This is a genomic window from Streptomyces sp. H39-C1, from assembly GCF_027158125.1.
GTDB lineage: Bacteria > Actinomycetota > Actinomycetes > Streptomycetales > Streptomycetaceae > Actinacidiphila > Actinacidiphila fildesensis.
Genome location: NZ_JAPVLS010000068.1, coordinates 1 through 54,064, shown reverse-complemented (window position 1 = coordinate 54,064; position 54,064 = coordinate 1). Strand labels below are relative to the sequence as shown.

The 54,064-nt window shown below is 69.8% G+C and carries 58 protein-coding genes and 6 pseudogenes (1 of these 64 cut by a window edge); 32 read left to right on the top strand and 32 right to left on the bottom strand.

Annotated elements, in window-relative coordinates; all coding sequences use genetic code 11:
* The 3 genes in view from O3W51_RS34280 to O3W51_RS34270 are tightly spaced (each overlapping or abutting the next) and all read right to left on the bottom strand, a layout consistent with a single transcriptional unit that may run on beyond the window.
* Positions 1-318, bottom strand: the start of a protein-coding gene (locus tag O3W51_RS34280) for an SDR family oxidoreductase (RefSeq protein WP_269288256.1). The gene continues 477 nt to the left of window position 1, outside the view; only the first 318 of its 795 coding nucleotides appear in the window; the start codon lies at positions 316-318; the stop codon falls past the left edge of the window.
* Positions 315-563 (bottom strand): hypothetical protein, encoded by a 249-nt coding sequence (locus O3W51_RS34275; RefSeq protein WP_244809702.1) that lies wholly within the window; start codon positions 561-563, stop codon positions 315-317. The genes O3W51_RS34280 and O3W51_RS34275 overlap by 4 nt, the downstream gene beginning before the upstream one ends.
* Complete coding sequence (locus O3W51_RS34270) at positions 539-739, bottom strand: hypothetical protein (protein ID WP_269288254.1); 201 nt, start codon at positions 737-739, stop codon at positions 539-541. Before O3W51_RS34270 ends, O3W51_RS34275 begins: the two co-directional genes overlap by 25 nt.
* A 303-nt stretch (positions 740-1,042) precedes the next feature.
* On the opposite strand from O3W51_RS34270, the gene O3W51_RS34265 reads away from it, so the two are divergent.
* Complete coding sequence (locus O3W51_RS34265; RefSeq protein ID WP_269288252.1) at positions 1,043-1,972, top strand: cobalamin-binding protein; 930 nt, start codon at positions 1,043-1,045, stop codon at positions 1,970-1,972.
* A 76-nt stretch (positions 1,973-2,048) separates the two neighbouring features.
* Here the strand turns inward: O3W51_RS34265 and O3W51_RS34260 are convergent, their stop codons facing one another.
* Positions 2,049-2,405, bottom strand: coding sequence for a DoxX family protein (locus O3W51_RS34260; RefSeq protein ID WP_138352026.1), 357 nt, complete (start codon positions 2,403-2,405; stop codon positions 2,049-2,051).
* Between the two features lie 53 nt (positions 2,406-2,458).
* On the bottom strand, positions 2,459-3,343 hold the full coding sequence (locus tag O3W51_RS34255; protein WP_138352027.1) for an alpha/beta fold hydrolase: 885 nt from the start codon (positions 3,341-3,343) through the stop codon (positions 2,459-2,461).
* Between the two features lie 98 nt (positions 3,344-3,441).
* On the opposite strand from O3W51_RS34255, the gene O3W51_RS34250 reads away from it, so the two are divergent.
* The 3 genes and pseudogenes from O3W51_RS34250 to O3W51_RS34240 form a co-directional block, all read left to right on the top strand.
* Positions 3,442-3,903, top strand: coding sequence for a MarR family winged helix-turn-helix transcriptional regulator (locus tag O3W51_RS34250; protein WP_232485914.1), 462 nt, complete (start codon positions 3,442-3,444; stop codon positions 3,901-3,903).
* A gap of 198 nt (positions 3,904-4,101) precedes the next feature.
* Positions 4,102-6,474: an RICIN domain-containing protein gene (locus tag O3W51_RS34245; protein ID WP_138352028.1), complete on the top strand. Its 2,373-nt coding sequence runs from the start codon at positions 4,102-4,104 to the stop codon at positions 6,472-6,474.
* Positions 6,475-6,620: 146 nt separating this feature from the next.
* Positions 6,621-6,842: pseudogene (locus O3W51_RS34240) on the top strand (GNAT family N-acetyltransferase); the annotation flags it as partial.
* Positions 6,843-6,990: 148 nt separating this feature from the next.
* Here the strand turns inward: O3W51_RS34240 and O3W51_RS34235 are convergent.
* Entirely contained in the window at positions 6,991-7,650 is a 660-nt protein-coding gene (locus O3W51_RS34235; protein ID WP_138352029.1) for a DUF4360 domain-containing protein, read from the bottom strand.
* A gap of 301 nt (positions 7,651-7,951) precedes the next feature.
* Between O3W51_RS34235 and O3W51_RS34230 the strand changes: the two genes are divergently transcribed.
* On the top strand, positions 7,952-8,101 hold the full coding sequence (locus O3W51_RS34230) for a hypothetical protein (protein WP_164293149.1): 150 nt from the start codon (positions 7,952-7,954) through the stop codon (positions 8,099-8,101).
* Positions 8,102-8,167: 66 nt separating this feature from the next.
* Here O3W51_RS34230 and O3W51_RS34225 read toward each other — a convergent pair whose 3' ends face one another.
* Both O3W51_RS34225 and O3W51_RS34220 read right to left on the bottom strand, forming a co-directional pair.
* A complete protein-coding gene (locus tag O3W51_RS34225; protein ID WP_138352030.1) occupies positions 8,168-8,830 on the bottom strand; it encodes a response regulator in 663 nt (220 codons plus the stop codon).
* On the bottom strand, positions 8,827-10,002 hold the full coding sequence (locus O3W51_RS34220; protein WP_138352031.1) for a sensor histidine kinase: 1,176 nt from the start codon (positions 10,000-10,002) through the stop codon (positions 8,827-8,829). Before O3W51_RS34220 ends, O3W51_RS34225 begins: the two co-directional genes overlap by 4 nt.
* Positions 10,003-10,209: 207 nt before the next feature.
* Between O3W51_RS34220 and O3W51_RS34215 the strand changes: the two genes are divergently transcribed.
* From O3W51_RS34215 to O3W51_RS34195, 5 genes are all read left to right on the top strand, one after another.
* On the top strand, positions 10,210-11,130 hold the full coding sequence (locus O3W51_RS34215; RefSeq protein ID WP_187145177.1) for an ABC transporter ATP-binding protein: 921 nt from the start codon (positions 10,210-10,212) through the stop codon (positions 11,128-11,130).
* Positions 11,127-11,981, top strand: coding sequence for an ABC transporter permease subunit (locus O3W51_RS34210; protein ID WP_138352033.1), 855 nt, complete (start codon positions 11,127-11,129; stop codon positions 11,979-11,981). The genes O3W51_RS34215 and O3W51_RS34210 overlap by 4 nt, the downstream gene beginning before the upstream one ends.
* 199 nt (positions 11,982-12,180) lie before the next feature.
* Positions 12,181-12,375: a DUF1918 domain-containing protein gene (locus O3W51_RS34205; protein WP_138352034.1), complete on the top strand. Its 195-nt coding sequence runs from the start codon at positions 12,181-12,183 to the stop codon at positions 12,373-12,375.
* A gap of 243 nt (positions 12,376-12,618) precedes the next feature.
* On the top strand, positions 12,619-13,029 hold the full coding sequence (locus tag O3W51_RS34200; RefSeq protein ID WP_138352035.1) for a YciI family protein: 411 nt from the start codon (positions 12,619-12,621) through the stop codon (positions 13,027-13,029).
* An 8-nt stretch (positions 13,030-13,037) separates the two neighbouring features.
* Positions 13,038-14,183 carry an RNA polymerase sigma factor gene (locus O3W51_RS34195; protein ID WP_138352103.1) on the top strand — a complete coding sequence of 382 codons (1,146 nt, stop codon included), beginning with the start codon at positions 13,038-13,040 and terminating at the stop codon, positions 14,181-14,183.
* On the opposite strand, the gene O3W51_RS34190 is transcribed toward O3W51_RS34195, so the two are convergent.
* The 3 genes from O3W51_RS34190 to O3W51_RS34180 form a co-directional block, all read right to left on the bottom strand.
* Positions 14,161-14,757: an NUDIX hydrolase gene (locus O3W51_RS34190; protein WP_138352036.1), complete on the bottom strand. Its 597-nt coding sequence runs from the start codon at positions 14,755-14,757 to the stop codon at positions 14,161-14,163. The two genes, O3W51_RS34195 and O3W51_RS34190, sit on opposite strands and share 23 nt — an antisense overlap.
* 80 nt (positions 14,758-14,837) lie before the next feature.
* On the bottom strand, positions 14,838-15,755 hold the full coding sequence (locus O3W51_RS34185) for an NmrA family NAD(P)-binding protein (protein WP_331284109.1): 918 nt from the start codon (positions 15,753-15,755) through the stop codon (positions 14,838-14,840).
* Between the two features lie 198 nt (positions 15,756-15,953).
* Positions 15,954-16,451, bottom strand: coding sequence for an ArsR/SmtB family transcription factor (locus tag O3W51_RS34180; RefSeq protein ID WP_138352037.1), 498 nt, complete (start codon positions 16,449-16,451; stop codon positions 15,954-15,956).
* A gap of 74 nt (positions 16,452-16,525) precedes the next feature.
* On the opposite strand from O3W51_RS34180, the gene O3W51_RS34175 reads away from it, so the two are divergent.
* Positions 16,526-17,848: an MFS transporter gene (locus O3W51_RS34175; RefSeq protein ID WP_138352038.1), complete on the top strand. Its 1,323-nt coding sequence runs from the start codon at positions 16,526-16,528 to the stop codon at positions 17,846-17,848.
* 300 nt (positions 17,849-18,148) lie between these two features.
* Here O3W51_RS34175 and O3W51_RS34170 read toward each other — a convergent pair whose 3' ends face one another.
* The 4 genes and pseudogenes from O3W51_RS34170 to O3W51_RS34155 form a co-directional block, all read right to left on the bottom strand.
* Positions 18,149-18,805, bottom strand: coding sequence for a hypothetical protein (locus O3W51_RS34170; RefSeq protein WP_138352039.1), 657 nt, complete (start codon positions 18,803-18,805; stop codon positions 18,149-18,151).
* 193 nt (positions 18,806-18,998) lie between these two features.
* Positions 18,999-19,568, bottom strand: coding sequence for a TetR/AcrR family transcriptional regulator (locus tag O3W51_RS34165; RefSeq protein WP_381586654.1), 570 nt, complete (start codon positions 19,566-19,568; stop codon positions 18,999-19,001).
* Positions 19,560-19,823: pseudogene (locus O3W51_RS34160) on the bottom strand (zinc-binding dehydrogenase); the annotation flags it as partial. The gene O3W51_RS34165 and the pseudogene O3W51_RS34160, both read right to left, overlap by 9 nt.
* Before the next feature lie 158 nt (positions 19,824-19,981).
* Complete coding sequence (locus O3W51_RS34155; protein ID WP_244809700.1) at positions 19,982-20,152, bottom strand: alcohol dehydrogenase catalytic domain-containing protein; 171 nt, start codon at positions 20,150-20,152, stop codon at positions 19,982-19,984.
* A gap of 519 nt (positions 20,153-20,671) precedes the next feature.
* Here O3W51_RS34155 and O3W51_RS34150 point away from each other — a divergent pair.
* From O3W51_RS34150 to O3W51_RS34140, 3 genes are all read left to right on the top strand, one after another.
* The gene (locus O3W51_RS34150; RefSeq protein ID WP_198358797.1) at positions 20,672-21,556 is read left to right on the top strand and encodes an aminoglycoside phosphotransferase family protein; all 885 of its coding nucleotides are present in this window, start codon (positions 20,672-20,674) and stop codon (positions 21,554-21,556) included.
* 162 nt (positions 21,557-21,718) lie between these two features.
* Entirely contained in the window at positions 21,719-22,615 is an 897-nt protein-coding gene (locus O3W51_RS34145; protein ID WP_138352041.1) for a polysaccharide deacetylase family protein, read from the top strand.
* A 710-nt stretch (positions 22,616-23,325) separates the two neighbouring features.
* Positions 23,326-24,144: a transglycosylase SLT domain-containing protein gene (locus tag O3W51_RS34140; RefSeq protein WP_138352042.1), complete on the top strand. Its 819-nt coding sequence runs from the start codon at positions 23,326-23,328 to the stop codon at positions 24,142-24,144.
* A gap of 119 nt (positions 24,145-24,263) precedes the next feature.
* On the opposite strand, the gene O3W51_RS34135 is transcribed toward O3W51_RS34140, so the two are convergent.
* Positions 24,264-24,830, bottom strand: a complete 567-nt coding sequence (locus O3W51_RS34135) for a hypothetical protein (RefSeq protein WP_138352043.1) — start codon at positions 24,828-24,830, stop codon at positions 24,264-24,266.
* Positions 24,831-24,960: 130 nt separating this feature from the next.
* Between O3W51_RS34135 and O3W51_RS34130 the strand changes: the two genes are divergently transcribed.
* Positions 24,961-25,512 carry a YciI family protein gene (locus O3W51_RS34130; protein WP_138352105.1) on the top strand — a complete coding sequence of 184 codons (552 nt, stop codon included), beginning with the start codon at positions 24,961-24,963 and terminating at the stop codon, positions 25,510-25,512.
* Positions 25,513-25,559: 47 nt separating this feature from the next.
* Positions 25,560-25,796, top strand: a pseudogene (locus tag O3W51_RS49025) (DEAD/DEAH box helicase family protein); the annotation flags it as partial.
* Here the strand turns inward: O3W51_RS49025 and O3W51_RS49020 are convergent.
* Positions 25,700-25,945 carry a hypothetical protein gene (locus O3W51_RS49020; protein WP_381586657.1) on the bottom strand — a complete coding sequence of 82 codons (246 nt, stop codon included), beginning with the start codon at positions 25,943-25,945 and terminating at the stop codon, positions 25,700-25,702. The pseudogene O3W51_RS49025 and the gene O3W51_RS49020 sit on opposite strands and share 97 nt — an antisense overlap.
* A gap of 117 nt (positions 25,946-26,062) precedes the next feature.
* On the opposite strand from O3W51_RS49020, the gene O3W51_RS49015 reads away from it, so the two are divergent.
* Positions 26,063-26,275, top strand: a complete 213-nt coding sequence (locus tag O3W51_RS49015) for a hypothetical protein (RefSeq protein WP_381586659.1) — start codon at positions 26,063-26,065, stop codon at positions 26,273-26,275.
* Here the strand turns inward: O3W51_RS49015 and O3W51_RS34120 are convergent.
* Positions 26,262-26,918 (bottom strand): maleylpyruvate isomerase N-terminal domain-containing protein, encoded by a 657-nt coding sequence (locus tag O3W51_RS34120; RefSeq protein ID WP_138352044.1) that lies wholly within the window; start codon positions 26,916-26,918, stop codon positions 26,262-26,264. The genes O3W51_RS49015 and O3W51_RS34120 overlap by 14 nt on opposite strands.
* A gap of 258 nt (positions 26,919-27,176) precedes the next feature.
* On the opposite strand from O3W51_RS34120, the pseudogene O3W51_RS34115 reads away from it, so the two are divergent.
* Positions 27,177-27,659, top strand: a pseudogene (locus tag O3W51_RS34115) (NADP-dependent oxidoreductase); the annotation flags it as partial.
* Positions 27,620-28,273 (top strand): annotated as a pseudogene (locus O3W51_RS34110) (hypothetical protein); the annotation flags it as partial. The pseudogenes O3W51_RS34115 and O3W51_RS34110, both read left to right, overlap by 40 nt.
* Before the next feature lie 66 nt (positions 28,274-28,339).
* Here the strand turns inward: O3W51_RS34110 and O3W51_RS34105 are convergent.
* Complete coding sequence (locus tag O3W51_RS34105) at positions 28,340-29,104, bottom strand: GNAT family N-acetyltransferase (RefSeq protein ID WP_138352045.1); 765 nt, start codon at positions 29,102-29,104, stop codon at positions 28,340-28,342.
* Between O3W51_RS34105 and O3W51_RS34100 the strand changes: the two genes are divergently transcribed.
* Positions 29,103-29,435, top strand: a complete 333-nt coding sequence (locus tag O3W51_RS34100) for an SRPBCC domain-containing protein (protein WP_138352046.1) — start codon at positions 29,103-29,105, stop codon at positions 29,433-29,435. The genes O3W51_RS34105 and O3W51_RS34100 overlap by 2 nt on opposite strands.
* Here O3W51_RS34100 and O3W51_RS34095 read toward each other — a convergent pair.
* The 4 genes from O3W51_RS34095 to O3W51_RS34080 all read right to left on the bottom strand — a co-directional run bounded on the left by O3W51_RS34095 (position 29,356) and on the right by O3W51_RS34080 (position 32,864).
* Positions 29,356-30,681: an MFS transporter gene (locus tag O3W51_RS34095; protein WP_244809696.1), complete on the bottom strand. Its 1,326-nt coding sequence runs from the start codon at positions 30,679-30,681 to the stop codon at positions 29,356-29,358. The two genes, O3W51_RS34100 and O3W51_RS34095, sit on opposite strands and share 80 nt — an antisense overlap.
* Positions 30,682-30,698: 17 nt before the next feature.
* On the bottom strand, positions 30,699-31,106 hold the full coding sequence (locus O3W51_RS34090) for a VOC family protein (protein WP_138352047.1): 408 nt from the start codon (positions 31,104-31,106) through the stop codon (positions 30,699-30,701).
* Between the two features lie 149 nt (positions 31,107-31,255).
* Positions 31,256-31,870, bottom strand: a complete 615-nt coding sequence (locus O3W51_RS34085) for a VOC family protein (RefSeq protein WP_138352048.1) — start codon at positions 31,868-31,870, stop codon at positions 31,256-31,258.
* Between the two features lie 4 nt (positions 31,871-31,874).
* Positions 31,875-32,864 (bottom strand): LysR family transcriptional regulator, encoded by a 990-nt coding sequence (locus O3W51_RS34080; RefSeq protein ID WP_138352049.1) that lies wholly within the window; start codon positions 32,862-32,864, stop codon positions 31,875-31,877.
* A 179-nt stretch (positions 32,865-33,043) separates the two neighbouring features.
* On the opposite strand from O3W51_RS34080, the gene O3W51_RS34075 reads away from it, so the two are divergent.
* Complete coding sequence (locus O3W51_RS34075; RefSeq protein ID WP_269288250.1) at positions 33,044-33,622, top strand: DUF6817 domain-containing protein; 579 nt, start codon at positions 33,044-33,046, stop codon at positions 33,620-33,622.
* A 122-nt stretch (positions 33,623-33,744) separates the two neighbouring features.
* Here O3W51_RS34075 and O3W51_RS34070 read toward each other — a convergent pair whose 3' ends face one another.
* Positions 33,745-34,092: a nuclear transport factor 2 family protein gene (locus tag O3W51_RS34070; protein WP_138352051.1), complete on the bottom strand. Its 348-nt coding sequence runs from the start codon at positions 34,090-34,092 to the stop codon at positions 33,745-33,747.
* Positions 34,085-34,726, bottom strand: a complete 642-nt coding sequence (locus O3W51_RS34065; RefSeq protein WP_138352052.1) for a TetR/AcrR family transcriptional regulator — start codon at positions 34,724-34,726, stop codon at positions 34,085-34,087. The genes O3W51_RS34070 and O3W51_RS34065 overlap by 8 nt, the downstream gene beginning before the upstream one ends.
* A 186-nt stretch (positions 34,727-34,912) precedes the next feature.
* Here O3W51_RS34065 and O3W51_RS34060 point away from each other — a divergent pair, with 186 nt between their 5' ends.
* The gene (locus O3W51_RS34060) at positions 34,913-35,326 is read left to right on the top strand and encodes a hypothetical protein (protein ID WP_269288247.1); all 414 of its coding nucleotides are present in this window, start codon (positions 34,913-34,915) and stop codon (positions 35,324-35,326) included.
* Positions 35,327-35,478: 152 nt separating this feature from the next.
* On the opposite strand, the gene O3W51_RS34055 is transcribed toward O3W51_RS34060, so the two are convergent.
* Complete coding sequence (locus O3W51_RS34055; protein ID WP_138352054.1) at positions 35,479-36,072, bottom strand: MBL fold metallo-hydrolase; 594 nt, start codon at positions 36,070-36,072, stop codon at positions 35,479-35,481.
* Positions 36,073-36,211: 139 nt separating this feature from the next.
* On the opposite strand from O3W51_RS34055, the gene O3W51_RS34050 reads away from it, so the two are divergent.
* Positions 36,212-37,120, top strand: a complete 909-nt coding sequence (locus tag O3W51_RS34050) for a GlxA family transcriptional regulator (protein WP_138352107.1) — start codon at positions 36,212-36,214, stop codon at positions 37,118-37,120.
* Positions 37,121-37,168: 48 nt separating this feature from the next.
* Here O3W51_RS34050 and O3W51_RS34045 read toward each other — a convergent pair whose 3' ends face one another.
* Positions 37,169-38,197: a methyltransferase gene (locus O3W51_RS34045; RefSeq protein WP_269288241.1), complete on the bottom strand. Its 1,029-nt coding sequence runs from the start codon at positions 38,195-38,197 to the stop codon at positions 37,169-37,171.
* A gap of 419 nt (positions 38,198-38,616) precedes the next feature.
* Here O3W51_RS34045 and O3W51_RS34040 point away from each other — a divergent pair, with 419 nt between their 5' ends.
* From O3W51_RS34040 to O3W51_RS34025, 4 genes are all read left to right on the top strand, one after another.
* A complete protein-coding gene (locus O3W51_RS34040; RefSeq protein WP_138352056.1) occupies positions 38,617-39,447 on the top strand; it encodes an alpha/beta fold hydrolase in 831 nt (276 codons plus the stop codon).
* 104 nt (positions 39,448-39,551) lie between these two features.
* Positions 39,552-40,121: a hypothetical protein gene (locus tag O3W51_RS34035; protein ID WP_138352057.1), complete on the top strand. Its 570-nt coding sequence runs from the start codon at positions 39,552-39,554 to the stop codon at positions 40,119-40,121.
* A 96-nt stretch (positions 40,122-40,217) separates the two neighbouring features.
* Entirely contained in the window at positions 40,218-40,727 is a 510-nt protein-coding gene (locus O3W51_RS34030) for an SRPBCC family protein (protein WP_138352058.1), read from the top strand.
* Positions 40,728-41,049: 322 nt separating this feature from the next.
* The gene (locus O3W51_RS34025; protein WP_269288239.1) at positions 41,050-41,364 is read left to right on the top strand and encodes a hypothetical protein; all 315 of its coding nucleotides are present in this window, start codon (positions 41,050-41,052) and stop codon (positions 41,362-41,364) included.
* Between the two features lie 105 nt (positions 41,365-41,469).
* Here O3W51_RS34025 and O3W51_RS34020 read toward each other — a convergent pair whose 3' ends face one another.
* Both O3W51_RS34020 and O3W51_RS34015 read right to left on the bottom strand, forming a co-directional pair.
* Positions 41,470-43,008 carry a carboxylesterase/lipase family protein gene (locus tag O3W51_RS34020; RefSeq protein ID WP_269288238.1) on the bottom strand — a complete coding sequence of 513 codons (1,539 nt, stop codon included), beginning with the start codon at positions 43,006-43,008 and terminating at the stop codon, positions 41,470-41,472.
* A gap of 453 nt (positions 43,009-43,461) precedes the next feature.
* Entirely contained in the window at positions 43,462-43,800 is a 339-nt protein-coding gene (locus O3W51_RS34015) for an acyl-CoA-like ligand-binding transcription factor (RefSeq protein ID WP_138352061.1), read from the bottom strand.
* Positions 43,801-44,079: 279 nt separating this feature from the next.
* Between O3W51_RS34015 and O3W51_RS34010 the strand changes: the two genes are divergently transcribed.
* Both O3W51_RS34010 and O3W51_RS49010 read left to right on the top strand, forming a co-directional pair.
* Positions 44,080-44,283, top strand: coding sequence for a cold-shock protein (locus O3W51_RS34010; RefSeq protein WP_138352062.1), 204 nt, complete (start codon positions 44,080-44,082; stop codon positions 44,281-44,283).
* Between the two features lie 204 nt (positions 44,284-44,487).
* Positions 44,488-44,658 (top strand): annotated as a pseudogene (locus O3W51_RS49010) (WYL domain-containing protein); the annotation flags it as partial.
* Between the two features lie 432 nt (positions 44,659-45,090).
* On the opposite strand, the gene O3W51_RS34005 reads toward O3W51_RS49010, so the two are convergent.
* Together O3W51_RS34005 and O3W51_RS34000 are read right to left on the bottom strand one after the other, a co-directional pair.
* On the bottom strand, positions 45,091-46,521 hold the full coding sequence (locus O3W51_RS34005; RefSeq protein ID WP_138352063.1) for a M1 family metallopeptidase: 1,431 nt from the start codon (positions 46,519-46,521) through the stop codon (positions 45,091-45,093).
* 445 nt (positions 46,522-46,966) lie between these two features.
* Complete coding sequence (locus O3W51_RS34000) at positions 46,967-47,563, bottom strand: HD domain-containing protein (RefSeq protein ID WP_138352064.1); 597 nt, start codon at positions 47,561-47,563, stop codon at positions 46,967-46,969.
* 120 nt (positions 47,564-47,683) lie between these two features.
* Here O3W51_RS34000 and O3W51_RS49005 point away from each other — a divergent pair, with 120 nt between their 5' ends.
* Complete coding sequence (locus tag O3W51_RS49005; protein WP_164293109.1) at positions 47,684-47,941, top strand: hypothetical protein; 258 nt, start codon at positions 47,684-47,686, stop codon at positions 47,939-47,941.
* Positions 47,942-48,059: 118 nt separating this feature from the next.
* On the opposite strand, the gene O3W51_RS33990 is transcribed toward O3W51_RS49005, so the two are convergent.
* Entirely contained in the window at positions 48,060-48,299 is a 240-nt protein-coding gene (locus tag O3W51_RS33990) for a hypothetical protein (protein WP_138352065.1), read from the bottom strand.
* Between the two features lie 140 nt (positions 48,300-48,439).
* On the opposite strand from O3W51_RS33990, the gene O3W51_RS33985 reads away from it, so the two are divergent.
* Both O3W51_RS33985 and O3W51_RS33980 read left to right on the top strand, forming a co-directional pair.
* Complete coding sequence (locus O3W51_RS33985; protein ID WP_138352108.1) at positions 48,440-49,534, top strand: M20 family metallopeptidase; 1,095 nt, start codon at positions 48,440-48,442, stop codon at positions 49,532-49,534.
* Positions 49,535-50,167: 633 nt separating this feature from the next.
* Positions 50,168-53,860 (top strand): family 78 glycoside hydrolase catalytic domain, encoded by a 3,693-nt coding sequence (locus tag O3W51_RS33980; RefSeq protein ID WP_269288237.1) that lies wholly within the window; start codon positions 50,168-50,170, stop codon positions 53,858-53,860.
* Positions 53,861-54,064: the final 204 nt, after the last annotated feature.

The window sequence follows — 54,064 nt, the reverse complement described above, 5'->3', positions numbered from 1 at the left end:
CACGTGGTGCCGTACGCCGGCCCGTACGCCCGCGTCCAGGAGGTTGCGGCCGACGGTGTCGAAGAACGCGACCGCCTTCTTGGCACTCGTGGTCGTCACGTTGCTCACGTCGACGACCGCCTCCACCCCTTCCAGCACGGCGTCGAGCCCCGCCCCGCCCGCGAAAAGGTCCACACCTCGTGACCGGGCCAGCACCACAGGATCGTGCCCTGCCGCGGTCAGCTCCTCGACCACGTACCGTCCGACGAGTCCCGTTCCGCCTGCCACTGCCACTCGCATGCCGGGCCCCTTCTTCGCGCTCACGCTTCCGTCGTTCATCGTGCATCACCCTGCCGCGCGGGGAGGATCGGTACCAGCAGCAGCGCCGCCGACAAAACCAGCGCGGCCAGGAAGACGACATTGAGTACCTGGTCCCGCGTCCCGTACATGTCGAGGTGCTGTACCTGATAGCTGAAGTGCAGCACGTTGAAGACCAGCCACGCCGCACCCGCCGTCTGCACCAGCCGGTTGTTCCGCACCTGGCCCAGCGCGATGAGCGTCAGCACGGACAGCGCCAGGAACATGGCCCCGCGTCCTTGGCGAGGTGCTCGTTGTACGGGCCCAGCTGCGGCAGCCAGCTCAGCCCGAAGCCGGGGAAGTTCCTGTACCACCCGGTCGGGGAGCAATAGGCCCAGACCCCTGTGTACAGGCCGCCCACGGCCAGGAGGCCGAGACTGGCGTACCGGAATTTTGTGTTCATACCTCTATGACGGCACAGCCCCCGCCGATGTGAGGTGAGCCGCCCGCGACGGTGGGAAGCCGGCCGCGTCTCGCCCCCGGACCCCGGTGTCGACCTGCCCGGGAGCCCGGCCCCCCGTTCGGCCACCGCACCAGCAGTTCGTCCTCGCCCGCGACACGGGAAGCAACGCCGTTCCTCCTGCGCGTCCGCCTGGTGCCGACCGGGGCCGGCGGTCGGTGGGGAGACCCGGACTACTGGGGAGGAAGCCCACCCCACTGCGGCGACGGTGCGATGCCGGGCACCCCCAGGCCGTACGGTCGGGTCATGCGCATCGTCTCCCTGCTCCCCGCGGCCACCGACATCGTGGCCGAACTCGGTCTGGCCGCGGAACTCGTGGGCCGCACGCACGAGTGCGACTGGCCGCCGGCACAGATCTCGTCCGTGCCGGTCGTCACCTCGGCCGGATTCTCCTCCGAGGAACTGAGCAGTCGGGAGATCTCGGCCGCCGTCGGCGGGAGCGCGCACAGCGGGTCCTCGCTCTACACCCTCGACGTCGACGCGCTGGCCGCCGTGGCTCCCGACGTCGTACTCACCCAGGACCTCTGCGACGTGTGCGCGGTGTCGTACAGCAGCGTGGTCGAAGCGGTGCGGGTGCTGAACGGGGACGAGGGCGGGGACGGGCCCAAGGTCCTGAGTCTGGAACCCCGCACGCTGGACGACGTATTGGACTGTCTCGTACGCGTGGGGGATCTGCTGGGCGTCCGCGGGATCGCTCTGGAACGCCGGGCCGCGCTGCGGGGACGCCTCGCCACCGTGCGGTCACTGGTGGCGGGACGACCCCGGCCGCGCACGGTCACCATCGAATGGCTGGACCCGCTGTGGCCCGCCGGCCACTGGGTTCCTGAGCAGATCACCAGTGCGGGAGGCGAACCGCTCCTCGCGTCGCCGGGCGAGCACACCAAGCCGATGGAGTGGCAGGCGGTGCGCGCCGCACAGCCCGAAGTCCTTCTGCTGCTGCCGTGCGGCTTCCACCCGGACCGCACCGAACGCGAGCGCGAGCTGCTCACCGGGCTGCCGGGCTGGGACGAACTGCCCGCCGTACGCAGCGGCCAGGTGTGGGTCCTGGACGGTCCGGCGTACTTCAACCGGCCGGGCCCGCGTGTCGTCCGCGGTGTGGAGGTGCTCGCACATGTCCTTCATGGCGTGCCGGCGGGGGAACCGGTAGGGGCACACGAGGCGAGGCGCCTGAGCTGAGAGGTGGCTCGAACCCAGCGAGCCCCTTTCGGACGACGGCCGAAGAGAGGCAGACACGTGCCGCGTGCGGAGCATGTCACCAGGGGCCGTGGTAGGCCAGGTTCACCGTCAGGGCTGCCACCGCGGTGACGAAGAAGACGGCCCATCCTTGGAGCTGACGGGAGCCCACCCGCAGGTGGGCGATGAGTGCGCCGGTGAAGTACAGCACGAGGCCGGTTGCGGCGAGCGTGCCCAGCAGTGGCACCGCGAACCCGGCGAGCAGCCCCAAGGATCCCATCGCCAGCAACGTGCCCAACCGTGGTACCCAGGACCGGGGCACACGCTTCATGTCCGCCTGGGCCTTGGGGTAGTCGTGGCCGATCAGGTAAGTGACGGCGGCTATGCCGTTGAAGACCGCGCCGAGGATGGTGACCGTGACGTAGGCGGCGAACATGAACTCTCCTTGTCCGTGGGGATCATGCGGGTGAATGCTCGCTCGACGACGGGTCAGCCGTGGGACTCCGATGCCGCGGTCGAGGCGAGGAATTCCAGGATCCGGGTGTCCACTTCTTCCGCCTCGGTCATCGGGAGGCCGTGGTGGGAGACCCCGGGAATGATGGCCACCGTGGCGTTGCCCAGCAGCATGCGGGCAACGGCGGCCGCCTTGTGACTGTCGTGCGCGCGGCTGTTCTCCGCGAACAGGGCCAGGGTCGGTACGTCGAGCGCCCGTAGCCCGGCGGGCTGGGGGCGGCCGCCGGTGACGATGCGGCCGCGCGGGAATTCTGCGGCCCGGCCGTACAGCTGGAGCCACGCGTCGCTGAATGCGGCACCGCCGGTCTCCCATGCGAGGAACGCGCGGGCGCGCCGTGCCGTGGGCCGCGCGAGCATCGGGAGTGCGTGGAGGAGGTAGCCGGGCTTGAACCCGGCGAAGCTCTGCGTCGGGTCGAGCAGTATCAGGCGGCGCACTCGCTCAGGGGATTGGAGGGCGTGGTTGAGCGCGATCCAGGCCCCGTACGAGTGCCCGCAGACGTCGGTGCGTTCCAGGCCGAGGCCGTCGAGGGTTGCGTCGAGCCAGTCGCACAGGTCCGTCGTGGTGCGGATGCTCTGCCCGCCGCGCACGCTGAGTCCGGGCTCGCCGATCCGGTCGATGGCGTACAGGCGCCGGGTGCGGCTCAGTCGGGCCGCATTCGCGTACCAGCTCGCGGCCGTCGTCCCGCCTCCGTGGAGCAGCACCAGAGGTTCGCCGTCCTGCGGTCCGCAGGTGTTCACGTGGGTGACGCCATACGGGGAGGTGAGCGCGAGCGGTTCGACCAGCATTCCCCAGTCGGCAAGAACCGCATGGTACGCAGCGTCGAACCGCGCGCTGTCGCCGCGCGTCGGGCTGCCTGTCATCGGACCTCCTCCAGCACACCCCAAACGTCTCTCGTTCGACGAGATACTCGTTTGGCGAGATACTATGCACCGACGTCGATCAGGGGAAGGCCGGTGGCATGGGCGAGGCAGACGACCCCCGGATGCAGACGGTGCATCTGCTGCGCGCGATCACCGTTGAACTGCATTTGTCCGCCGGTGGGTTCGCCGAACGCAATGGCCTGCACCCCACGGACCTGCGGGCGTTGATCTCCCTGCTGGACGCCGCGCGCGCGGGCACGCCGGCGACTCCGGGGTGGCTGGGCGCCCAACTGGGCCTCAACTCGGCCGGAACGACGGCACTGGTCGACCGACTGGAGCGGCTGGGACATGTGCGGCGCACGCGGGACGGGCAGGACCGACGACGCGTGCTGATCGAGGTATCCGATGCGGCGGCCGCCCTCGGGCGGTCGTTCTTCGGACCGCTGATCGAAAACGTGCTGGGCGTGGCCGATGCGTTCGATGCCACCGAACTCGCCACCATCGACCGCTTCCTGCGCGGCGTCACGGAAGCGGTGGCCTCGCCGAGGACCCGTGGGTAGTCGGACCGAGGCCTGTTTGCATGTGTTCGCAATTTCGGTCGGTTGTGTTGACAGGTGTTCAGGTCCTCCCCTTTGCTGGGCCTCGACCCCGCCGCCCTGGTCACGTCTGACAACGTTGTCAATGGGTTGTGGACGGCAGAGCGACCACGAAGCGAAGCGCCTCATGAACTCCTCCTCCCCCACTGAAGGAAGTCAACGATGAGACACCTGTGGAGACTCGCACCCCTGTGGGTGCTGGCGCTGCTGGCCACCGTGCTGGCCGTGAGCAGTGAGCCGGCGCAGGCCGCGACCACGTCGATCAGCGTGGACGGCAGCCAGGGCGGGCGGACCTTCGACGGCATCGGCGCGATCAGCGGAGGCGGCGGCAACTCACGGCTGCTGACCGACTATCCGGCCGCGCAGCAGTCGCAGATCCTGGACTACATGTTCAAGCCGGGCTACGGCGCGAACCTGCAGTTGCTGAAAGTGGAGATCGGCGGGGACGCGAACTCCACCGACGGGTCGGAACCGTCGATCGAGCACTCCCGCGGCACCGTCAACTGCAACGCCGGGTACGAGTTCTGGCTGGCCGAGCAGGCCAAGGCTCGCAACCCCGACATCGGGCTGTACGGTCTGGCCTGGGCCGCACCGGGGTGGATCAACGGCGGTTTCTGGTCCACCGACACCGTCAACTATCTGATCTCCTGGCTGGACTGCGCCAAGCAGCACAACCTGACCATCAAGTACCTCGGCGGCTGGAACGAGCGCGGGCATGACGCCAACTGGTTCGTCCAGCTGCGCTCCGCGCTCAACTCGCACGGCTACAGCGGCGTCCAGCTGGTCGCCGACGACAGCGGCTGGGGCGTCGCCGACGACATGGCGAACAACTCCGCGTTCAACAACGCCGTCTCGATCATCGGCGCGCACTACTCGTGCGAGGGCGGTGACGGCGGCAACGCCCACACCTGCTCCAGCACCACGGCGGCGAAGAACAACGGTAAGCCGCTGTGGGACAGCGAGAACGGCTCGCAGGACATGAACACCGGGGCCCCGGCCCTCATCCGTTCCATCACCCGCGGCTACATCGACGCGAAGATGACCAGCTACTTCAACTGGCCGCTGATCGCCGCGATCTACCCCAACCTGCCCTACAACACCGTCGGGCTGGCCACCGCCGGCTCCCCCTGGTCGGGCAACTACACCATCGGGGCCAGCACCTGGGCCACCGCGCAGGTCACCCAGTTCACCAAGCCTGGCTGGAAGTTCATCGACTCCGCGTCGGGGTACCTCGGCGGCACCGAGTCCAACGGCACCTACGTGACCGTCAAGTCCAACACGAGCGCGGACTACTCCACCATCCTGGAGACCACGACCTCCGGCTCCTCGCAGACCGCGAACTTCACCGTCAAGGGCGGCCTGTCCACGGGCACCGTCCACGTGTGGGCCACCGACGTCAACAGCCCCAGCAGCGCGTCGTCGTTCGTGCACACCCAGGACATCACACCGAACAACGGGTCGTATTCGCTGACCATGCAGCCGGGCTATGTCTACACGGTGAGCACCCTGGGCGGCCAGGGCAAGGGCACCGCGACCGCGCCGGCCGCCCATGCCCTGGCGCTGCCGTACAGCGACACCTTCGACGGCAACGGCAGTGGCACCGAGGCGAAGTACCTCTCGGACATGCAGGGCTCCTTCGAGGTCCAGCCCTGCACCGGCCGATCCGGCCAGTGCGTGCAGCAGATGGCTCCGGTCAAGCCGATCGAGTGGCAGGACGACTCCGACTCCTACGCGCTGATCGGCGATCCCACCTGGTCGAACTACACCGTCAGCTCCGATGTCTACCTGCGCGGCGCGGGAACGACCGAACTGCTGGGGCGCGCCAACACCCAGCAGCGGCCGCAGTCGCACATGAACGCGTACTACCTGCGGATCCGTGACACCGGCCGGTGGTGGATCGAGAAGATGTACACCGACGGATCCAACCACACCCTGGCCACCGGGACGACGACCGCGCTGGGCACCGGGCAGTGGCACAACCTGTCGTTCACCTTCCAGGGCTCGCAGATCAGCGCCAAGCTCGACGGCAACCAGTTCGGGTCGGTGACCGACTCCTCCTTCCAGACCGGACAGGCCGGTCTCGGTATCCAGGGCTACCGCACCGACCAGTTCGACAACCTGTCCATCACCCCCGGCACCGGAGGCAGCACCGGAACCGGCCAGGTCAGCTCGGTGCTCAATGCCGCCAAGTGCCTGGACGACTACACCGCCTCGACCACCCCGGGCGCCGTCGTCGACCTCTGGGACTGCAACAGCTCCTCCGCCCAGCAGTGGACCATCAGCAACGGATCCGTGCGCGCCGCCGGCCTGTGCCTCGACGTGATCGGCGGGGCCACCGCCAACGGATCGCTCGTGAACCTATGGACCTGCAACGGCGGCGCAAACCAGCAATGGACGGTCAGCAACGGCACGCTGGTCAACCCCGCGAGCGGCCGCTGCCTCGACATCCCCGGCTTCACCACCACCAACGGCACCCAGCTCGAGATCTGGGACTGCAACAACGGATCCAACCAGAAGTGGAACCTGCCTCTGTGATCCGGCCGTGACGCGACTCGGGCGGGGGCCGGCGACGGTTCCCGCCCGAGCTGCTCTCCGACCCCGTGTCCGTGGCGTGCACTCTGCCGGGAAATACTCCGGGCACGGATGAGCGAGCGCGGGTGGACGGAGCGCGGACCGCGCCCTACCTCGCGCCGCACCATCAGGGCCGGGGCCTTGGATCGGCCGTCCTGCACGCGGTATTCGCCCGCACCGACGCTCAGGGTACGACCGTCCGCCTGAACGTCCTGCAGGGCAGCGCCGCCCGACGGTTGTACGAACGCCACGGATTCGTGGTGGAAGCCCAGGACCCGATCGATGTCTTCATGGTGCGCCTCCCGGAGGCGGGCACCGACCTGTCCGGCTGACCGGCACCGACCTGAGGGCCGGCAGCCGCGCCGTCGGGCCCCGGACCCGCGGGCGGAGTGCTTCCGCGAGCGGATCCGGGGCCCGACCGTAGCGAGGAAAGGCATCCGCGAGGGCGTGAACGGGGGTGTCAGCCGTCGCGCGGGCCGGTTACGGCCACGGGTTCGGATTGTCCGGGCATTCCTTCCAGGCGAGGCGATAGATGGTGTTGACGCTGCCGTCCGTCGAGTCCATCGTCATGAAACTCGTGGTCTTCTTGTCCGAGCTCCCGAGATTGACCCGCAACTCCGTGTTGATGTTGAAGTTGCGAATCTCCCCGCAGGGGGCCCAGACCAGCGCGCCGACGTCGGTCACGTCCGAGGTCTGCCAGTTGTCGCTGTACGGGCCGCGGAACGAGTGGACCTTGCGGTCCGTCTGCGACGAGCCCTGGAAGTAGTAGCCGGCCCGTTCCTCGCTGCTGGCCCCTCGCTCCAGGGACGCGAAGCCGCGGTAATCGGCCTGGGCAATCGCGTAGGTGAAGCCCTGGGGCACGAAGACCCGCAGGTTGAGCTGGCAGTTCTTGCGGAAGTCGGTCGGCAGGGCCCCGGCGCCCACCTGAGCGAGGTAATCGCTGTAGGTGACGGTGAAGGCGGTGTTGTCGGGAGAGACGGCGATGGCGGCCGTCCCTTCACGACAGCCGGAGCCGTTGACGGTCGCGACCTTGATCACGATCTTGTCGGGCGGCGGTTCCGCTGCCGACGCCTGCTGGGGGGAGACGGTCGCGGCCATGAGGGCCACGATGGCTCCGCCTGCGGCAAGGAATCCGGACATGAATTCTCCAATCGGCCGTGTTCACGTCGTGGAGGCTGGGTGAGCCTCCAGTGAAGGCCGTGTACATGCCAGCACCTCGGGGGCCTTGCTGAACAGAGCGAGAACCGGCCGCGGATAGCCGCCCGGAATTCGACCGCAGAGATACCGGCCACAATCGCTTCGACCGGAAAGAGCATTGCTGCGGGCGACCGGACGGAATCGAATTCACGTGCCCGACGGAAATCAGAAATCGGAAACCACCCGGCGGGGCGCTGCCGGCAGGTGTTCGTCCCCTCGGCCCGGCCACCCGGACGGACCACGGGTGCCCGCCTGGCCGACGGCGGCGCCGCCCGGGGTGTTGCTCCGCACTCCGGACGGCTGGCGGATCGAGCGCCTCATCCAACATCGCAGCTGGGAGTACGGCAACAAGACCTCGGTTGCCGAAGCGATCGCCCGCTCGGAGCGGGTCTGAGAACATCAACTGCCGGGTTGGCACCGCCGCCGAGCAGCGACCCGCCCCGAGGCCCTGGGGATGCACTCAATGAGGCAGCAGGACGAGCTCCATCTCGTATGCCGTGATCACGAGTTGAACCCGGTCCCGGGCGCCCAGTTTGGCCATCAGTCGTGATACGTGCGACTTGGCGGTGGCCACCGTGATGAAGAGATCGTCCGCGATCTCGTGGTTCGTCCGGCCGAGTCCGATGAGGGTCAGGACCTCCCGTTCCCGCTCGGTGATGCCCTCGACGGGTCGTGGGGAGCGCTTCGGGGCGGTACCGGGGCGCCCGACGAAGTCGGCGATCAGTCGGCGTGTCACACCTGGCGCGATCAGCGCATCGCCGGCGGCGACCACGCGGATCGCCGCGAGGATGTCGTTCAGCGCCATGTCCTTCACCACGAAGCCGCTCGCGCCGGCCCGGAGCGCGCCGTAGACGAGGTCGTCCTCGTCGAAGGTGGTCAGGACGAGGACCCGGGTCGTTGCCGGGCCGGCGGTGATCAGGCGAGTGGCCTCGATGCCGTCCATGCCCGGCATCCGGATGTCCATCACCACGACGTCGGGGCTGATGTCCCGCACCAGTTGGACCGCCTCGATGCCGGTGGCGGCTTCGCCGACGACCGCCAGGTCGGGATGATCGGCCATGATCATGCGCAGACCGGACCGCACCAGCGGCTGGTCGTCGGCGAGTACGACGCGAACGGTCATCGGGCCTCCACGGGGGCGGCGACCAGTTCGGGCAGCGGCAGCCGGGCCGTCACCCGGAAGCCGCCTTCGGGACGCGGCCCGGCGCTGAGGTGACCGCGCAGCAGGCCGGCCCGCTCCCGCATGCCCACGATGCCGAAGCCGTGGGCCGAGCCGTTCGTAGCGGTGCCGCGCCCGTCGTCGACGACCTCCACGGACAGCTCCTCGTCCCCGTAGTCGATGAGCACCCGGCAACGTCCGATGCCCGCGTGGCGGACCACGTTGGTCAGCGACTCCTGGACGATACGGTAGGCGGACAGGTCGATGTCAGCCGGCAAGGAACGCTGTGCCCCACTGCGGTGCACGTCGACACGCACCCCCGCCTCGGCTGTGGCCGCTGCCAGCCGTTCGATGTCTGCCAGACCCTGTGAGGGCGCGAGCGGTGCCTGCCCCGAGGCCGCCGCGTCGAGGTCGGCCTGACGGAGCGCCACCAGGGTGCGCCGCAGGCCCGACAAGGTCTCTCTGCTGGTGGCCTCGATGGCCCGCAGCGCCTCACCGGCCTCCGCGGGCCGGGTCTGGACGACCTGGCTTCCCGCGCCGGCCTGGATGGCGATGATGGCGATGCTGTGTGCGACCATGTCGTGCAGTTCCCGTGCAATCCGCAGCCGTTCGGCGGTCACGGCCTCGGCCACTTCCTGCGAACGCAGCGCCACCGCGTGCTCGCGGCGCTCGCGACTGAGCAGACCGACCGTGCAGGCTGCGGCCATCGCCAGGAGGGCGATCACGACGTTGACGGTCACGTTGTCGCCGTGAGCGAAGCCGCCGATGACCAGGAGCTGCACGGCGAACGACACGGCCACGCCTGCGATCGCAGCTCGCCGGGTGCAGGTGGCGACGATGAAGCCCAGGACGAGGTCCACCGCCAGATACGACAGGAACTGGCCCTGGTATCCCACGGCCCGGTTCACATGGACGGAGCTCGGAGTGCCCACCACCACGGCGGTGGATCCGACGAGCGCCATGGCCAGAGCCGGCAGCGGCATCCGTCGCAGCACCCCGACGAGCAGGCTCACGGCCAGCATCGCACCGACAGCGTGGAGCGTGCCCGAAGCCTGGCTCGCACCCCCGATCAGCAGACCCACCACCAGGACGTAGAGGACGCCCCCCACCCAGGCCATGGCCTTCGTTCTCGTCATCGGCGGTGTGCTCGGTCGACAGGGAGACCGCGATGCGCAAGGCACACGGACAACAGGGTGGTCGGTATGGCGTCCATGCCGCGACATTAACCTGTCGCCGCCCGCCCGGCATTGGCCCGTGGACGTACGTCCCTGGGTGGAACCGGCCGTGCGATTGCCGTCCCTGGCCGCATGACCGGGGGTGGGTGTCCCGGCAGGGTTGCTCCTGTGATCGAAGTCAACGAACTCACCAAGCGCTACGGCGGCAAGACCGCCGTCGACCAACTGTCCTTCGCCGTGCGGCCTGGTCAGGTGACCGGGTTTCTCGGCCCCAACGGAGCGGGCAAGACCACCACCCTGCGGATCATCCTCGGCCTGGACGCGCCGACCGGCGGCACCGCCACCGTCAGCGGCGTCCCCTTCCGCAGCCACTCGCGCGGACTGCGGCACGTCGGTGCCCTCCTCGACGCCGGCCAGGTCCACGGTGGACGCAGCGCGGTGGCCCACCTGTCCGCCATCGCCCGCAGCAACGGCATCCCGCTGCGCCGGGTGGACAACGTGCTGCAGGAAGTGGGGCTGGCCGACGTGGCGACCCGCCGCATCGGCGGGTTCTCGCTCGGCATGAAGCAGCGACTGGGGATCGCCACCGCCCTCCTCGGCGACCCACCGGTGTTGATGTTCGACGAGCCGGTCAACGGTATGGACCCGGAGGGCGTGCTCTGGATGCGCCGCCTCTTCCGGCGCCTGGCCGCCGAAGGCCGCACGGTCTTCCTCTCCAGCCACCTGATGTCGGAGATGGAGAACACCGCCGACCAACTCGTCGTCGTCGGCCGGGGCCGGCTCATCGCTGCCGAGTCGGTACGGGACTTCGCGGCCCGCAGCACCCGCCTCAGCGTCGTGGTGAGCACCCCGCGCACCGCCGAGCTGGCGGCGGTACTGACCGCCGCAGGCGCGTCGGTCGAGGTGGAGGGCGCACCGGACGCCGACAAGCTCGCCGTGACCGGGTTGCCGGCGGACCGGATCGGGGCACTCGCCTTCGACAACCGGATCCTGCTGAACGAGCTGACCACCCGGACCGCCTCGCTGGAGGAGGCCTTCATGGAACTCACCGCCGACAGCGTCGAATACCTGGCAGGACAGCCCCGATGACCACACTCACCACCGTCCCCCCGACCACCTCGGCCGCACCCCTCGCCGAGCCGCCCGCCCACTTCCGCGACCTGCTCGCCTCCGAGTGGATCAAAATACGGTCCCTGCGCTCGACCCCGTGGACGCTCGCACTCACCACCCTGTTCGTCATCGGGTCCGCCGCCGTCGCCGCCCTGGCGGAGAACAACACCCTGAAGAAAATGAGCCCAGCGGCCAGGACCGACCAGGGGTTCATGGTGTTCGACGCGTTCCCGCCGGCCGGCTACATGACGCTGATGCTCGTCGCCGGAAGCATCGGTGCCCTCACCGTCGTGAGCGAATACAGCAGCGGCCTCATCCGCACCACCACCATGGCCGTACCGGCCCGCGGCACGGTGGTGCTGGCCAAGACGGTCGTCACCGCCGCGCTCTGGACCGCGGTCGGTACGGTCATCTCCACCGGTGGTTTCCTGGTCTCCCAAGCCATCCTGAACACGAACCACGCCGGGGTCCCCCTCACTCACCCGGGTGTATTCCGGGCGCTGGCCGCATCCGCGCTGCTGGCCCCGGTCTGCGCACTGATCGGCCTCGGCTTCGGCGCCCTGATCCGGCACAGCGCCGCCACCGTGGTCACCAGCGTCTTCACGCTCCTGATGCTGCCTCCGATCTTCTCGCAGAGCGCCCACTGGTCCGCCGCCGTCAGCCACGCGATGCCGGTCACCGCCTGGAAGCGCCTGGTCCAGAACTGGCCCCCGGATCCGCACTCCCTCGCCTACAGCGCCACAGTCCCCGGTTCCTGGACCGTGTACGCGCTCTGGCCGCTGATCGCAGTCGTCCTCGCGGTGACCGCCGTGCGACACCGCGACGTGTGACCGTACCGCCGGGGCACGCGGACCGGCCGGTGGGGCAGGGTCCCGGTGCCACAGGACCCGAGTGGCGCAGGGGCCCCAGTGGCACAGGGGCAAGGCCTCGAAGCTCTCCGCAGGCGGCTCCCCGCGCACAAAGAGCTACTCTTCGCATGCATGGCGTAACTTCATCTTGCAGTGTCATTGAGCAGAGAGGAGAGCAACGATGCACGCCTCAAAAGGGGACCGCCTCGTCATGCACGGGCGCGTCGTAGGCCAGCACGACCGAGTCGTCGAGATCGTCGAGGTACTCGGCCCGGACGGAACGCCGCCCTACCGGGTGAGGGCCGAGAACGGCCATGAAACCATCATGACCCCCGGGCCCGACACCATGGTCGACCATCAAGAGTCGTCCGACTGAGCCTGCCCGATTCACGCCGCACCACCCCGAGGGGCCCGTCACCGGCGGGCCCTTTCTCGCATGTCCCCGAGCGCTCACGGATGGCCGCCGCCCATGCCCGAGGGTCAGTACATGCAGCGGCTCACCCCGGCCCATCCACGCGAGCTAGAAAAGATCGGCCGGCGATGTCGAGATCCTGTGTCCGGCTCCGTCCCCGCGGTGAAGGCGACCACAATGGTCGCACCAGTACCGAGGAGAACCACGATGGCCAAGTACCTGCTGCTGAAGCACTACCGAGGCGCCCCGGCGTCGGTCAACGACGTGCCCATGGACCAGTGGACGCCCGAGGAGATCTCGGCACACGTGCAGTACATGAAGGACTTCGCGGCTCGGCTGGTGAAGACCGGCGAGTTCGTCGACAGCCAGGCGCTCGCCCCCGAGGGAGCGTGGGTCCGCTACGACGGCGAGGGGCGCCCGCCGGTCACCGACGGCCCGTTCGCCGAGACGAAGGACCTCATCGCGGGGTGGATGGTGATCGACGTCGACAGCTACGAGCGCGCCGTCGAGCTGGCCGGGGAACTGTCGGCCGAGCCTGGCGCGGGCGGGAAGCCGATCCACGAGTGGCTGGAACTGCGCCCGTTCATGAGCGCCGAGCAGCACACCATCACGGAGTGACCACAACGATGGACGAGGCCCTGCTCCGGAGCCTCACACCGAGCGTGCTCGGGATCCTCGTCCGCCGCGGAGCAGATTTCGCGGCGGCCGAGGACGCCGTGCAGGACGCGCTGGTCAAGGCCATGAGCGTCTGGCCGGCCGACCCGCCGCGGGACCCGAAGGGCTGGCTGATCACCGCGGCCTGGCACCGGTTCCTCGACGCGACGCGGGCGGACGCCGCCCGCCGGCGGCGTGAGGACGTCGTCGACGAGGAACCGGCGCCGGGACCCGCACCCGCGGTGGACGACACGCTCCAGCTCTACTTCCTGTGCGCCCACCCCTCGCTCACGCCGTCGTCGGCGGTCGCGCTCACGCTGCGCGCCGTCGGCGGGCTGACCACCCGCCAGATCGCCCAGGCCTACCTGGTGCCCGAGGCGACCATGGCTCAGCGCATCAGCCGGGCCAAGCGCACCGTCTCCGGCGTGCGGTTCGACCAGCCCGGCGACGTCGCCACCGTGCTGCGCGTCCTCTACCTGGTCTTCAACGAGGGCTACTCCGGCGACGTCGACCTCGCCGCGGAAGCCATCCGGCTCACCCGGCAGCTCGCCGCCGCGATCGACCACCCCGAGGTGGCGGGACTGCTCGCCCTCATGTTGCTCCACCACGCCCGGAGCGCCGCCCGGACCGCGCCCGACGGCAGCCTGGTACCGCTCGCCGAGCAGGACCGCGGCCGGTGGGACACCCGGTCGATCGCCGAAGGCGTCGCGATCCTGCAGGCGGCCCTCGTCCGCGACCGGCTGGGCGAGTTCCAGGCCCAGGCGGCCATCGCGGCGCTCCACGCCGACGCGCCCACCGCCGAGGAGACCGACTGGGTGCAGATCGTCGAGTGGTACGACGAACTCGCGCGCCTGACCGACAGCCCGATCGTCCGGCTCAACCGCGCGGTGGCCGTCGGCGAGGCCGACGGACCGCGCGCCGGCCTGGCGGCGCTCGTCGCACTGGACGACTCCCTGCCCCGCCACACCGCGGTGGCGGCCTACCTCCACGAGCGCGACGGCGATCTGACAACCGCGGCACGGCTGTACGCCGAGGCGGCCCTCAAGGCACCCAACCTCGCCGAGCGGGACCATCTGACGCGCCAGGCCGCCCGGCTCAACACCCACCGGCGGGACTGACGGGTCGGCCTCGGATTCGCCCCGCCGGCCCGGGCAGCGCTGCGCCTACGTCGCCGGCTCGGGGGATCACGTGCAGCCGGTCGGCCGCCGCGTCGTACGCGATCGGGTCGCCAGGCTGCTGGAAGTGGACGGCAAGTCCGCCGCCCATCCGATAGGCGTCGAGGCCGGCCCGGCAGTAGGCCACCATCGGCGCCGCCAGGGCATCGAACGGGTACCAGTCCATCGCGTCGCACACGGCGGGTTCCCTGACCCGGGGTGTTCCCTGCCAGCGCCGGACTTCGAAGAAGAGGCCGATGCGGGCGCTCCCGCCGGGGCTGCGGTGGTGCACGGTGACGGTGGCGCGGACGTCGACAGGATCGATGAGTACACCGGTCTCCTCCTCCGACTCGCGGATCAGCGCGGTGACGACGTCCTCGTGCGGTCCGTCCAGGTGGCCTGACGGGAGGTGCCAGAGTCCGGCCGCGTACACCGTCCCGGCCCTGCGGGACAGCAGCACCTCCGGCCCGCCCTCTCTGTCGCGGCGCAGGATCAGGTGGACGTCGAGTGGCTCGGTGTGCCGCTCCCCCGCGCTCACTTCTCACCTCCGGGCAGGCAGTCCCGCTTCGCGAAGCGTTCCACAGCCTTGATCGACCGCGCTGGCGTTCGTCACCTCTGTCACCCTTCCAGCAGCGGACGCAGCTGGGCATAGGCCCAACCGTTGAGCTGGGTGGGGGTCGTGGTGACCAGGTCGCGGGGCTGCTCCGGCACCAGGTCGCGTGATCCGGCGGCCATCCCCACGATGCCCTCCACCGCCGACGGAGGCAGGCCGGCCGAGCGCATCGCGTCCCGCGCCGCGTCGTCGGTGACGGGGTTGATGTGGACCGGGTGCCCGAGCGCCTCGGTGAGGATCTGTGCGACCTGGTTGAAGGTGAGGTCCTCCGGCCCGTGAACGGCCTGCACCACCCGGCCCTGCCATGTGTCGGTGAGCAGCCGGGCCGCGATCACGTCGCCGATGTCGCGCGGATCAACCCACGGCATCGGGTGGTCGGGGTCGAACGCCGTGGTCAGAACGCCCTTCGAGAGCCCTTCGAGGTCGAGCAGCAGGTTGGTGAAGAAGTACGCGCACCGCAGATGCAGTACATCCGCTCCGGTGGCATCGAGTTGTTCCTCGATCGCGGCCAGGGCGTCGATGTGTCCGGCCCCGTGCCGCTTCTCCGCCCCGATACTGCTCAGCAGCACCACCCGCGCCACATCACCCACCTGGGCGGCCTCCACCAACGGCGTCGCGGTGCGCACCGAGACCTCGATCGGATCCTCCACCGCGTGAGGAGTGGGATCCACCCACAACACCGAACGCGCGCCCGCCACCGCCTCACGGACGAACCCGGCGTCCGTCAGATCACCCTGGCGCACGTCGACCCGCGCTCGGGTCTCCTCATCCAGGCGGGCAGGGTCACGGACCAGAACGCGCGGACGAACGCCCGCCTGCAGCAGTAACCGCACCACGCGCGATCCCACGTGTCCGGTCGGTGTGGTGACCACGATGCTCATCGAAATGCCCCTTTCCTGCACAAAAAATTGCGATCGATACACTCAGCTCCGTGTGACCGCAGTCGCCTCACGGGGCAAGCCCGCACCCGCGAACCGGCCCCTTGCGCACACGGACCTCCAGCGGTGGGAGCCTGCCCGCCAGACGCGCATCCATGACCGGCGTTCGGAACCTCGGGGCGAAAGTGCGGCCATACGCGCCCAACCGGGCTCGGCTGATAGGACGCGGGTGACGGCCCTTGTTCAGGGCCGGTTCGGGTCAGGGTGCAGCACCACGAAGAGCGACCAGGCGGGCGCGGTCGGGTCGTCCGGGCGGCCGGCGAACTCGTCGAGGAGTGCGTGGAGCCGGGCCTGGAACTGCTCCATCTCCGCCGGCGGCAGGCGCAGCCCCAGCCGGGTGCTGTCGACGTCGGCCGCGGGGGCCAGGGCCAGCTCCTCCAGGAACGCGTCGAGCATCGACCCGTCCTGCGCGGCCGCATCGAGCCGCCAGGACTTCTGCGTCGCCAGATACGGGATCTCCCGCGCGCCGCGCGCGCCGCGCCGCTCCTCCTGGGCCTCCAGGAAACCGGTGCGCACCAACGTCCTGGTGTGGTGCAGCACGCTGGCGGGATCGCGGCCGAGAATCGCCGCGATCTCCTTGTTGGTGCGCGCCCCGCCGAGGCAGATGCGCAGGATGCGCAGGCGGAGGGCGGAAGCGAGCGCCTTCGCCTCCTCGTCGGTGGCCGGCCGGCGTTCGGTCATGGTCGACATCCTACTGAGACGCCGGAAGAATAAGTGATTGACAAACCTCAATCACTTCTTTCAAGGTGGTCCCCATGACCGCTCCCGAGACCAGTCCCGGCCGGCCGCCCAACCGGGGCGGACTGTGGCGGCACGCCGACTTCCGCCGGCTGTGGGCCGGCGAGACCGTCAGTCAGTTCGGGACGATGGTCAGCCAGTTGGCCCTTCCGTTGGTCGCCATCCTGGCGCTGCACGCCAGCACCTGGCAGGTCGGGGTGCTGACGGCGTGCGAGACCGCGGCGTTCGTCGTGGTGGGCCTGCCGGCCGGCGCGTGGGTGGAGCGGATGCGCTTCCGCTCGGTACTGATCGTCAACGACCTGCTCCGGGCCGCCGTCCTGGCCTGGGTCCCGGTGGCACAGCTCCTCGGGGTGCTGACGATCGAGCAGCTGTACGTGGTCGCGCTCACCACCGGGGTCTGCACGGTCTTCTTCGACGTGGCCTACCAGTCCTACCTGCCCCAACTGGTCGACCGGGAGCTGCTGGTCGAGGGCAACGCGAAGCTCCAGGCCAGCGAATCGGTCAGTCACATCGCAGGCCCGAGCCTCGGCGGCGCGCTGATCCAGGCGCTCACAGCGCCGTACGCGGTACTCGTCGACGCGGTGAGCTTTCTGTGGTCGGCCGCGTGGGTGACCCGGATCAAGGTCCGGCCACCGCGCCCCGAGCGCAGCCCCGACGCCCACTTGCTCCGCGAGATCCGCGACGGCCTGCGGTTCGTGCTCAGCAACCGGATGCTCCGCGCCATCGCCATGTGCACCAGCTCGGCCAACCTGTTCGGCTCGGTGATCTCCGCCGCCTTCTACGTGTTCCTCGCCCGCCAACTGCGGCTCTCGCCGGGAGTCATCGGCCTGCTCACCTCGACCGCGGCGGTCGGCGGCCTGATCGGCGCGCTGGTGGCCGGACGGTTCGCCGCGAAGGTCGGCCAGGGCCCGGCCATCTGGATCGCGAGCACGGTCGCCGGACCCTGCGCGCTGGTCACCCCGTTCGTACAGCGTGACTGGACGGTGGGGCTGCTCGCGGTCGCGCAGATCGCGATGTGGATGGGCATCGTGGTCTACAACATCAACCAGGTCAGCTTCCGGCAAGCGCTGTGCCCGCCGGGGCTGCTCGGCCGGATGAACGCGACGATGCGGTTCCTGGTCTGGGGCACGATGCCCTTCGGGGCGCTGCTCGGCGGCCTGCTCGGCTCGACGATCGGCGTCCGCGGCACGCTGCTGGCCGGAGCGATCGGCCAGTCGCTCACCTTCCTGCCCGTCTTCCTGTCACCGCTGCGCCGCATGCGCGAACTGCCGTCCTACGGGGAGGAGCCGGCGACCGAGGGTGGCACTGCCGCCGGCTCGTTGGTGCCGAGCAAGCCCTGAGGAGAAGGTGAGTACCTGTCTCGGCACCACCAGCGCGGCCGCCGCCCGGTGCGCCGATGACCTGTGGTCGCCCTCCGGTATCCACGGCGCCAGGATGTGAGAGCTGGCGAACGTCGAGCTGTCCTCGACGACGTCCATCACCGGGACCGGGTCGATCTCCGTTCAGCAGCACGAGCCGCCGAATATCCGGTCCGGCGCGGCCGCTCCTCCGGGGAACATTTCCTTCGGCCGAAATGCCCATAACCCGTAGCCCGTACTGGCTGTGGACGGAGGAACGGCACGCCCTGAGATCCGTCCAGGTCAGCCGACGCGCTCGATCCGGGCCTTACGGATGAGGAACTTGCCGGGCTCGCGGACCTGCTCGAAGGCCGCGTTGTTGAGCAGGGCGCAACTGCCGGACGTGGAAGCGACCTTGATGGTCGTCGACTTCTGGTTGTCGAGGTTGGTCACCTTGAGCGTGGTGCCGACCGGGAACTGATTGCTGGATGCGGCGGGGACGCCACCCTCACCGGAGAGGGTCACCGTCGATCCGACGCAGACGACGTCACCCACGTTGGTCTGGTCACCACCGGCCTGGTCAGCGCCGGAAGGCTGTTCCTCGGCGGGCGGCTCTTCCGCGGCCGGAGGCTGCGCCTCCGCCGGCGGCTGCTCCTGGGCCGGCGGCGCGGCAGCTTCGCCGCCTCCTGTGACCTCGCACCCGGAAGCCGCCTGCATGCGGTTGATCTGCTGGATGACGGCCTGCCGGTTGGCGATGCGCGCCTCGGACTGGGCATCGGGTTGGGCGCGCTGACCTGCGATGAACTGCTCGTTGTTCTGGAGGGCGGTGGTCAGCCCGTCGCAGACACCCGATGCCTGGCTGGTGCCGGTCATCACCACTGCCGTACCGCCGATCGCTACGGCGGTCCCGATGAGCAGAGCGATCTTCTTCTTCGTGGTGAGCGTCTTCTTGCGTGACACGTGGGACTCCTGTGGGGTCGGTTCCGTGTGACGCTAAGTACGAGTAGCGGTTCCGGTTCTTCTCAGCCGACTCACCACAACTTCCTTAACTTTCCTTAAGGTTGTGGTGCCCCCGATGCGAATGCGCTCACACAACGGCGCGCCCCTACGACCTTCGGGCGGCGAGGCCGCTGGCTTCCTCCCGGTTCCTCGGTCAGTTCTCGGGGAGCGGCGGTTGCACGGGTTTCAGTCCGTCCAGGGTGAGGTCGAGGAGGCGTTCGGCCTGCTCTCGCTGCTCGGGCCTGGCCGAGGTGAGGGCGATGCCGGCGAGGGCAGCGAACATGTCGGTCGGGCTGATGTCGGCCCGGATCGCTCCGGCAGCAGTGCCGGCGTCCATGAGGGCGGTCAGGGCGGCTTGCATCATCTCGTGACTGTCGGCACAGGGATTGGTTCCCGAGGCGACGACGGCTCGCAGGGCGTCCGCCATGCCGAACTTGGCAGTCGCGTAGTCGATGAAGCGGCGGGTCCACGCACGCAGAGCCTCGGGCGGCGACATCTCCGAGAGGCGACCAGGAACGGCGTCGCACAGCCGGGCCACTTCATTGCGGTACGCCGCCTCGATCAGTGCCTCCCGGGTCGGGAAGTTGCGGTAGAGGGTGCCGGTTCCCACGGCGACAAGTTCGAGTGCTGCCGGAGCGTGCGTGCGCAGGAGGTCGGGGGCCCAACGGGAGACGTCACCGATGTTGTAGCCCGTCAGAGCGCGATTGTTCTTCCACAGCCCCAGGATCGGCAGGTTCAGGTCGGAGTGGCGAGCGGCTTCACCGTAGACGGCGACGCGACCGAAGGGAGCCAGTGTGTCCAGGCTGGCCAGGCTGGCCAGGCGCGTGGGTCCGCCGACCGGATCGAGAATCACGTCCACGCCCCGCCCGCCGGTCGTGTCCCGCACCGCGTCGGGAAAGCCGTCGCGCCGGAACACCGCGTCGTAGCCGCGACGCTTCGCGTACTCGGCCTTGTCGATGCTGCTGACCGTGCCGTACACCGTGGCCGCGCCGAGGGCACGTGCGATCTGGGCGGCGACGGAACCCACGCCTCCTGCCGCCGCACGGACCAGGACGGAGTCGCCGGCGCGGAGCCGCGCCGCCTCGGCGAGAATGCCGTAGGCCGTGGGCAGGACGAGTGCGGCTCCGCCTGCGGTCTTCAGGTCGATCTCGCTCCCGCAGGCGTGCTCAGCGGAAAGGCGAAGCGGGCTGGGGCGACCGCGTATTCGGCGTAGCCCCCGCCTTCGGGAAGGTACACGGCGACGGGGTCCCCGACGGCGAGTCCGGTGACACCCGCGCCGACCGCGGCTATGTGCCCGGACGCCTCCATACCGGGGATGTCGAGCGGGTCGGCGGGCCGAAGTCACCGAGGCGGTGCTGCACTTCGGCGTAGTTCACTCCTGCGTAGGCCACGCGGACGAGCACTTCTCAAGGGCCGGCTTCCGGGGTCGGCACCTCGATGGTGCGCAGAACCTCGGGCCCGCCGTTGACTTCGCATCCGATTGCCCGCACGGCATGTCCTCCTGTGATCGTCCTGCCCGTGGCAACCCGGGCTCGGATCTCCGGTTTTCCCACGGTTACCGCTGCTCCCGCGGGTCTTGCTGTGGAGGTTCAGGGAGATCCGTTGAGCTGTCCGGCCGGAGGCGGCCGGCCGCCACGTGCCGTTGGAGTCTCTGACTGATGAGCAAGCGGCGGCGTGCTGACGGCACCTGGAGGAGTCGACGGGGCCTGGGGAGCAGATGGGGAGCACAAACATCTGCGGTTCGCGCTCATGACGCCCGCAATACGATGATCCTGGCGGGGAACGATCCTGGTAGGAACCGAGAGATCTGGTAGGGGCATGGGCACGATGCACGCGGACGAAGCGGAGACCGACGCCGACCTGGTTCGGCGCCTGCTGCGTGCGCAGTTCCCCCAGTGGGCGGACCTGCCGATCACCCGACTCGCCTCCGGAGGCACCGTCAATGCCATCTACCGGCTCGGTGAGGACCTGACCGTACGGCTGCCACTGCGCCCCGGCGGCGGCGAGGCCATCGCGATGGAGGCGCGGCTACTCCCCCGGCTGGCACCGCTGCTGCCACTGCCGATCCCGGAAGTAGTGGCGACCGGCACCCCGGGCGAGGGATACCCCCTGCCCTGGGCGGTACACCGGTGGATCGACGGCCGTAACCCGGCCGAAGGTGACCTGGCCGAGCCCGAGCTCGTGGCCCGCTCCCTCGCGGAGTTCGCAGTCGCCATTCGCACGATCGATCTCCCCGACGGCCCGCCCGCGCACCGGGGCGAACCGCTGATCGCCGAAGACCAAGAGATGCGGGCGGCGATCGAGGCGCTGCGCCGCACCGACGAACCCTTCGACGCCGACGAGATCGCCGCGGCCTGGGAGAAGGCACTCGCGGCACCGCTGTGGACTGGCGCGGCCTGCTGGACGCACTCCGACCTCATGCCGAGCAATCTGCTGCTCGCCGGCGACCGCGTCTCGGCAGTCATCGACTTCGGCACCGTGGGCATGGGCGAACCGGCCACCGACCTCATCCCCGCCTGGAACCTGCTGCCCGCCTCCGCGCGGCGGGTGTATCGCGAAACGGTGGACGTGGACGACGCGACCTGGGCTCGCAGCCGGGGCTGGGCGCTCTCCATGGCAGTCATCCAACTGCCCTACTACCGGACGACCAATCCGATCATTTCAGCCAACGCCCGACACGTCATCCGGGAGATCCTCGCGACCTCCGCATAGCCGCCGACCACCTTCCCGCGCACGACATCGCTGCCCTCAGCGCGCCCCGACGCCGTCTGCACCGCACCGTCGCATTCTCCAACGAACCACGCTGTCGCCGGGATCTCCGGGAGCAGCCAAATCCCCGTGCACGATGCCCTGCCCGGGTCTCACACTGCGAGCATGGATGCAGATGCTCTCAGCCCCTCCGTCGTCCCGCCTTCTCTTCAGTCGAGTGAGTTGCTGGGGTTTCCGCCTGATGCCCGACTGCTGATCGTCAACTGCGATGACTTCGGGATGTACCCCGAAATCAACACCGCGGTCGTCGAGTCGATCGAGCAGGGAATCGCCAGTTCCTGCAGTCTGATGGCCCTGTGCCCGTCGGCACCGCACGCCATGCAACTTCTCGGCCGACGACCCGGGATGGCATTCGGCATCCACCTCACCTTGGTCTGCGAGGTGACCCACTCCCGGTGGGCACCGATCACCGCGCGAGAGAAGGTGCCCTCCCTGCTGAACAAGGAAGGGGAGCTGTTCGCACCGACGCCCGCCGGACGGGCGACCCTGCTCGGCCAAGCCCGGCTTGACGAAGTCGAACTCGAGTTCCGCGCACAGATCAATGCCGTCGCCGACCGAGGACTCACGCCGACCCATCTCGATTTCCATTGCCTGGCCGACGGAGGTCGCGATGACATTCTCGACCTGACCGTAGGACTGGCTGCCGAGTACGGCCTTGCGGTGCGGGTCTGGCTTGCTCCCGGGCGTCGGACGGTACGGAGCCTAGGCCGGCCGGTGATCGACAACGACTTTCTGGACAGCTTTTCCCTCGACATCGCGGGAAAGGCCGCCCGATACGAACAGTTGCTGCACGATCTGCCGGCCGGCCTCAATGAATGGGCGGTGCATCCCGGCCTCGGCGGCCAGGAGTCACAAGCGGTGGATGACGGCTGGCTGGTGCGCCGAACGGATCATGAGTTCCTGACATCGCCACAGGCCTATGAAGTTCTCCGCGAGGAGGGAATTGTGGTGATCGACTACAGAGCGATCCAGCAGGTCTGGTCCCGGAACACCGGCCCTTGATGCGCTGACTCGCTCTGCCGCCCGGGAGGACGGGCCCATGGAAGTGAGTGCGGTTCACTTGGTCCCTTTCTGAGGCAGCGTCAGCCCTGGGACCGGGGATGTTGCGCCGCCCGTGGAGTGTCGCCGGGCCGCTCGTGCGCGCTGTGCAGTTCTGCTCCCGTGGTCATTGGTTCGGCCACGTTCCGAGTGCGTGGGCGAGCAGGTCGCCCCGGTCTCGGTTTCTGAGCGGCATTGCGGATTCCGAAGTCAGGATTCCGAAGGAGGAGAAGTGCTCTCGGACGAGGGCCGGAAACAGCTCGCCCGCGATCTACGTAGCCGCTGACCCGGCAAATTCGGCGGCCTCATCCGATGCCGGGTGTGAGCCTGCCGGCGACCTGCTCCGCCGTACGGATCGACGTGGACGGCAGGTGCTTTTGTCCCACTCTGGCGGACAGAAGGGCAATCGCCGAGCCCAGTGTGAGCCTCGTCATATGACGCACGCCACATACGACTCCGGATAGTGGTCGATTCTTCCAGTACGCCTGGCGAGGATATGGCGGGAATCGGTTGCGGTTTCAGCGGCCAACGATGCCGATTAGTAGCAAGGGTGGTTGCTGAGTCGTTTTACCTGACGCTAGACATCTCCCCCAACCGAAGAGTGCGCCCGCAGAACTTCCGTCCCATTTCTGCCCGTTGAGGCCACTCGCACACCCGGAGAGATGGGGTCAGTCATGGGCAAACACGCCCGGAAACGACCGAATCGGACTCGCGTTGCCGTCGTTGCCACCGCGTCGGCTGCCGCTGTGACGGCGACCATCGCCTGCACCGTGCTGCCAGGAACTCCGGAGGCCGATGCGCAGAACGCGTCCGCTTCGGATGCCGCGCTCGGGCGCGACCTGGTGCCCGCGAACCACGTCATGGCTCAGCAGGCCGGCATCGCCCGGCAGAATCTGCAGACGGCCGAGAACGAAGCCAGGGCCCGCTCGCAGGCGCAGGCGGCCGCACGGTCGCAGGCTGAGGGCCGCAAGAAGGCCGAGGCCATCAGAAAGGCCGAGGGCGCCAGAAAAGCGGAGGCCCGGGCCAAGGCCGAGGCTCGCAAGCGTGCCGAGGAGGCCGCGCAGAAGCGTCAGGACTCCGCAGAGCGCGCCGCGCGATCGCAGACGCCGAAGCCCACTGCCAGTGCGAAGCCGACCGCCGGCGCGTCGGCCACACCCTCGGCCGGCAACTACACCGACGACCTCGACGGCTGGATCAAGGAATCGCTGGCCGTCATGGCCGCCCACGGCATACCCGGCACCTACGACGGCATCTACCGCAACATCATCCGCGAGTCCTCGGGCAACCCGCAGGCCATCAACCTGACCGACTCCAACGCCGCGGCCGGCACCCCGTCCAAGGGCCTGCTCCAGGTCATCGACCCGACCTTCCAGGCCTACCACGTCGAGGGAACCTCGATGGACATCTACGACCCGGTCGCCAACATCACCGCCGCGTGCAACTACGCGGCCGCCAACTACGGCTCGATCGACAACGTCGACTCGGCGTACTGAGCCCGGCGCATTCGCACCCCCCGGGCTCGGGCCGCACGGCGGTTGCTGTGTGGCCCGGGGTCGTACGGGATGGGGCGCCCTGGCGCTTCATGCGGGACTGCCCGGCCATGGGATCCGGGTCAGGCGGCGGACCAGGAACCTTCGTCGTCAAGGGCCCGGTTGGAGGCTTCCGTGAAGGTGCGGAAGGCGGTGTGGAATCCGGTTTCGATCGACGCGTAGTCCGAGGTCCGGAGCGACTGCCGCGAGACGCCGGCGATCCGTAGGGGCATCTCCATCCAGATGTGGACGCGGTCACCGACGGCTTCGGCCGCCGCGATGACGTCGTCGGGGCCTTCGATCGATATGACCGAGCGGGCGCGCAGTAGCTGAGCATGCGCGGCGGCGGCCTCGCCGTGAATGAGGGCGAGGGCCGCTCGCGTGTCGCCCGTCTCGGCGATCTCATGGATGCGAGCCACGATCTCCATGAAGGTGTAGAAGCACGCGGCGTACGCCGCGTACGCACCCCTGCGGGAGTCCCGGCGGACCCGCACGTGGTCCGCGAGTCCTTGCTGTTCGAACTGCGCCCGCTGCTGCTGCAGTTGGGTCAGCACGCCACGGAGGCTCAAGCGCACCGTGACGAGGGCCGCCGCGGCAGCACCCGCCGCACCGATGACCGCGCCGACGAGTGCGGCGACCCCCTGATCCATGCAGGCAGTCTGACCCACCGGGCATTGCTCCGTCAGGGGCATCGAGGAGAAGCCCGACATCCGCTCCGCCCCACCACTCTCGCAGTGAAACCCCCTCGACCTGATGGCCTCCTTGACGAGACCCTGGGGCATGGAGTTCTTCTGCTACCACCGCGACCGGCCCGACTCCGTAGCGCTGCGCGACGAGCTGCTGGAAGAGCACTGGTCCTATATGGACCGGTACGCGAAGGAGCTGATCGCCCGCGGCCCGACTCTCGACGGCGACGGCGACACACCCACCGGCAGCATGCACATCGTCGACCTTCCCGATCCCGCCGCCGCCCGCGCGTTCGCCTTCGACGAGCCCGGCTACCAGGCGGGCGTGTACCGGGATGTGCTGCTGCGACGGTGGCGCAACGCGCTGGGGCGCACCATGTGGGACTTCCCCGGCGGCCGGACCGGTGGCAACCGGTACCTGGTGCTCGGTCTTGGCACGGGGCCTGCCGCCGACCTCGCCGTACCGACCGACCAGGACGAGCTGATCGCCTACGGGCCACTGCTGTCCGACGACGGCGACACCTGGTTGGGCACGGCGGCATTGGTCCGGGCACCGGACCCGGACACGGCCCGCGCCGTCCTGACCCAGGACCGGTACGCCGATATCGAGGTGCACAACTGGCAGTTCGGCGGACGGTCGTCCTGACCCGGGGACGGCCAAGGGCGCCGGGTGTGTTCAGTGACCGCTGAAAGGTGTTAGTGATTCAGCTTCGAGAACACCAGGTTGAAGCGAATTCCCGTATCCGTACGTGGTTGGGGTTTCCTGCACCGTCGGCCGTGCCCGTCAACGGTGCTCGAGCCACGGTCGTGTCCGCGACCGGATCCGGGAAGACCTACACGGCCGCGGCTGCCGCACTGGACTGCTTCCGGGACGGCCGGATCCTGGTCATGGTCCCCACGCTGGACCTGCTGGTGCAGACCGCCGCCGCGTGGCGCACCATCGGCCACCGCGGCCCGATGGTCGCGGTGTGCTCGCTGGAGTCGGACGAGGTTCTGGAGCGGCTCGGGGTGCGCGGCACCACGAATCCGGTCCGGCTGGCCTTGTGGGTGGGATCCGGTCCTGTCGTCGTGTTCGCCACGTACGCGTCCCTGGTGGACCGGGAGAGCCCGACGGACCCCGAGGGCCTTCGGAAGGCGCGAGGGCCCTGGAGCTGGAACTGGCGCTGGCAGGTGGCGAGTTGTTGTACGGGCAGGCCATGGCCCCCTTCGACCTCACGGTCGTCGACGAGGCCCACGGAACCGCGGGGGATCTGGGGCGGCCGCGGGCGGCGATCCATGACCAGAGCCGTATCCCGGCCGACTTCCGTCTCTACCTGATGGGCATAGCCGGGGACAAGCCAGCTCTCGTCCGTCCCGAACCGAAGGTCCCGCTCAGCTGGGCGCCCAGCTGGACGATCAACCGAGGATGAGCGGAAGTCTCGCGGCCAGCTCGCCCAGTTCGGCCTTCTCCTCGTCGGTCGGGGCACGCCGTCCGGTGCCGACCAGCAGCGCGTCCGTGTCGCAGAACGACGCGGGGAACGCGGCCCCGGCGATCTTCTCCAGCATCTCGCGGGACCGTGCGAGCCCCTCCGCGGGCGGTTCCGCCGCGTCAGAGAGGTGCGCGACGAGGTCGAGATGGTGCACCGTCCATTCCAGGACGTAGACGGAAAGGTAGTCCGCCACGGTGAGGACCTGGTCGCGGGTCGCGACCCGAAGGCCCAGGTCGGCGAGTTCCGCGGCGCGGCCGGCGGCGGAGCCGACGTCGTCGAGATGGAACTTGAGCAGCCACGGCTCCCCGTACGCGGCGGCCAGCCGCACGGTCAGCGCGTCGAGCGGGTCGTCGCCGGTCGGCGGGGTATCGGCGACGTCCCAGTAGGTCACCGCGTCGCGGGTCGGCTCTGTTTCGGCGGGGGTGACGAGGGTGATCAGAACGTCCTGGGCGTCGATGACCAGATGGCACACCAGGTCCTGTACGAGCCAGCCGGTACAACCGGACGGCAGTGCGAACGCCTCGTCCGGGAGTTCGGCGACCGCCGTGCGCAACGCCGCCCAGGAGCGTGAGAAGAGATCCACATAGGCACGGTAGTGGGGTGCCGCAGTGGCGGACAAGGGCATTTCTGCCTGTCGTCGCCGCGTGGAATGGGTGGTGCGTTTCACGCGCTATCCGTCGCCGGTGCCGAGGAGCCGACAGTGACCTCGGATGGTCGGCCCGCGGTGGGCAACGGCAAGGACCGGCTTGACCCTGACGTGCGGGTCAGGGGTTAGCGTCACCGCGCCCCGGCTGCGGACGCTTCACGTTCCGCTGCCCCGACCTGCCCACGGAGCTCGACCATGACCGCATCCCTCCCCCGCACCGCTCGCGAAGTCCGCCTCGCCGCCGTCCCTGAGGGACTGCCCACGCGAGAACACTTCACCGTCGCCACGACGCCGCTGTCCCAGCCCGGTCCGGACCAAGTCCTCGTCAGGAACCGGCACTTCCTGGTCTTCCCGGGCCTGCGCACCCTCATCGGCGCAGACGGTGACGACCTGCCCCTCCCGCCGCTGCGCAGCGGAGACACGCTCTTCGGTCCCGCCGTTGGCGAGGTGGTGGCCGCTCCGGCCGACAGCCCGCTGCGCACCGGCGATGCCGTTGTCCATATGCTCGGTTGGCGGGATTACGCGCTGGTGAGCGCAACCGACTGCACCCCTGTGGACGACACGCTTCCCGATCCCGTCGCGTACCTCTCCCCCGGATCGGCCGCCTACGGAGCACTGACCCGGCTCGCCGACGTCCGCGCGGGGGACATCGTCCTCGTCACCGGAGCAGCTGGGGCACCGGCTCGACCCCGACCTTCTTCGGCCCTGGCACGGGCACCGACTACCTGACCATCGTCGACAACGCCGCGCCGACCGTGAGTCTGCTGGTCTACCGGGCGGCCACCGGAGAACCGGTCTGCTCGGTGCCCGTGCTCAAGGCGGGCGGCAGCGGCAGCGAGAACTCCCCCATCGCCGCCGGCAACTCCGTCTTCGTCGCCGGCACCTACGGCTACCCCTACCCGAAACTCCCCGCCGACGCGGGCGCCGGCGTGCCCGCCTCCGACACCTTCTACGGCGGCTTCTCCCGCGTCGACGTCCGGGCGGACGGCTCGGGCTGCGACCTCACATGGGACAACAAGGTGCGCTCAGCAGCGGTGCCGCGCCTGTCGACCAGCGACGGGATGATCCACACGGTCATCCGGAACCCCGTCATCCCCGGTACCAACGGAACCTCGATCCTCGACCCCTACTACTACGGCGAGATCGACCCGGAAACCGGCAAGGTGGTGCGCACCAAGTACCTGGGCGCAGGCTTCATCTTCGACACCCTCCAGATGGCCGGAACCATCGCACCGGGCCGGGTGGTGCTCCAGGGGACGACCACAGGGGTGCTGCGGATCACTGCGCAGTAGAGCGTCGCGAAGCGTCCGCCGGCAGGCAACCGGAGCGGCGCCGGCCGTTGATGTCCATGCCCACGATCAGCCGCGGTCGAAGCAGTGCGATTGGCCGATGGCCGTGAAGCCGTGGCGCTCGTACCAATGACGCGGCCAGTCCACCGCGTCGGCGGTCAGGAACCGCGTATCGCAGTCCGCGTCGGCGGCCCGGCGCAGGGCGGTGGCCAGGACCGCGTTCGCGTATCCGCGCCCGAGGTGGGCTTCCGAGGAGATCAGGTCCTCGATCTGGGCGACGCCTGATGCCGGATCCAGATAGAGATCTGCCCAGGAGGCGACCTCTCCTCCCTCCATGCGGGCACCGATGAACTGCACGACGTCGGCGCCACGGCGGCGGGCCTCGCGTCGGTCGACGAGGTGGCGGATGACCTCGTCGTCGACGTCCGGCAGGAAGCCCCGCCAGCGCCGGGTGAGCGGCAGGCGAAGTGCGTCGAGGTCCACCTCCTCCGCCCGGCCGTCGGCCGGCACCGAGCCGGTGTGCAGCATGACCAGATGGGTGGACTGGGTGTATCCGGCCCGGAGCAGCGGCTCTGCGCACGCTGTCCCGACCGCGTCGTCGAGCACGGAGATCATGCGGTGCGGCAGATGCGCCAGCGCCTCGTCGGCGATGGCGGGCAGCGCCTCGGGGTCGACCGACGACTGGTCGATGACGACCTGGTTGTTCGCGCGGGAGTGTGCGAAAGCGTCGTCCAGTACGGCGAAGCCTCCCGGGAGGGAGACGGTGCGCGCAGCCTGACGCCGGGCGAAGTCCGACAAAAAGGCGTTGATCCGCCGTAGTTCTGAGCTTGCCATGGGGGGAGCCTACGCAGCCGGGGTCCATGACCACCTCCGAATTATCTCGGCCGGCGGGCTCCCGCCCCACCCGAGCCCCCTGGCCCAGGCCGACTGCGAGGCGACGGAAGGCCGCTGGACGCTGGTCTTCACCCGCGACCTGCGCCACCCCACCGAGAAGGTGTGGGCCGCGCTGACCGAGCCCGGGCAACTCGCCGCCTGGGCGCCCTACACCGCCGACCGCGATCTCTCGGAGACGGGCGGCGCCACGATCACGATGATCGACGACGAGAATCCGCAGGACATGGCGGCCGAGGTCGTGCGCGCCGAACCGCCGGCGCTGCTGGAGTAGACCCTCGGCGCCGAGCCAGCAGCAGGGCGCAGGCAACAGTGCCGAGCGCCACCGTGGCGAGTCCTGAGCCGCCGAGCGTCGCTCGCGGGCCCAGCGCTGTCGTGAGCGGTCCGCCGAGTGCTGTGCCGAGCGGCGATGCGGTGAGCAGCGCCGCGCTCCGGGCCGCGAGCATCGCGGTGAGGTTCTGCGGGGGCGACTTCTCCTGCATGAGCGTCACCGAGAGGGCCACGAACGGTCCGTAGACAGCGCCGCCGAGCGTGAAGCACGCGACGGTGACGGCCGTCGGCACGTCGAACCCGAACGGCAGCAGGCAGAGCCCCCAGGCCACCACGATAGACACGGTCACAGGCCACAGTGGTAGCCGGCGCAGCGCGCCGACCGTGAGCCCGCCGAGCAGCGCGCCGATGCCGAACAGCATCCAGTAGAGGCCGAGGAGCGTTCCCGGTGCGTGCAGGTCGGCAGTGACGTGGAGCGGCAGGGCGACCTCGACGGGACCGTACAGGAGGTTGAAGAACCAGGTGAGCGTCAGCAGCCCGAGCAGTTCGGGGTACGACCGCAGCACCGCGAGCCCACCGCGGGCGGCCGCCTGGTCGACGGGGGAAACGTGCCCCGACGGCGGCAGCCGGGTGCGGACGACGAGCACGGCGAGGAACACGTAGGTGAGAGCGTCCAGGCCGAGCACGAGCGCGGAGCTGACGTACGCCACCAGCACACCGGCGATCGCCGGCCCGGCGATCGTGGCGGCGAAGCCGAGCGAGCTGACGAGGGTGTTCGCGGCGAGTCGCTGCTCGTCGGGGAGCAGCTCGGCCAGCAGGGTGTACTTTCCCGCGCTCCCCCACGCGTGCAGCAGCGACGAGACGGCGAGCAGCCCGAGGTAGAGCGGCAGCGTCAGCAGCCCGGCGAGCCACGCCAGCGGTACGGCGCCGAGGAACACACCGCGCACCACGTTGTCGGCGAGCAGCAGCCGTTTGGCCGGCATCCGGCGCAGACGGCGACCGAACGCCAGGGCGCCGATCACGCCGGGCAGGGTGTAGGCGGCCACCGCGCCGCCGACCCACAGCCCCGCGGTCGCCTGCGGCGCGAGTTCGATGGCGAGCCACGCGACCGCGACGAAGCTCATCCCGTCCCCGAGATACGAGACCGCGAAGCCGAGGATCAGTCGCCGGAACACCTGGTGGGCGAGGACCGGCCGGTAGGCGTGGGGGACGAGGCGTCGGAGCGCCAGGGGCACCTTGTGAGGTCGCACCGGAGATCGGTCTCGTCTCAGCGGATCTCGTTGATGCGGATCAGGTTGCCCGCGGGATCGCGGACGGCGCAGTCGCGCACCCCGTACGGCTGCTCGGTCGGCTCCTGGACGACTTCGGCATCGGCCTGCAGCCGTTCGAAGGTGGCGTCGAGGTCGGCGGTGGCCAGGGTGATGATGGCGTAGGTGCCCTTGGCCATCATCTCGGTGATGGTGCGCCGCTCGTCGTCGGTGACCCCGGGGTCCGCGGCCGGCGGGTGCAGGACGATGGACGTGCCGGGCTGGTCGGCGGGCCCGACGGTGATCCAGCGCAATCCGCCGTATCCGACGTCGTTGCGGACCTCGAAGCCGAGGATGTCGCGATAGAACGCCAGGGCGGCGTCCGGGTCGTCGTGCGGGAGGAACGTCGAGTGAATGGTGATGTCCATGACGCTCACGCTAGTTGCGGTCCGGTGGGCGGCGCTTCTCGATTCCTGATCGGTCCGGTCGCCCGATCCGACCACAACCGTCCACGGTTGCTGAGCAGTTGTCCTGCCCCGTAATCGGGCCGCATCGCATGTGTGGTGCGCGGCCCGGGTCAGGCCGATGCGGCATCCCATGCGAAGCCGTCCGGGTCGGTGAAAGGCTCGCCATCGGTGCCGATCATGAGCCGGTGCGAGCCGGTGCCGTCCACGGGGACGCCCGCGTCCTTGGCGAGGGCACGGCGCCCGTACAGCGCGAGCTTGACGGGACTCGACGGGGTGGCGAACTCGACGTACTTGCGGCCGAAGCTCTTCGCCACGGTCAGGCCGCGGTCGAGGTAGAACCGCTTGCTCGCGACCATGTCCGTGACTCCCAGCAGGAGCACGATGTCGTCGATCTCCCGGGTGGCCGGGCCGGTGTCCTTCTTCGCCGAGGTGGCGACCTTCCAGATCGTCCCGTCCGGGGCCCGTACGACGCCGCCGTGGCCCCAGAGGGACTTCGTGACCGGCTTCAGCGGCGTGGCACCGGCTTCGACGGCGGCGTCGATGAGGCTGTTGACGTTGGCCGGCTGGGACACGGTGAGCGACAGTGTGAACCCGCGGAAGCCGGTCGTGGGTGCCTCCGAGGCCCGCAGGCGCACCTGGGTGTCCAGGCCGAAGGCGGCGGTGTAGAAGTGGGTGGCGGCCTTGGGGTCGGCCACGTCAAGGGTGATGGATTCGATGGAGGACATGGCTTCACGCTAGGCGTGGCGGTGCGGCCGGCGCTTCTCGATTCCTGACCGGTTCCGTCACCTGCGCCGCCGTGCACGGCGACGCCCCCAGCGCGGCGCCCGTCGGCCAGGGGGTGCAGTTGTGGGCGACGGTGTCGGCGAAGGTGCGGGCCAGCGGGCTCAGGGCGTCCCAGCGGCGCACGGCCCATCCGGCGGACAGGGCGCGTAGTACGGGGATCGGGATGAGCCGGAGTCCGGGGTGGCTGGGCCCGCTCCAGCCGGGAAGGGCGGGCACGACGGCATGGCCGAGCCCCAGTTCCGCGAGGAGGATCGCGGTGTCCCAGTCGGCGACACTGGTGTCGGACGCCAGCTGGATCCCCAACTCGGCGAAGCAGGTGTCGAGATGGGCGCGCGAGGTCGAGTTCTCGGGGAGCCGGATGAGCTGGACGGACGCCAGATCGGCGGGCTCGATGCGGTTCTTGGCTGCCAGCGGATCGTCGGCTTTGACGGCCAGCACCCAGGGCAGTTCGACGACGGGACGTTGTTCGATGCCGCGGACGGTGGCACCGATGGTGATCCAGGCAAGGTCCAGGTCGTTGGCGGCGAGTGCGTCGAAGCAACTGCGGCTGGAGGTCTCGGTCTGGAATTCCAGGCTCACCTGGGGAAAGCGCTGCCTGAAAGCGACGACGGCCTCGGACATGAAGTGCCGGACGGTCGTGGCACCGGTCGTGATCCGTACTGATCCGCCGTCCCCACGTGCAAGGTCCCGCAGTCGGCGCAGTGCCAGGTCGATGCCGCCGATTCCGTCGCAGGCCGCCTCGTGGAGGATGCGTCCGGCAGCGGTGGGTGCGACACCTCGGGGATGCCGTTCCAGCAGGCTGAGGCCCAGTTCCCGTTCCAGTCGCCTGACGTGCTGGCTCACCGCCGACTGCGTGCACGAAAGGTCCCGGGCGACGGCGCTGAGATTGCCTGTTCTGCACACCGCGACGAAGACACGGAGGTCGTCAAGAGTCACGCGATTCAAGGTATCGCTTGGGGAGTTGCAAGCAAATCAGAGGATTGACTTGGGTCTTGTCGCGGACGACGATCGCTTCCGGTACCAGGGCGGCAACCCGCCCAGCGGTTGGGCGAGGGTCCGGACCCTCGCCCGGGCGCTGGAAGGGTGCCGACCCGACCGTCCGAAGGGAGCTGTCGATGGAGAACGCAGCATCAGCGCCGACCGGACACGGTCCGGCGCGGGACAACGCCGTAAGTGATGCCGTCGCATTCATGCGCACCTTGGGTGCGGCAGAGATCGAGCATCCCGGAGGGACGCTGCTGAAGCATCTCCTACGGGTCAGCCGGCTGCTGAAGGCATGGGGCGCCCGGCGCGATCTGCAACTGGCCGGCCTGTGCCACGCCTTCTACGGAACCGACGGATTCGCAACGGCGTTGTTGCCGCTGGAGTCCCGAGGCGAGTTGGTCCGACGCATCGGAGCGGGCGCGGAGGAGCTCGTGTACTTCTACGCCAGCTGCGACCGGAAGGCCTCCTACCGCACCCTCACCAGCGAGAGCGGGACGTTCCGCGACAGGTTCACCGGGCGCACCTTCCTCCCTGGCCCGCACCAACGGCGGGACTTCGCCGAACTCACCGCGGCGAACGAACTGGACCTTGCCGCCATCAACCCGGCCTTCCCCGCAGAATCGGGAGACGACCTGCTGGGTCTGCTCACCCGGCTGCGGCCGCTACTGAGCGACCACGCCTGGGAACACACCCAAAAGGTCCTGACCTGACCTGACGTCCGCTCCGAAGTGGGCCGGCCCGGGCCGGCAAGGCCTTGACCGGGTCCCGCAACCGGAACAGGTGGTCGCCGAGCCCACCCGGAAGGGCGTTCCCATCAGGCCGCGTGACGCGCTCAGGCGGGAAGGAAGAACCCGGTCACGTCGGCGAGGCGGTCATTACGGTGCACCGCGCTGCTCACGCCTGACATGAAAGCCCCGCCGTCCGGTCCGATCTGGGTCCAGCGGGCCAGCGACCGGTCGTGGTGGTCGAAGACCTCGTCGATGCGGAAGCGATGTCCGGGGAACGCCCCGGCGAAGCCGTTCATGTAGGCGTCCAGTTCGGCCAGACCGCCGACCTCGGTTCCCGGGTCCCGGTAGGCGACGTCGTCCACCGCGACCGCGCCGAGCGCGGTGAGCCGTATCGCGGGGTCGGCCGACCAGCACGCGGCGTAGTCGTTCCAGAGCTGCTGTTGATCACTCATCGTTGTTCCTCATTCTTGATGCGTTGGCTTGCTGGGGTGCCTTGGCCTGCCCGGCGCCGATCGAGGCCAGGGCCCCGTCGGTGATGGCGTGCAGTTTGGCGGCGGCCGTACCGGAGCGGACGAGGACCAGGAGGCCTTGGTAGAGGGTCAGGAGCTGGACGGCCGACACCTCGACGTCGAGTTCCGCCGGCAGGAGCTGCTGGGCGCGGGCGCGCGTCAGTGCGTCGGCGAAACCCGACTCGATCGTCTCCAGCCCCCGGCGTACGCCTTCCGAGGCCTGCGGAACGGTGTAGGACTCCACCGCGGTGTTGGTGAGCAGGCACCCCGGATCGGGTTCCGGGCCGGGGTTCGCGTCGAACGCCGAGGTGAAGAACGAGCGGATGCCGGCCACCGGGTCCTGCGTGTCGAGCAGGTGGACGCGGACTCTGCCCTCGACCACCTGATCGTTGTAGGCGTCCAGTGCGGCACTGAACAACCCCTCCTTGCTCTGGAACGCGCGGTACAAGCTGCCCGGGTGCATCCCGGTCGCTTCTTCGAGGTCGCGCAGCGAGGCGCCGAGGTATCCACGACGACGGAACAGCCCCATGGCGGAGGCCAGTACCTCCCCCCGGTCCCACACTTGTTGACGACCCATCACCGCTCCTCGTAGTTGAACGATCGCTCACAAAATAGCATGCGCGACGCCGCGACCGACGCAGAAGCTGTCGTCAGACCCTCCGTCTGAGCGCTCACACCTCGGATAACATCCCATACCCGAGGCGACAAACCGGATATGACGCCCTGTCGGACCGGCGCCCGTGACCGAGGGGAACCGCTGCACGTGACCGAGCCCGCCGAGTCTGCCGAGCCCGCAGAACCCGAGCTCACCCTGCACTACGCCGACGACATCTCCGCCGCCGACGTGGACGCCCTGGCCGCCTTCCTCGACGACCGGCTCAAGGCCCTGGCCAGCCGGCACCGGGGCCAGCCCGAGGAGCAGCGCGCCACCCTGGGGCTGGTCAACGTGACGCACCATCTGATGTCGTCGCTGCGTCACCATCTGGAGCAGCGCTCGGCCCGGCCCGGCGAGGCGGCCGCCGAGGCCCTCGACCGCTGCCTGGACATTCAGCGGGACTGGAACCTGCTGTGCGAAGCGGTGTCCCCCTGGCGCGATGCCGAGGGCTACGACACCGCGCGCTGGCACCACCTGCAGCACCTGGACGCCGCGGCCCGTACCCGGTCCAGCCACTGCTGAATCGGGCACGACGGGCACGCCGGACACGCCGGGCCCGATGACGCGGCTAGCGCGGCGCGGTGTCGTCGGACGTGAACGGGCCACCATGGCCGGGCACGATTGCTGAATCGGGCACGACGGGCACGCCGGACACGCCGGGCCCGATGACGCGGCTAGCGCGGCGCGGTGTCGTCGGACGTGAACGGGCCACCATGGCCGGGCACGATCAGGTCCGCGGCGGCCAGGACCCTGAGCCGGGAGGCGCGCAGTACGTCGCGGTCCGGGGCCACCGGGTCGTCCGCCGGGCCTTCCGAGTGCCACCACAGGTCGCCCGCGAACGCCACCACTCCCGAATCCGTGCCCGCCAGCAGCGTGATGTCCTCGGGGCTGTGTCCCGGCGTGCGGATCAGCCGCAGCGACGGGGTGAGTTCGTAGCCCTCCGCGTCCCGGTTCGTCCACTGGTCACCCAGGTACTCCACCTTGTGGTCATGGACCCGGGCTCGTCCGAACAGGCCCACGTTCATGGTGTTGTCCGGGTGGTGGTGGCTGAGCACCACGTCGGTGATGTCGTCCGGGCCGAGGCCCAGCTCCGCGAGCGGGTCGAGGATACGGTCGCGGCTCGCCACCATGCCCGGGTCGAAGATCACATGCCGTTCGCCGTCGGTGATGTAGGAGACCGTGGCGGCGACTCCGGGGCCCGTGGAGCCGACGTAGCCGGTGGTCAGGATCGTGTACACGGCGCTGCGGCCGAGCGGTGCGTCTGTCATGCCCCCAATCCTTCCGGGCCGGCCGGCCGCTCACGAGTGGCACTGCTGCCCCTGATCACAGGATTCGTGCCACAGATGCGACACTGCTCCTGTGCCGCCTTTCGTGACTGTCGCCGCGTACGTCCCGCCGGGTGTCGGCATGCTCGCCCTCGGCATCGTCACGGAGGTGTTCGGCCCGCACGGGGAGGGGCTGCCCGGCTTCGACTTCGCCCTGTGCAGCGACCGGCCGGGGCCGGTTCCCACCGACCTCCGCGTGCCGCTCCTGATCGAGCACGGCCTGGACCGCCTGGCCGCGGCCGATCTCGTCATCGCCCTGCCGTGGGCCGGTTTCCGCACGCCGCTCGAACCCGCGGTGCTCGACGCGCTGTCGGCCGCGCACGAGAACGGCGCGCTGGTCGCGGCCCACTGCGTCGGCACGTTCGCGCTCGCCGCCGCCGGACTGCTCGACGGCCGACGGGCCACCACGCACTGGCGGTTCGCCGAACTGCTGGCCCGCCGCTACCCGGATGTCGCCGTCGAACCCGACGCCCTGTACATCGACGAAGAGCGGATCACCACGGGTGCGGGAGCGGCCGCGGGCTTCGACCTGTGCCTGCATCTACTGCGGCGGGAGTACGGGGCCGCGATGGCCAACGCCGTCGCGCGGGACATGGTGCTGCCCTCCCACCGGGACGGCGGGCAGGCCCAGTACCTGGCAGCCCCCGTCCCCGAGGACTGCCAGGACGAACGCCTCACCGAGGTGATCGCCTGGGCCCGCGAACACCTCCACGAGCCGCTTCCCGTCGCGGAACTGGCCCGGCGCGCCGTGATGAGCAAACGATCCTTCGCCCGCCGCTTCGCCGCCGCGACCGGTACCACCCCGCACGCCTGGCTGCGGAGCCTGCGACTGAGCAGCGCCGAGGAGCTCCTGGAGACCACGGACCTGCCGGTCGAGGAGATCGCCCACCGGGTCGGTTACGGCAGCGCCGCCGTACTGCGTGAACAGTTCGTGCGCCGCCGGGGTGTGCCACCCCGCTCCTACCGCCGCTCCTTCACCCACGTGCCGTAGCGAACAGCCCGCGGTCGCCGCTCGCGGACTCCCCCGACGCCGAGCTCCTCACGCACCACACGTTGCGGCAGCGGACTGCGGGACGCAGTCGAGGACCACGTGGCCGAGTGGTGTCGTGCGGACGCCCGCGACATGCAGCCCGCTGCCGGCCGCCAGGGCCGAGTACTCGTCGACGCTCCGCTCCCGGCCGCCCGCGAACACCAGCATGCGCAGGTCCATCTCCGCGAAGCCCGCCGGATCGTCGCCGGACGTACCGTGCCCCTCGATGACGACGACCCGGCCGCGGGCCTGCGCGTCGTCCCAGTCGTGCACCACCCGTCGAAGGACGCAGACATCGGAACCGGCCGGCAGCGGGTCGAAGAAGCTCTGCCCGACGACCTCGCACCGGTCCGTCAGCCCGCGCGTGGCGAGGAACTCCCGGCCCCGCTCGGCGGTCGCCGGAAGGTCGACCAGAGTGGCCCGCAAGTCCGGGTGGGTTTCGAGCAGCTCGGCGAGCAGGGCGCCGGTGCCCCCGCCGACATCGGTCACATGCCGGACCGCGGACCAGTCGTAGCCTCCCGCCTCGTCCGTCACGAAAGCGGCGCTGGACGACATGTTGGCGTCGAAGGAGGCGCCCATCCGCGGATTGGCCGCCAGATAAGGCCAGAACGGGGCGCCGAAGACCGTCTCCCAGGCAGGCTCCCCGGTGCGGACGGTGTGCAGCAGGCCGACGAACGCCAGATCCATCGTGCCGCCGAAACCGTCGAGGTCGAGCCCGCGCCGCAGTTCCGCCGGATGCCCGGAGCGCAACAGCTCCGCGATCTCGTTGACCGCGAAGTGCCCTGGCTCCGGCTCGGTGAAGACGCCATGGCACACCAGGTGCCGCAGCATCCGGCCGAGCGCGTCCGGATCGGCCTCCGAGCGCCGGGCGAGTTCGTCGATCTGCCCGGAGCCGTCGGCGATCAGGTCGGCGAGGCGCAGCGTGGCGGCTGCCCGCAGGGCCATGGGGGTGATCAGATCCATCAGCGGCGCGATGGTCCGCCAGGCGCGCAGCGCGCTGTCACCCTCGTCCGTGTCCTCCGGGGCCGTCCGGTCCATGGTCGTCTCCCTGCGTCGGGCGGCCCGCCGGTGCTCGCGGTGGGCCGCGATGCGTTGTCCGCGGAACCGGACTTCGTTGCCCGTATCAGACCAGACGGAAGCCGGCTGCTCCAGCCAACAGGTGCACCACGGACCAGGACCAGCCGACCTTCACCGAGTTCACGGCTTCAGCCGCTGTTTCCAGGGAACCGGGCGATGAATTCCCAGGTCAGGATCCCCAAGGAGATCCTCGCGACACGTCACCGGCCCCGCGTGACCGCAGCGCCGCCCGCCCCGGAGGAGGGGCCCTCACCCTCGTCGGACACCCACTGTCGCAGAGCGGCTCATACCGTTGATCGGTAGTGTCGGAAGGGATCGCCGCTCGCTTCCCACGCCCGGAGCGCGGACCGGGGCGGCCGAGCGGAGGGAGGCAGGCTGTCATGACCGTGATCTCCCTGAAGTCCGCCGTGGTGCGGGGAGGCGTCACCCTGCCCTACGCCGAGGCGGGCTATCCCGGTGGCACACCGGTGGTCTTCGTGCACGGGCTCTCCGACTCCTGGTGGTCCTTCGAGCCCCTGCTGCAACGCCTCCCGGCGTCCCTGCACGGTTACGCGCCGACCCAGCGCGGCCACGGCGACGCCGACCGTCCCCCCGACGGATACACACCGGAGGATTTCGCGTCGGACCTGGTGTCCTTCCTCGACACCGTAGGCATCGAGCGCACTCTTCTCGTCGGATCCTCGACCGGCGGGGTCACCGCCCGGATCGTCGCCGGCAGCCACCCCGACCGGATTTCCGGACTGGTCCTCATCGGCGTCCCGGCCACGCTCGCGGACAAACCCACCACGGCCGAAATGAACGAGACGGTCCAAAGCCTCTCCGACCCTGTCCCCCGCGCATTCGTCGAGACCCCCCTGTCCGGCATCATGGCCCGCCCCGTTGCCAGAGGACTCATCGAGACCATGATCGACGAGCGTCTCAAGGTCCCCGCCCGCGTCTGGAAGGACACCCTGCACGGACTGCTCGAAGCCGACCTCGCCGCGACCCTCGCAGGCATCCTGGTGCCGACGCTCGTCATCTGGGGCGACCAGGACGACTTTCTCCCGCGCAGCGACCAGCAGGCCATCCTGGACGCCATCCACGGCACACGTCTGCTCACCTACGAAGGCGCGGGCAACGTCGTCCACTGGGAACAGCCCGGGCGCGTCGTCGCCGACATCGCCGCATTCGCCACCGGCCTCGCGCGCCCCGGCGGTTCCAACACACCGTGAGTTCCGGGCCGGCGCCGGTCGGACCGGACGTCCGGCCCGAGTTGGCCGGACGTCCGGCGCCCTGAAGGGTGGTGCTCCGTGGGGTGGGCGCGGATCCTGTGTGGATGGCTGACACGCGAACCGTGGTGTTCCGCTGGCAGGCGCCGTACAAGAAGCCGTGGGTCTTCGAGGAAGGAGCCGTCACCGTCTGCGTGTTGCTCCCGCTGACGGTGTTGTTCTCGTTCGTCCTGCCGGTGGTGGCCTTCCTGCTCGTGCTCTGCGTCATCTACGGGATCGGGTGTTCGGGACGCGAATGGGTGCGTACCTGGAGGTCGGTGGTCGATGTGTGGGTGGAGACGGGTGCCCGGCGACGGCTGTTGCTGCGGCAGCGGTACGGGCGCACCCGCTCCTACCCGCTGGACGCGGTGACTACGGTGCGGCAGGTGGGAAGCGTCTCAAGGGTCATGGTGGACGCGGGAGAGGACGACGAGCGGGAGGAGACCGACGAGATGGCGCTGCTCCTGGAGGTGGGCAAGGTGTCCCACACCACGTACAAGGCACCCCACCTCTCCACGGCCACCATGTGGCCGTTGGTGGAGGAACTGCGACGCGGGTGCCCTCACATCGTCGTGGCGCCGACCGAGTACCGGATGCGCTACTTCGTCGACGTGGAACGGGGCATGTCCCCCGGCTGAGCGCGGCATGCCTACCGCTTCGTTGCGCGAGTGCCTGACGATGGTGACACCTTCGCTACTGGCGAGTAGGGTCAGGCTCCGACGAATGGAGTTCCCATGGCCCGCACGTTCACCGTGTCGCGCAGCATCCTGATCGAGGCCGCCGCGTCGACCGTGTACGAACAGGTCAGCCGGCCCGCGCAGATGGGACGGTGGAGCCCCGAGAACCTCGGCGCGACCCTCTCCGGCGAGGACGAGTGCGCGCCGGTCGGTCTCGTCTTCGACGGGCACAACAAGCGCGGCCCGTTCCGCTGGACCACCCGCTGCACGGTGACCGCCTCCGATCCCGGCCGCCGTTTCGCCTTTCGCGTCCATGCGATCGGGCTGCGCCGTCCCCGTCTGTCCGCCCCCATCGCCTCCTGGGAGTACCGCCTGGAGGACTCCGGAACCGGCACCAAGGTGACGGAGACCTGGACGGACGACCGCCGCTCGTGGCCCACCTTCGTGGCCAACGCCTTCGACCGCGTCGCCACCGGCGGCCACACCTTCGCCGCGTTCCAGGTCCGCAACATCGACAGGACGCTCCGCAACCTGAAGCGCGATCTGGACGCCTCGACGAACGCCTGACCACGGTCGGCTCTGTCGTCGGGGCGCGGTAAGCACCCACGTCGGCAAAGAGCGCGCCTCAAGGGATCGGCACGATGGGCTCCCGTTCCCGGTGGACGAATCCGGTCACACCCTCTGACGCGTTCCGGTCTTCTTCCTGTGGTCTTCGGCGGGAGAACGCTGGTCCTGGAACGGCTCCACGTGGCGAGGCCCGGGGCCGGAACCGTCCCCTGGTGAACCTGCCGCGCGACCGCTCCGCGAGGGGTATCCGACGTGCACCACTCCGGGACGTCTGGATCCGGTCAGCCGGCCGCATCACAGCACGCCGGTTGCCGAGCACCCATTGCTCCGCGATGAGCAGGAGTCGACCTTCGTCCTCGACCACACCCCACCCCCACAACCGCCCCCGGGTTGGCTGCTGCGGTCCTGGTTCTTCCCGGACACCGGCACCTTCCACTGCTCCCAGGAGGCGGCCCCGTCGGGTCGTCTGCGGGTACGGACCCCGCGCACCGCGTACCGCGAGCAGGCAGCGGCACTCCTGTCGGCCTGGCGGGCAGTGACCGCCGAACTGGACGCCCAGCCCGGTCTGACGCCCGACGCCCTGACCGTCCCGCCCCGCGCCTTCGTCTTCGCCCACCGCTCCCCGGTCCGCGACTGACCACCGGCAGGTCCAGAACGTGGCGCATGGCTTCTGAAGGCCACAGCCCCTGGCCGCCGAGCTTCACCGACGTTTCTTCGCGCCCTTCGGACGGTACTTCCGGACCTATCGGCCGACCAGCGGCAGCGCTGGGAAGGTGTGGTCCTGCCAGATCAGGCGGGAGGTCTCCTCCGGGTAGGCGGTGACGGCCGGGCTTGTGTCGAAGAGCTGCACGAGGCGTTGCTCGGTGTCGTACGCGGGCCAGCCGGGGTCGCCGTGGGTGGCGAATGCCGTCCACGCGGCGCGCATGTGGGCGGAGAGCGCCTCTGCCTCCGGGGACGGGCTCTCACCGATCAGCAGGGCGGGCTGGCCGCGGTCCAGGTTGCCGAAGACGAGCGGCACGTCGAGGCCGTGGCAGGCGCCGAACGCACCGCCCATGCCCGGGGCGGACCAGGTCAGCTCGTAGACGTGGGCACGGCCGCCGCCGGCGGTCTGGGCCTGGGCCAGATGGAGGGTCGGCATACGGAACAGCCAGTCGGAGTGGACCAGTTCGTACAGCTCGTCCGGGCCGGCCGCCGGGAACCCGTCACGGTATCGGCGTGCGCCGTCCCCGTCGGGGGCGAAGATCTGCAGGGCAGCGGCCGCCTGATCCGGCGTCACCTGGCCGAGCAGGCCTTCGAGCACGGTGAGCAGCCGCTGCTCGTCGCGGGTGTGGCCGACGAGGAGTTCGATGTCCCGGGCGGCGCCGGCGGCCAGGGCCTGCCATGGCGTGACCGGCAGCGTGTCTCCGTCGACGACCGGCGAATACGGGATCGACCGGTGCGCGACCTGACCCCAGCGTTCCACCCACTGGGCCATCTTGGCGCCGACCGCATCGCCGGCGGCGGACAGCCGGGCCGGGGCCACCGTGGACAGATCCGCCACCGTGGGCCGCAGCCCCAGTTCGGTGGCGCAGGCGGTGGCGATGTCGGCGGCGAGCTCCGGCGAGAAGAACGTGCCCGGCACGCTCTGCGCGACGGCCCGGCCGAAGAGCCCGGCCGCACGCGGCATCGCCAGGAGCGCGGCGACGGATCCGCCGCCGGCCGACTCGCCGAAGACGGTGACGCGGTCCGGGTCGCCGCCGAAGGCCCGAATGTTGTCGCGCACCCACTCCAGAGCGGCGACCTGGTCCAGCAGGCCCCGGTTGGCGGGCGCCCCTTCGATCTGGCCGAACCCTTCAAGGCCCACACGGTAGTTGAACGTCACCACGACAACGGCACCGTCACGCGCCAGGCGGCCGCCGTCGTACTCGGGAAGACCGGACATGCCGACCGTGTAGGCGCCGCCCTGGATCCACACCATCACCGGCAGCCCCGCACCGGGGCCCGGCTCCGGTGACCAGACGTTGACCGTCAGCCAGTCGTCGCCCACCGCGTCCCGCGCCAGCGCGGCCATGCCCAAAGCGCCGCCCTGAGGGGGCGGCGGGCCGTACGACACAGCCGGCCGCACGCCGTCCCATCCCGGCACGGGCCGCGGCGCCGCGAACCGCAGCGAGCCGACCGGCGGCTCGGCGAACGGGATCCCGCGGAAGACCGCGACGCCCTCTTCCCGGCTGCCGCGCAGCGCCCCGGCCGCAGCGCGGACTTCGGGCTGGGACCCGGACGGCTCGGACGCGACAACATTCATCACAATTCCCTCGCTGGGCAGGTGGGGCGCGATCACAGCGGTTCGCCTCGGCCCGGGCACCAGGAATTCGCGTCGGCCCGGACACTCGGATCATCCCGCTGCACCACGATGCCCGCCAGCCATTTACGGACGGCCCGGACTTCCGGACCGGTCGACAGGGCTGCCATGCCGTAGAGGAATATCTGCGAGGCCACCCTGTCCGGACGGCGCTGTCGCCAGGCGGTCGTCGCCAGTGCGCGGTGCGCGGCCAGGTGATGCGCCAGGACGTCGTGACGACGTTGTGGGCCTGGCCGAAGTGCCGGTAGGCCGAGCGGAAGTCCCGCGCGGTCAGGGCCTGGTGCCCCTGCCGCATCGCGGACTCGTAGTTCGATTCGGACATGATTCCCCGTATTCCCCGTATTCCCCGTTTCTCCTGTGAACGCAGGGGATGACGGACCGCCGGACCGGGTCGGGTCACAGCCCCGCGATGAGCATGTCGAAGGCCTCGTCGAGAAGGTCGTCCAGATCGCGCGGGTCCACCCGGCCGTGGTTCTCCGCTGCCTGCAGTGCGGCGAAGGCCGCGCCGATCAGCAGCGAGGGGTACATGCCGGCGGACGGTGGCGGGCCGACGCGCTCGGCCACCTCCGCGGCCAGGGCCGCGATGGTGGCGTCCACCTGGTCCAGCCGCATCCGGGAGAACAGCTCCGGATGACGCCGGTAGAGCTCCTGCAGCAGCTCCCACTCCTCGGCCAGGTGCGCGAAGTCCGCCGCGCGCACCACCGCCTTGACGGTCTCGCGCACCGACACGGCCACTGCAAATCGGTATGGGTCCGCGCGGACCGACACTGACGGGCCGACGCATCACCCCGGCTCTCCGATGCGGGTTCCGGCGCCGGTCCGGCTGCTCCATGTAGCGAGCCGCGCACGAATCGGCTAACTTTCCTGCTAGTAGTCGTGGATCCGAAGTCTCAGCGCCCGCGGTTCGCACCGTGGGCGTCGTGCTGTGCGGCAATGTCCGAGGACCAGGGCGATCACCTCAACACGGGGGCACTGACAAGACAGTGCCCCGAGATCCTGGACAAGGGGACAAACATGGCCACCGGTATCGTGAAGTGGTTCAACGCGGAAAAGGGCTTCGGCTTCATCGAGCAGGACGGCGGCGGCCCGGACGTCTTCGCCCACTACTCCAACATCGCCGCCCAGGGCTTCCGTGAGCTCTTCGAGGGCCAGAAGGTCCAGTTCGACGTCACTCAGGGCCAGAAGGGCCCGCAGGCGGAGAACATCGTAGGAATCTGACCCACGTCTCGGCGCCCCGCACCGGTTCTCCTTTCCGGTGCGGGGCGCCCTGCCCCACCGATCCGGTGGGCAGCGCGCTGGGCAAGATCATGCGCGTGCTCCCGGAGCTGGTCGCCAACCCGGCGCAGGCCGTAAGAACGGTCACCGCGCTGGGCCCGGACTCCCAACCGGGCGGCCCCCAGCCCCGAAACCACGGCCGCGCTCGTCGAGTCCCGCGCCGCGCACCGCAGGCTGCGGCTCGGCTACCGGATGGGCCCCGACCGGGAACGGGTCATGGACGTCGACCCGTGGGCGGTCGTCGTGCGCCATGGCCGCTGGTATCTGCTGTGCTGGTCACACACGAAGAACGCGCGACGGGTCCTCCGCGTGGACCGGATCATCACCGTCGACGCCCTCGGCTCCGCCGGCGCCCCTCCGGACGGCCTCGACCCGGCGGAGGCGCTCGAGGAACATCTGGCCGAGGGCTGGAAGTACGAGGCGGAGCCGGGACCCAGCACGCCGCGCAGCTGCGCGGCTTCCTGCGGCGAGGCGACCACACCATGGCACCCGGCCCGGTCGGCCAGCCCTGTAGAAACGGCACTGGTCGCCCAGCCGGTCGACGATCTCCTCAGCTGCTCGGCGGCTGTCGAAATCCAGGGCAACGATGATCGGGTCGCTTGGCTGCACCGCGCCATTGTCGCCGGTCGCGCCGGTCGTCCCGCAGTCGGTCGTCTGCCGTGGGTCTCGTGCCCTGGATCTCGGCCGCGTGGGCCTGGACCTCCCGCCGTCAGCCCCTGGCGGGAGGTCCGTCATGCGCTGCCTGTCGTGTCAGGGCTGGGACGGCTTGCCCGCCGTACCGATCCACGTGTGGAACAACCTGTCCAGGTTCTTGCCGGACTGCCGCTCCGCGAGACGGATGAACCGCGCGGTGGTTCCGTGACCGTCGCGGTTGTCGGTTGCCCAGGTACGCAGGATCCGGAGGAACGTCTTGTCACCGACCGCATGGCGCAGCTTCTGCAGCGCCATGGCGCCGCGCGAGTACACGGGTGCTTCGAAGATGTGCTCCCCGCTGCCGGGGTCGGCGGGCGGGAACGACCACAGTTCGTCGTCCGCGGGAGTGGCGTACAGGTCGTCGAAGGTCTTCTGCGCGCTCTGGCCGCCGTGCTGCTCGTCGTAGAGCCATTCGGCGTAGGTCGCAAAGCCCTCGTTGAGCCAGATGTCCTTCCACGTGGTGAGGGAGACGGAGTCACCGAACCACTGGTGCGCGCTCTCATGGACCAGGGTGCTCAGGTCCGGCGCCCGGTCGTACACCGGCCGGGTCTGGGTCTCCAGCGCGTATCCGACCTTCGGCGCGTGGTCCACGATGGCTCCGGCGGCCCGGAAGGGATAGGGGCCGAAGACCTTGCTCTCCCAGTCCAGAACCGACGGAAGCTTCTTGAGTACGGGTGCCGAGGCGGCCGCCTCACGAGGGTCGACGGCGTTGTAGACCTTGAGGCCGCCCGGGGTGGTGTACTGCTCGACCTTGAACGTGCCCACGGTCGCGGTGGCCAGGTACGCGGCCATCGGCTCCGACTGCCGCCAGCGGAACGTGGTGCGTCCGCCGGAGGTCGTCTGCCCGAGGAAGACACCGTTGGCGACAGCGCTGCGCCCCTGAGGGACGGTGACGGTGAAGTCGTAGCTCGCCTTGTCCTTCGGGTGGTTGTTGGCGGGGAACCACGTCATGGCGCCCTGCGGCTCCCCGGCGACGAACGCTCCGTCGTCCGTGGGGATCCACCCGTCCAGGGAACCGTCCGGGTCGGTGACCGGCTCGGGTATGCCGGCGTACGTGACGACGGCACGGAACTCCCGGTCCTTGGCGATGGACTTCCTCGGGGTGACCACGAGTTCCTGTCCGTCACGGGAGAAGGCCGCGGTGGCCTGATCGACCGTGATGCTCGTGACCTTCAACCCGTTCAGATCCAGATTGAAGCGGCTCAGCTGTTGGGTGGAACGCGCGGTGATGACTGCCCGCCCGTCGAGATGGCGGGTCCCGGGGTCGTAGCCGAGGGTGAGGTCGTAGTGCTTCACGTGGTAGCCCCCGTTGCCCGCCAACGGGAAGTACGGGTCGTTCACACCGGGCGAGCCGGCGGTGCCGGCCGCCGCGGGCCCGGCAGCGGAGGCAAGGAGCGCCACGACGGCGATGGGGAGGCCTGCCGCGACAAGGGCTCCTCTCCGGCTGATGGCCGAGCGCCTGGTGGGCTGCTGCAGGGATGGCGTCACAAGTGCTCCTCTGAACGTGCCGGGATGACGGCGGTGTGCGGTGGCGAACCTCGTCTGGCCGTTACTGCGTTTGCTTCGTTCCGCAGGTGTCGCCACCTGTTAGTGATCAGTGTTGAGGGAAAGTCCCACGGGCACCAGCGAGCCCAGCAGACTGGCCCGCCCCCGGCCCCTCGACCCTGGCCCTGGCCCTGGCTCCGCCCGCCAAGGAACCACCCCTTGGCCGGTGTTCCGTCCGGCTCCCCAGCACTCCACCTGGCCATCGCCGAGGTGCGTGTGCCTGGTCGCTGGTCCCTTCGGGTGAGGCAACCCCCAACACGGCGCCTCCCACCACGCCTGCGGCAGCTCCTATCGGCCCCCGGTTCCTCGTCGATTCCCCGTAGGCCACGTGAGGGAACGCGCCCCGGCCCAGGGTGGGAGCCAACTCCCGGCGAGGGTTTCGCGGCCGCTATGCGTGCACCGGGAAGGACGCTTGGAAGGCGAATCGGCCGTCGGCGCCGTTGCCGATGTCCTCCAGCAGCCCTTCAAGCGCGAGGTACTCGTCCCAGCGCGGGCTGCCGGTTGCTCGGACCAGCCGCGAGATGATGAGGTCTTCGAGGTCTGGGACGCGCTTGTTCTTCCAGACCTTGTCGGCTGCGCTCACCAACAGGTCCTCGAGCGTGATATCGGGATCCGACCATGCCGCGTGCGTGCCGGCGAAGCGGGCTCGCTCCGGGACGAACCCGTGCGCCAAGAGCAGTTCCCTCCCCGCCTCTTCGTGCGACGAGCCGGGCCCGGACAGCTCAGCTATGTGCACCGTTTTGCCGATGTCATGCGTCGCCGCCCCGAAGAGAACAGCTTCGCGGTCGAGGGCGAGGCCGGGGCAGCGATGAACCACCCACTCGACCAGCTGACCTGCGACATCGTGGACAGCACGCAAATGGGCAGCCAACCGCGGCGGAGCGTTCAGGGACAGAAGCAGGTCTGCCACCGGCGGCGGGAGCGGTCGCAGTGGCGGGTCGGCAGAGTCGTGAAGAGCTCGGGAGAGGATGTCTGATGGTGCCATCGGGGCAGACTACTGAGATTCGAACGGACGGCGCCCCGTCCACAGGTCATATCCGGTTGACGGTGATCAGGGTGGTTGCTGTACTTCGCTGCTGTACCGACGACCGGAGCGGAGGGGTTCATGAGCGGCGGACTGCCCGAAAGCGTGGACCACGACATCGCCGAGGGCCGAACCATCGTCGCCATCAAGGGAATCTGCGACTCCCTGGGATGCTCCATCCGTGAGGCCGTGGACATCTACGCGGCAAGGCACGAGGAACTTCTGCGCGACCGCCCGACGATTTCACCGTCGGACCGGACGAACAGCTCACCCTGCCCGGAGTCTTCTCACCGACCGAACGCGAACAACTCGTCGCGGCAGCGGTCGACCGGATCGTGACGCCGTAACCCCTCGCCGGGAATGCGTCGGCCCGCCGGACTTGGTCCGGCGGGCCGAGGGTCGGGAACTCATCCCCGCGAGTGGCCTCTCCTCCTGGAGAGGCCACTCGCGGGTTCTGTTACTCCGGGGCTGTCACGTCCGATACCGCTTGGACGAGGCTCAAGGCCAGGGCGTCGAAGTTCTCCCGATGGAAACTCAACTTCACGTGGAAGTTCTCCGCCGCGAAGTATGTCCTGTCGATGAGGAAGACGGTGGCTGCCGCCGTGAGTGCCGCATGGATGGCGTGCAGCTCCCGCAGATCCAGGACGTAGTCGCGGGTGGCCTTGTGATCACCCGCGAGCCTGGTCGGCACCCTCACCGGAACGGCACCCGCGGACGGCGCCGCCGCCGACCGCCTGGCCCGGGCGCTTCGGCCGTCGTCCCCGTCCTCGCACACGTGAGACCGCCCTCCGCACCGCCGACCAGCACGACGTTCCCGAGTAACCTTGCGCCGTGACGATGCACAGAACTGCCGACGCGAGTGTTGAAGCGATGCTCGAGGACCTCAGGACACTCGTCGAAATCGAGTCTCCATCGCGCGACCTCAACGCCCTGACGGCATCGGCCAAAGCTGTCGCCGCCGTCATCGAGAGCCGCCTCGGCGGGGCGGCCGTCCTTGTCGAGAGCGAAGCGGGACCGCACGTCCACTGGTCGGCCGGCGGGGATCCCAAAGTGCTGATCCTCGGTCACCATGACACGGTGTTTCCGCTCGGCACCCTTGAACGCCGCCCGTTCAGGGTCGAAGACGGACACGCGACCGGCCCCGGAGTCTTCGACATGCTGGGCGGTCTGGTGCAGGCCGTTCACGGCCTGGCGACGCTCGATGACCGTTCAGGCGTCGAGATCCTGATGACCGCCGACGAAGAGGTCGGCTCCCGCTCCTCGCGCGCCCTCCTCGAAGAACGAGCCATCGCCTGCGGCGCCGTGCTGGTGCTCGAGGGCGCCGCTGACGGCGGCGCTCTGAAGACCGGCCGCAAAGGCTGCGGCACGTTCCACGTCACCATCACGGGACGGGCGTCGCACGCGGGCCTTGAGCCCGAAGCCGGCGTCAACGCCCTGATCGAAGCCTCCCACCAGGTCCTGGACATCGCGGCGCTCGGCCGACCCGGCATCGGCACGACCGTCACCCCGACCGTCGCTTCCGCGGGAACCCAGGACAACGTCGTTCCCGCGGAAGCGACCGTCCTCGTCGACGTCCGCGTCGAGTCGGCCGATGAGAAGGAACGCATCGAATCCGCCTTCGCGGCCCTCGCTCCGCATCTCGAAGGGGCCCGGATCACCGTTCAGGGAGCCGTCGGCCGACCCCCGATGCCCGAGTCGGCATCGACGCAGCTCTTCGCGCTGGCACAGCAGCTGCTTCCCGACCTCGTAGGCACGGCGGTCGGCGGCGGAAGCGACGGCAACTTCACCGCGGCCCTGGGCGTGCCGACACTCGACGGCCTCGGAGCAGTCGGCGGCGGCGCCCACGCCGACCACGAGTACCTGGTGATCGAAGCGATGGCCGAGCGGGCGCATCTTGTCGCCGGCCTGGTGAACGCGATCCAGAACGCGTAGAGGGGCATGCGGAGTGCGCGACCTGCCGCGGATCACGCGATCCGCGCGGGTCGCCGCTCGGAAGCATGAGGCGCGCTCACCCCCGCGGCAGCGGAACTGGGCGGCGCGGCCAGCGGCCTGCTCACCGCCGGCCCCGTCGCGCGCCATCTTCATGAGCTCGCCACCGCACTCCGCAACGCACCATGACGCCACGTTGACTCCCGTGACTGCCGTGACTCCCGATCGCCGGGCGAGTGCCGCATTCCAGAGATCGGGTCCATGGCCATGAATTGAAACGATATCGGCGGAGTGTGTCGACACGGTGGAGTACGCCCGATCGCACGGAAGCAAGCGCAGGCGAACGGTGGCAGTTGGGCCGCGTTCCGAGAACAGGGCCGGCAGGCGCAGGTCTCTGGACAACAACAACCATCTAGATTACGGGTGTTGACCCTGCCGATCGACCCGTAGGGATCAGGCCACCAGCCCATTCGACCCCGGGTTGCCGGGCTCAGGTCCCGCCGTGAGAGCGGCTGTCGAATCCCTGGACGGCATGGGGGTGGACGCCGTAGCATCCCGCCGAATGAATCGATTCATTCCTACGTGGGAGTAGCCATGCCGCTGGACGAGCCGTCCCCCTCCGGGCACGACCGACGCATGATTCTGAAATGGGGGCTCGGCGGAGCCGCACTCGCCGCGGCGGGATTCCCCGCTCTGACGGCCGCCTCCGCGAGCGCCGCACCGGCCGCAGGAACCGTGCTGCCCGTCGCCCTCACCGGTGCGCACTGGGTGTGGTTCCCGGAGGGCAGCCCGGCGAGTTCCGCCCCGACCGGTGACCGGTACTTCCGCCGGACGTTCACCATCCCGGCGGGCCCTGTCACCGAGGCGCAGTTCGTCGTCACCGGCGACGACACCGTGGACGTCTGGCTCAACGGCACTCCCCTGGCCTCCTCTCCCCGGGCCGCCGACTCCTGGGCCCAGGCGCTGTACGTCGACCTCCAGTCCGCACTGCTCCCGGGGGCGAACACCCTCGCGGTCGTGGCCCGCAACACCTCCACCGGTCCGGCCGGCCTCATCGGGCGGGTGCACGTCGTGGCCGGTGGCACCGGCGTAGACCTCGTCACGGACGGGGCCTGGAAGGCGTCGCAGACCCCGGCGGGTGACTGGGAGCAGCCCGGGTTCAACGACGCGTCCTGGCCTGCCGCCGCCGACCTCGGGGCCTACGGGTCGGGTCCGTGGGGAAGCCGCGTCGCCGCGCCCGACCCGGCGGCCGCCTCACCGCTGAGCGTCGCCTCGGCCACCACTGAGCGCCGCACCGACCCGCTCGGACTGGACGCCGCGCGGCCCAGGTTCGGTTGGAAACTCACCGGGGCCGGTGGGCAGGCGCAGGGCGCCTACCAGGTCATCGTCGCCACTTCCGGTGCGTTGGCCGATGCCGGTACCGGCGACGTCTGGGACAGCGGCCGCGCACCGAGCGGTCAGTCCGTCGATGTCGTGTACGGCGGCCCGACGCTGGCCTCGCGGACCCGCTACTACTGGCGGGTCAAGATATGGGACACCCAGGGACGCGTCAGCGGGTGGGGTGCCGTCCGGACCTTCGAGACCGGTCTGCTCGCCCCGGCCGCCGAGTGGAAGGGCGCTTTCATCGGGCAGCCGCTGTCCACCGCCGGACTGAGCGGCGCCACCTGGATCTGGTACCCGGAGGGCGACCCGGCCTCCGGCGTCCCGGCCGGGACCCGCTACTTCCGCAGGACCGTCAGCTTCACGGCCGCCCCGTCGTCCGCCACCCTCGTCGTCTCCGGCGACGACACCGCCACTGTGTGGGTCAACGGCACCCAGGTCAGTTCCGCCACCGCGTGGCAGCAGGCCTCCGTCGTCGACGTCACGAGCCGGCTGCACGCCGGATCCAACACCATCGCGGTGTCGACGCAGAACACCAGCCAGTCGCCGGCGGGCATGATCGCCCAACTGACCGCGACCGGCAGCCCGGTCGTCAACACCGACGCCACCTGGAAGGCCGCGCAGACGGGACCGGCCGGCTGGGAGCAGCCCGGCTTCAACGACTCCGCCTGGGTGCAGGCGAAAGCGGTGGCGGTGTATGGGGGCGGGCCCTGGGGATCCGGTGTGGCGATACCGCAGGCCAAGCCGTCCCCGCTGCTTCGCAAGGCGTTCACGGTCTCCAAGCCGGTGGCCACGGCACGGCTGTTCACGACGGCCCTGGGCCTGCACGAGACGCGGCTCAACGGTGCCAAGGTCGGCAACGACGCGCTCGCACCCGGTTGGACGGACTACTCCAAGCGCGTGCAGTACAAGGAGTACGACGTGACCGCCCAGATCGCGCAGGGCGCCAACGCGCTCGGCGCGTGGCTGGGCAACGGCTGGTACACCGGCCATATCGGCTGGCACGGGCCCCAGTTCTACGGTGCGCAGCCCTGGTACTCGGCGCAACTGCACCTGACCTACACCGACGGAACGACCTCGCTGGTGGCCACCGACAGCAGTTGGAAGTACGCGCCCGGCCCGATCCGGGTCGACGACCTGCAGATGGGCGAGGAGTACGACGCCCGGTCAGCCGTGGCGGGTTGGGACGGCGCCGGGTTCAACGACGCGGCCTGGAGCGCCGTCACGGTGCGCTCGGGTGCGCTCCCGAACCTGGTGTCGCAGGTCGACGAGGGGGTCCGGGTGCAGTACGACCGCGTCCCTGTCGCCCTCACCCAGCCGAAACCCGGTGTGTGGATCTTCGATCTCGGGCAGAACGCCACGGGCTGGGACCGGTTGCGGGTGTCGGGGCCCGCGGGCACCGTCGTGACGCTGCGGCACGGCGAGATCCTCAACGCGGACGGCACGCTCTACACCGACAACCTGCGGGTGGCGGGCCTGGGAACCGACCGGTACACCCTCGCGGGCACCGGGACGGAAACCTACGAGCCACGGTTCACCCTGCACGGGTACCGGTACGTCGAAGTGACCGGCTTCCCCGGCACCCCGACGACGTCCGCCCTCACCGGTCGCACCGCCTGGACGTCCGCCGCTCAACTGGGCACTCTGACCACGTCCAACGCGCTGCTCAACCAGGTGCAGCAGGCGATCGTATGGGGACAGCGGTCCAACATGCTCGCGGTCCCCACCGACTGCCCGAGCCGTAACGAACGGCTCGGCTGGACCGGTGACATCGCGGCCTTCGTCGATACCTCGACGTACAACATCGACATGTCGTCGTTCCTCAACAAGTACACCGACGACCTGACGGACGCCCAGCACGCCGACGGATCGTTCACGAACACCGCACCGGACACCCAGGACGGCTCGGGCGTCGCCGGCTGGGGGGACGCGGGCGTCATCGTCCCGTACACCCTGTGGCAGCGCACGGGTGATGTACGCGTCGTCGACGAGCACTTCGCCGCGATGGTCCGGTGGGTGGAGTACCTCCGGTCGACCGCCGACGCGAATCTGATCCGTGACCAGGGCGGTTTCGGGGACTGGCTCAACGTCAACGACGACACCGCCCGCAACGTCATCTCCACGGCGTTCTTCGCCTGGGCGGCTCGGCTGGTGTCGAGGATGGCGCGGGCCACCGGGCGCACCGCGGAGGCCACCACCTTCGGCACCCTCGCGGACCAGGTCGCCGCCGCTTTCACCAACTACTTCGTCGCGGCCAACGGAACGGTGTCCGGCAACACCCAGACCGGGTACGTGCTGGCGCTGGCCTTCGGACTGGTCCCGGAGAACCGGGTGCAGTCGCTGGTCGACCGGCTGGTCTCGAAGGTCGCCGCTTCCGGCGGCCATCTGTCCGTCGGATTCCTCGGGGTCAAGGACCTGCTGCCGGTCCTCACCGACCACGGCCGCGCCGACATCGCCTACCAGATCCTGCTCCAGCCCGGGTACCCCGGCTGGGGGTACATGATCAGCAGGGGCGCGACCACCATCTGGGAGCGCTGGGACGGCATCCGGACCGACGGCAGCCTCCAGGACGCCGGGATGAACTCGTTCAACCACTACGGGCTCGGCTCGGTCGGCGACTTCCTCTACCGCCAGGTCGGCGGCCTCGGCCCGGCGTCCCCCGGCTACCGGGCGCTGCTCGTCGCACCCCGGCCCGGCGGAGGGCTGACCTCGGCACGTGCCGCGTACGAGACGCCGTACGGTCAGGCGGTCAGCGACTGGTCCGTCTCCGGCGGGGTGTTCACCCTCAAGATCACCGTGCCCGCCGGTACGTCGGCGACCGTCCGGGTGCCGGCCGGCTCGGCGGCCGCGGTGACCGCACCCGCCCAGGCGGTGCCTTTCGGCTACGCCCAGGGCGCCGCGGCCTTCCGGCTTCCCGCCGGGAACCACACCTTCACCGCTCCGGCCTGAGTCCTGGTGTGAAGTCCTGGCACGAGCCCGGGCCTGAGCGCCGACGCGATGGGCGGAGGGACCTGTCCGGCGGCGCCTAGTGCTGAATTCCTCAACTTATGGGTATACACGGTGTGTTGAGGAGTGCGCTGGGGGTGGATGGTGCCGACATTGCTGCGGGCTCGGCCTGCTTCGGGTCCGGATGAGGCGTTGATGATCGACCGG

What these genes read in the sequence shown, in the direction of transcription:
- O3W51_RS34255 (WP_138352027.1), bottom strand. Translation starts at nt 3,343, where the DNA reads ATGACAGGCAGCCCGACGCGCGGCGACAGCGCGCGGTTCGACGCTGCG.
- O3W51_RS34265 (WP_269288252.1), top strand. Translation starts at nt 1,043, where the DNA reads ATGCGCATCGTCTCCCTGCTCCCCGCGGCCACCGACATCGTGGCCGAA.
- O3W51_RS34235 (WP_138352029.1), bottom strand. Translation starts at nt 7,650, where the DNA reads ATGTCCGGATTCCTTGCCGCAGGCGGAGCCATCGTGGCCCTCATGGCC.
- O3W51_RS34220 (WP_138352031.1), bottom strand. Translation starts at nt 10,002, where the DNA reads ATGACGAGAACGAAGGCCATGGCCTGGGTGGGGGGCGTCCTCTACGTC.
- O3W51_RS34040 (WP_138352056.1), top strand. Translation starts at nt 38,617, where the DNA reads ATGACCGTGATCTCCCTGAAGTCCGCCGTGGTGCGGGGAGGCGTCACC.
- O3W51_RS34155 (WP_244809700.1), bottom strand. Translation starts at nt 20,152, where the DNA reads ATGGAGGCGTCCGGGCACATAGCCGCGGTCGGCGCGGGTGTCACCGGA.
- O3W51_RS34195 (WP_138352103.1), top strand. Translation starts at nt 13,038, where the DNA reads ATGGACGAGGCCCTGCTCCGGAGCCTCACACCGAGCGTGCTCGGGATC.
- O3W51_RS34225 (WP_138352030.1), bottom strand. Translation starts at nt 8,830, where the DNA reads ATGACCGTTCGCGTCGTACTCGCCGACGACCAGCCGCTGGTGCGGTCC.
- O3W51_RS34210 (WP_138352033.1), top strand. Translation starts at nt 11,127, where the DNA reads ATGACCACACTCACCACCGTCCCCCCGACCACCTCGGCCGCACCCCTC.
- O3W51_RS34260 (WP_138352026.1), bottom strand. Translation starts at nt 2,405, where the DNA reads ATGTTCGCCGCCTACGTCACGGTCACCATCCTCGGCGCGGTCTTCAAC.
- O3W51_RS34145 (WP_138352041.1), top strand. Translation starts at nt 21,719, where the DNA reads ATGGATGCAGATGCTCTCAGCCCCTCCGTCGTCCCGCCTTCTCTTCAG.
- O3W51_RS34245 (WP_138352028.1), top strand. Translation starts at nt 4,102, where the DNA reads ATGAGACACCTGTGGAGACTCGCACCCCTGTGGGTGCTGGCGCTGCTG.
- O3W51_RS49005 (WP_164293109.1), top strand. Translation starts at nt 47,684, where the DNA reads ATGAGCGGCGGACTGCCCGAAAGCGTGGACCACGACATCGCCGAGGGC.
- O3W51_RS34275 (WP_244809702.1), bottom strand. Translation starts at nt 563, where the DNA reads ATGTTCCTGGCGCTGTCCGTGCTGACGCTCATCGCGCTGGGCCAGGTG.
- O3W51_RS34175 (WP_138352038.1), top strand. Translation starts at nt 16,526, where the DNA reads ATGACCGCTCCCGAGACCAGTCCCGGCCGGCCGCCCAACCGGGGCGGA.
- O3W51_RS34070 (WP_138352051.1), bottom strand. Translation starts at nt 34,092, where the DNA reads ATGAGTGATCAACAGCAGCTCTGGAACGACTACGCCGCGTGCTGGTCG.
- O3W51_RS34200 (WP_138352035.1), top strand. Translation starts at nt 12,619, where the DNA reads ATGGCCAAGTACCTGCTGCTGAAGCACTACCGAGGCGCCCCGGCGTCG.
- O3W51_RS33985 (WP_138352108.1), top strand. Translation starts at nt 48,440, where the DNA reads ATGCACAGAACTGCCGACGCGAGTGTTGAAGCGATGCTCGAGGACCTC.
- O3W51_RS34020 (WP_269288238.1), bottom strand. Translation starts at nt 43,008, where the DNA reads ATGAATGTTGTCGCGTCCGAGCCGTCCGGGTCCCAGCCCGAAGTCCGC.
- O3W51_RS33980 (WP_269288237.1), top strand. Translation starts at nt 50,168, where the DNA reads ATGATTCTGAAATGGGGGCTCGGCGGAGCCGCACTCGCCGCGGCGGGA.
- O3W51_RS34000 (WP_138352064.1), bottom strand. Translation starts at nt 47,563, where the DNA reads ATGGCACCATCAGACATCCTCTCCCGAGCTCTTCACGACTCTGCCGAC.
- O3W51_RS34105 (WP_138352045.1), bottom strand. Translation starts at nt 29,104, where the DNA reads ATGGCAAGCTCAGAACTACGGCGGATCAACGCCTTTTTGTCGGACTTC.
- O3W51_RS34180 (WP_138352037.1), bottom strand. Translation starts at nt 16,451, where the DNA reads ATGACCGAACGCCGGCCGGCCACCGACGAGGAGGCGAAGGCGCTCGCT.
- O3W51_RS34130 (WP_138352105.1), top strand. Translation starts at nt 24,961, where the DNA reads ATGGAGTTCTTCTGCTACCACCGCGACCGGCCCGACTCCGTAGCGCTG.
- O3W51_RS34205 (WP_138352034.1), top strand. Translation starts at nt 12,181, where the DNA reads ATGCACGCCTCAAAAGGGGACCGCCTCGTCATGCACGGGCGCGTCGTA.
- O3W51_RS34250 (WP_232485914.1), top strand. Translation starts at nt 3,442, where the DNA reads ATGGGCGAGGCAGACGACCCCCGGATGCAGACGGTGCATCTGCTGCGC.
- O3W51_RS34010 (WP_138352062.1), top strand. Translation starts at nt 44,080, where the DNA reads ATGGCCACCGGTATCGTGAAGTGGTTCAACGCGGAAAAGGGCTTCGGC.
- O3W51_RS34035 (WP_138352057.1), top strand. Translation starts at nt 39,552, where the DNA reads ATGGCTGACACGCGAACCGTGGTGTTCCGCTGGCAGGCGCCGTACAAG.
- O3W51_RS34100 (WP_138352046.1), top strand. Translation starts at nt 29,103, where the DNA reads ATGGGGGGAGCCTACGCAGCCGGGGTCCATGACCACCTCCGAATTATC.
- O3W51_RS34055 (WP_138352054.1), bottom strand. Translation starts at nt 36,072, where the DNA reads ATGACAGACGCACCGCTCGGCCGCAGCGCCGTGTACACGATCCTGACC.
- O3W51_RS34030 (WP_138352058.1), top strand. Translation starts at nt 40,218, where the DNA reads ATGGCCCGCACGTTCACCGTGTCGCGCAGCATCCTGATCGAGGCCGCC.
- O3W51_RS34050 (WP_138352107.1), top strand. Translation starts at nt 36,212, where the DNA reads ATGCTCGCCCTCGGCATCGTCACGGAGGTGTTCGGCCCGCACGGGGAG.
- O3W51_RS34065 (WP_138352052.1), bottom strand. Translation starts at nt 34,726, where the DNA reads ATGGGTCGTCAACAAGTGTGGGACCGGGGGGAGGTACTGGCCTCCGCC.
- O3W51_RS34090 (WP_138352047.1), bottom strand. Translation starts at nt 31,106, where the DNA reads ATGGACATCACCATTCACTCGACGTTCCTCCCGCACGACGACCCGGAC.
- O3W51_RS49015 (WP_381586659.1), top strand. Translation starts at nt 26,063, where the DNA reads ATGGCCCCCTTCGACCTCACGGTCGTCGACGAGGCCCACGGAACCGCG.
- O3W51_RS34270 (WP_269288254.1), bottom strand. Translation starts at nt 739, where the DNA reads ATGAACACAAAATTCCGGTACGCCAGTCTCGGCCTCCTGGCCGTGGGC.
- O3W51_RS34150 (WP_198358797.1), top strand. Translation starts at nt 20,672, where the DNA reads ATGCACGCGGACGAAGCGGAGACCGACGCCGACCTGGTTCGGCGCCTG.
- O3W51_RS34085 (WP_138352048.1), bottom strand. Translation starts at nt 31,870, where the DNA reads ATGTCCTCCATCGAATCCATCACCCTTGACGTGGCCGACCCCAAGGCC.
- O3W51_RS34140 (WP_138352042.1), top strand. Translation starts at nt 23,326, where the DNA reads ATGGGCAAACACGCCCGGAAACGACCGAATCGGACTCGCGTTGCCGTC.
- O3W51_RS34135 (WP_138352043.1), bottom strand. Translation starts at nt 24,830, where the DNA reads ATGGATCAGGGGGTCGCCGCACTCGTCGGCGCGGTCATCGGTGCGGCG.
- O3W51_RS34045 (WP_269288241.1), bottom strand. Translation starts at nt 38,197, where the DNA reads ATGGACCGGACGGCCCCGGAGGACACGGACGAGGGTGACAGCGCGCTG.
- O3W51_RS34075 (WP_269288250.1), top strand. Translation starts at nt 33,044, where the DNA reads ATGGAGAACGCAGCATCAGCGCCGACCGGACACGGTCCGGCGCGGGAC.